The organism is Geobacillus zalihae NBRC 101842 (genome assembly GCF_001544135.1).
GTDB lineage: Bacteria > Bacillota > Bacilli > Bacillales > Anoxybacillaceae > Geobacillus > Geobacillus zalihae.
In genome coordinates this window covers 1-54036 of sequence record NZ_BCPV01000019.1, presented here as the reverse complement: position 1 = coordinate 54036, position 54036 = coordinate 1, and the positions used below count along the sequence as shown (strand labels likewise).

Genomic DNA, 54036 nt, shown 5'->3' with positions numbered 1-54036 from the left:
GCGGCAAAACAGCGCGGCGTGTTTGTGACGATCGATATGGAAGACTATTCGCGCTGCCAAAAGACGCTGGACATTTTTAAAATGTTGAAAAAAGAATACGACAACGTCGGCACGGTGCTGCAGGCGTATTTGTACCGGACGGAACAAGACATTGAAGATTTAAAGCCGTACCGCCCGAACTTGCGGCTCGTCAAAGGAGCGTACAAAGAGCCGCCTGAAGTGGCGTTTCCGGATAAAAAAGATGTCGATGAGAACTTTAAGAAGATCATTAAAATGCATTTGCTAAACGGCAACTATACGGCGGTGGCGACGCATGACGACGCCATCATCGAATATACGAAGCAGCTCGTCAAAGAATACAACATTCCCAACAGCCAGTTTGAATTCCAAATGCTGTACGGCATCCGCCCGGAGCGCCAACTCGAGCTGGCGCGCGAAGGATATACGATGCGCGTGTACGTTCCGTACGGCACGGACTGGTATGGCTATTTTATGCGCCGGCTCGCCGAACGGCCGGCCAACGTGGCGTTTGTTTTAAAAGGCATCCTCCGCAAGTAGGGGCGCAAAACAGAGGAAAACGCCGGCGGCCGCCGAGCGTTCGGGCGCAGAAGGGGACAGGCATCCAGCGAGCGGCCATGAAGCCGGTTTCCATTTTAAACCATGGCCGCTGCATATCCCGAGGCGTCGGGCGGTCATTTGAGGGAAAGGCCGTTCAGATCGTGCGGCCTTTCTTTGCTTTTCCCTATATCTGCAGCTATGACAGGCGGGAGCTGACGATGTGGGCGTCAGCTCCCTTGCATGTTGTGCTTTTTGTACTGCTGGTTTTGGCTTGTCCGTTTGCCGCCGCCGTCGGCTTCGACCGTCGGGCCGGCGTTTCCTTTGACGCTTGCGGCGCTGACGCCGCGTTCAGACGGATTTTTTTTCAGCCGGGCCATCGTCTTCACCTCCTGTTTGTTAGTATGGATGAAAGAACGGCCTCGATGTGAAAAAAATGTGCGCAAATATATTGCGAAAATTACCAACATACTATATATTGAATATAGAGAACGTTTTCACGGCTATTTTTTTCGCCGAAAAATGAATGATGATTCATTCAATGGTGTGAGGGGGAACCGAAATGGCAAAACGCATTCGGCGCGCCGCGGTGCTTGGGTCCGGCGTCATGGGTTCGGGCATTGCCGCCCATTTGGCGAACGTCGGCATTCCGACGCTGCTGTTGGATATCGTGCCGCGGGAATTGACGAAAGAGGAAGAAGCAAAAGGTTGGACGCTCGAGCATAAACAAGTGCGCAACCGCCTCGCCAATCAGGCGCTGGAAAGGCTGCTCAAGCAAAAACCGGCGCCGCTCATGTCCAAAGACAACATCGCTTTGATTGAAACGGGCAACTTCGAGGATGACTTCCACCGGCTCGCGGAAGTCGATTGGATCATTGAAGCGGTCGTTGAAAAGCTGGAAGTGAAAAAAGAAGTCTTCGCTCGCGTCGACGAGGTGCGGACGCCGGGGACGATCGTCAGCTCGAACACATCCGGCATCTCGATCGCCGCGATGGCGGAGGGGCGTTCGGATGATTTCAAAAAACACTTTTTAGGCACGCATTTCTTCAATCCGCCGCGCTATTTGAAGCTGCTTGAGATCATCCCGACGGAGCATACGGATCCGGATGTGGTCGCCTATATGAAATCGTTCGGCGAAGACGTGCTCGGCAAAGGCGTCGTCATGGCGAAAGATACGCCGAACTTCATCGCCAACCGGATCGGCACGTATGGGTTGCTTGTCACCGTCCGCGAGATGATGCAAGGCGGCTACAGCGTCGGCGAGGTCGATTCGGTGACGGGGCCGCTCATCGGCCGGCCGAAAAGCGCGACGTTCCGCACGCTTGACGTCGTCGGGCTCGATACGTTCGTGCATGTCGCCAACAACGTGTATGAAAACGTCGAAGGGGAAGAAAAAGAGGCGTTCCGCGTGCCGGAGTTTATGAAAACGATGCTTGAAAACGGCTGGCTCGGCAGCAAATCCGGACAAGGCTTTTTTGTCAAGCAAGGAAAAGACATTCTCGAGCTGAACTACGTCACGATGCAATACGAGCCGCGCAAAAAGCTTGTCACCCCGGCGGTGGAGATGGCGAAGCAGGCGAAAGGAGCGGCCGCCAAGCTGCAAACGCTCGTGTATGCCGATGGCGACCGCGCGGGAACGCTCCTTTGGAACATCATCGCGCCGACATTGCTGTACACTGCCCGCCTTGTCGGGGAGATCGCCGACGACATCGTAGCGATCGATCAGGCGATGAAGTGGGGGTTCGGCTGGGAGCAAGGTCCGTTTGAACTGTGGGATGCGATCGGCCTCGAGAAGTCGGTGCGCAAAATGCAGGCGGAAGGGCGCGACATCCCGTCGTGGATCACGGACATGCTCGCCGACGGAGCCACATCGTTCTATAAAACGGAAAACGGCCGGCTGTTCTATTATGCGCCGGGCGGGTATAAAACAGTAGAAGAAAACGAAAAAGTCATCCACATCCGCCGACTGAAAGAGGCGCGCGGCGTCATCAAGAAAAATGCCGGCGCCAGCCTCATTGACCTCGGCGACGACGTGGCGCTTCTGGAGTTCCATTCGCCGAACAACGCGATTGGCGCCGATATTGTCCAAATGATCAACGAGGCGCTTGAGGAAGTCAACCGCAACTACAAAGGGCTCGTCATCGGCAACCAAGGGAAAAACTTCTGCGTCGGCGCGAACTTGGCGATGATGCTCATGGAGGCGCAAGACGAAAACTTTTTTGAATTGGAACTTGCCGTTCGCCAGTTCCAGCAAGCGCTTCTCAAAATGAAATACAACCCGAAGCCGGTCGTCGTCGCGCCGTTTGCCATGACGTTAGGCGGCGGGGCGGAAGTGAGCTTGGCGGCTTCACGCATCCAAGCGGCGGCCGAGACGTACATCGGGCTCGTCGAAGTCGGCGTCGGCTTGATTCCGGGCGGCGGCGGCAACAAGGAGCTGTACATCAAACGGTTGAACAGCCTGCCGCGCGGCGTGGACGTCGACTACGTCAAAATCGCGGCCAGCGTATTTGAAACGATCGCCATGGCGAAAGTGTCGACGTCAGCGGCGGAAGCGCGCGAGCTTGGCTTCTTGAATCACCGCGACGGCATCACGATGAACGGCGACCATCTGCTGTATGAAGCGAAACAGGCGGTGCTCTCGATGTATGAGGAAGGGTACCGGCCTCCTGTAAGGAAGAAAGTGCCGGTGGCCGGCGAAAGCGGCTATGCCGCCATGCTGCTTGGGGCGCAGTCGATGTTCCATTCCGGCTACATCAGCGAGCACGATTTGAAAATCGCGAAAAAATTGGCGTATGTTCTAGCCGGCGGCAAAGTGCCGTACGGAACGGAAGTCGACGAGCAATATTTGCTCGATCTCGAGCGCGAGGCGTTTTTGAGCCTCATCGGCGAGCCGAAGACGCAAGCGCGCATGCAGCATATGCTTGTGAAAGGAAAACCGCTCCGCAACTAAAGCGGAGGAGATCAAGGGGGGATTGGCGTGAGAGAAGCGGTCATTGTCGCAGGTGCGCGCACACCGGTCGGCAAAGCGAAAAAAGGAACGCTCGCCCACGTGCGGCCGGATGATTTAGGGGCGCTCGTCGTCAAAGAAACGATCAAGCGCGCGGGGAACTATGAAGGAAACATTGACGACTTGATTATCGGGTGCGCCATGCCGGAGGCGGAGCAAGGATTGAACATCGCCCGCAACATCGGCGCGCTCGCCGGGCTGCCATATACCGTGCCGGCGATCACGATCAACCGGTATTGCTCGTCCGGTTTGCAGGCGATCGCCTATGCGGCGGAACGGGTGATGCTCGGCCATTCCGACACGGTCATCGCCGGCGGGGTCGAATCGATGAGCATGGTGCCGATGATGGGGCATGTCGTCCGCCCGAATGCCCGCTTGGCGGAAGAAGCGCCGGAATACTACATGTCGATGGGGCACACGGCCGAGCAAGTGGCGAAAAAATACGGCGTCAGCCGCGAGGACCAAGACGCATTCGCGGTGCGCAGCCACCAGCGCGCCGCCAAGGCGATTGCCGAAGGAAAATTCAATGAAGAAATCGTGCCGGTCGAGGTGACGGTGCGCAAAGTAGAAGGCAACAAACTCGTTGAGGAGAAAGTCGTCTTTACACAAGATGAAGGCGTGCGCCCGGACACGAATATGGAAACGCTCGCGAAACTCCGGCCGGCGTTTGCGGTAAACGGCACCGTCACCGCCGGCAACGCGTCGCAAATGAGCGACGGGGCGGCGGCGGTCATGGTGATGGACCGCGAAAAAGCGGAGTCGCTCGGCTTGAAGCCGCTCGGCAAGTTTCGTTCGTTCGCGGTTGCCGGCGTGCCGCCGGAAGTGATGGGGATCGGCCCGGTCGCTGCGGTGCCGAAAGCGTTGAAGCTGGCCGGCCTTGAGCTGTCCGACATCGGTTTGATCGAGCTGAACGAAGCGTTCGCCTCGCAATCGATCCAAGTCATCCGCGAACTTGGGTTGGATGAAGACATTGTCAACGTCAACGGCGGGGCGATTGCTCTAGGCCACCCGCTCGGCTGCACGGGCGCGAAGCTGACCTTGTCTTTGCTTTACGAAATGCGGCGCCGCAACGTGCAGTTCGGCATCGTCACGATGTGCATCGGCGGCGGCATGGGAGCGGCCGGCGTGTTTGAGCTGCTGTAGCGGCAGCTGACAGCGAGCGGGCTTCATCAGCTCGCGCGAGGCATGCATCCGCATTTGCCCGGCTGCATGGAACGTCTATTTCCCGGGCGGCGTTGCCGCCCGGATCATCAATCATCTTTCGGGGGAGGAAATCAACGATGGCCAAAACGATGGAAGAAGCGATCAAAGGCGGCAGCTTTTTGATTGAAGACATTCCGGCGGAGCGCGTGTTTACGCCGGAAGATTTCACCGACGAACATCATATGATTGCCAAAACGACGGAAGAGTATGTCAACAATGAAGTGCTCCCGCAGCTCGAGCATTTGGAAAACCACGAGTTTGACCGTTCCGTGAAATTGCTTCGCAAAGCGGGCGAGCTCGGCTTGTTAAGCGCTGACATTCCGGAAGAATACGGCGGTTTGGGCCTAGATAAAGTCAGTTCGGCCATCATTGCGGAAAAAATGGCGCCGGCCGGCGGTTTTGCCATTTCGCACGGGGCGCACGTCGGAATTGGCTCGCTGCCGATTGTGTTGTTTGGCACGGAAGAACAAAAACAAAAATATTTGCCGTATTTAGCGACCGGCGAAAAAATCGCCGCCTACGCCTTGACGGAGCCTGGCTCGGGTTCGGACGCCCTCGGCGCGAAAACGACGGCGAGATTAAACGCGGAAGGCACGCATTACATTTTAAACGGCGAAAAACAATGGATCACCAACTCCGGTTTTGCTGATGTGTTTGTCGTCTATGCAAAAGTCGACGGCGAACATTTCACCGCGTTCATCGTGGAACGCGACTTCCCGGGCGTTTCAACTGGTCCGGAAGAAAAGAAAATGGGGATTAAAAGCTCGTCGACAAGAACGCTCATTTTGCAAGATGTGCCGGTGCCGAAAGAAAACGTGCTCGGTGAAATCGGAAAAGGCCATGTCATCGCCTTCAACATTTTGAACATCGGCCGCTACAAGCTTGGGTTAGGGGCGGTCGGCGGCGCGAAGCGGGCGCTTGAAATCACGCTCAAATACGCCAATCAGCGCCAGCAATTCAAACGGCCGATTTCGCAGTTTACGTTGACGCAGGAAAAATTCGCGACGATGGCGTCGCGCCTGTATGCCGCCGAAAGCTCGGTTTACCGCACGGTCGGCTTGTTCGATGAACGGATGGGCCTGCTTGATGCGGAAAAGGCGAAAGACGGCAAAGAAGTGGCGAAATCGATCGCCGAATATGCGATCGAATGCTCATTGAACAAGTTTTTTGCCACGGAAGTGCTCGATTACATCGTGGATGAAGGCGTGCAAATCCACGGCGGGTACGGCTTTATGCAGGAATACGAAATTGAGCGCGCCTACCGCGATTCGCGCATCAACCGCATTTTCGAGGGGACGAACGAAATCAACCGCCTTCTCGTGCCGGGCATGTATTTGAAAAAGGCGTTAAAAGGCGAGCTGCCGCTCTTCCAAAAAGCGCAGCAGCTTCAGGAAGAACTGATGATGATGGCCGCCGAAGAGCCGGGGACGGGCGCGCTGGAACAAGAGAAATACTTGGTGCGCAACGCGAAAAAAATCGCCTTGATGGTCGCCGGTTTAGCGGCGCAAAAATACGGCCAGCGCATTGAAGAAGAGCAAGAAGTGCTCGTCAACATCGCCGACATCGTCTCGAACATTTATGCGATGGAATCAGCGCTTTTGCGCACGGAAAAAGCGATTCAGGCGAGCGGTGAGGAGAAAAACAAACAAAAATGGCTGTACACGCAAATTTTCTGCCAAGAGGCGTTCAATGAAATTGAAGCCCATGCGAAAGAAACGCTCGTCGCCGTCGAACAAGGCGACACGCTGCGGATGATGCTCGCCGCTCTCCGACGGCTGACGCGCCATACGCCGATCAACGTGATCGCGAAAAAACGCGAAGCGGCCGCCGCGCTCATTGAAGCCGAACGGTATATTGTGTGATAATGGGAAGTGCCAGGCGTTTGCCTGGTGCTTCTTATTTGTTTGCCAAACAGCGGAAATGAAAGGGAGGAGTGAAGATGGCGCTCACGCTCTATTGGTATCCAAAATGCGGAACGTGCCGGAAGGCGAAAAAATGGTTGGATGAACACGGCATTGAGGTGCAAACGGTGCATTTGGTCGACGAGCCGCTGACGAAAGAGCAGCTCGCCCGTTTGCACCGTCAAAGCGGGCTGCCGCTCAAAAAATTTTTCAACACGAGCGGGATGAAATACCGCGAGCTTGGCTTGAAGGACAAGCTCGACCGCGCATCGGAAGACGAGATGCTCGATTGGCTCGCCTCGGACGGGATGTTGGTCAAACGGCCGATTTTGACGGACGGCGAGCGGGTCGTCGTGGGCTTTCGCGAACAAGAATACGAGGCGTTTTTCGCGGCGGGGACATAAAAAATTTTTTGCAAAATCGGGTGAATTCAGTGAGTTTTTGCGGAAAATCGGTTATGATGAAAAGGAATATACATTTTGTCGCAATGGAGGGATACGATGAACACGCCGAAAGAACTTCGCTATACAAAGGAGCATGAGTGGGTGCGCGTGGAAGGAGAGAACGTGCGCATCGGCATTACGGATTACGCCCAATCAGAGCTTGGCGACATCGTCTTTGTCGAGCTGCCGGAAGTCGGCGCAGAGGTTACGGCGAACGAGCCGTTCGGCAGCGTTGAATCGGTGAAAACGGTCTCGGAATTGTATGCGCCGATCAGCGGCACGGTCGTTGAAGTGAATGAGGCGTTAAATGACCATCCGGAGTACGTGAACGAATCGCCGTATGACAAAGCGTGGATGATCGTCGTCAAACCGAATGATTTGAGCGAAATCGACAATTTGTTGACGGCGGAACAATACGAGGCCATGATCAACGAAGGATAAACGTTCCGGCAATCTTCGCTTCGATTCGGGCACTCTATACATACCGGAATTTGATTGAAAAAAGGGGTGCTCGCGATGCTGCAAACGAAGCACATGGATGTCACGGACCGGATCATCGGCAAACTGAACGGCCGCTCGCTGGAGTTGTACGAGGAAGGAGAGCTCATCGGGCGCCTTCCGCTTCCGGCGGCCGTCCCGTTGAAACATGGATATATCGAACAAAACGGGCGAATTTTCAAGCAGGTGACCGCTACCGTTGAACCGAACCAAAAATATGTCGACTGCGACGGGGAAGCGGGCTGGTGTTGACAGGCAACGGTGCGATGCCGTTGCTTTTCTTTTTCCACCTTTCGCCGGCGCAAGGCATACAATATCGTATCACCTTTCGAAGTAAGGTGGGTCGGACATGCGACGCGTGGAAAAAGTCATCATTGTGGAAGGGCGATCGGACAAGCAAAAGGTGGCGGCCGTCCTGAAAGAGCCTGTCATCATCCTTTGCACAAACGGCACGATCAGCGACGCGCGCCTGGAAGAATGGGCTGATGAGCTGGAAGGATATGATGTGTACTTGTTGGCGGATGCCGATGAGGCGGGAGAAAAATTGCGCCGGCAGTTTCGCCGCATGCTTCCAGAAGCGGAGCATCTTTACATTGACCGGGCGTACCGTGAAGTGGCGGCTGCTCCGATTTGGCACTTGGCGCAAGTGTTGCTGCGCGCCGATTTCGACGTCCGCATCGAATTGCTGATGAAAGGGAGAGGCGAGTGAACGCGATCGATCGAAACGATGTCAAGCGAGTGGTGGAAGGTGAGCCGCTTCTCGCCCTTTACTTGTACACCCCGCTGTGCGGCACGTGCCAGCTGGCGCGGCGGATGCTTGTGGTGGTGGAGAAGTTGTTTCCGGCGCTTCCGTTTTACGAAACGGACATCAACTATATTCCCGAACGAGCGGCTGAGTGGAAAATTGAAAGCGTTCCTTGCCTGCTTCTTTTTCAGGATGGAGCGATCGCAGGCAAGTGGTATGCCTTTCATTCCGTTCCGTATTTGTACGAAGTGATTCAAGCCTGCTTGCCGTCCCGATGATTCGCCTTTTTTTGACGCTGTTTGACACATTTCTTGGGAAATGACAAAAACGGCGCTCGTTCGTCAACGGGTTGTCGAGATTTTTGTAAAGGATTTCTCCTCTTCAGGTGGAAGTGAAAAAAATAAAAATGGGGGAGGGGATATCCATGGAAATGCGTGAATTAGTTGGGCAGTTCGTGGAACGGATGCAAGTGTTGCGCCATTTGGTGCCGATTTTGCCGGATGAGCAGCTGTATGTTCGGTTTGAAAGCGATGACGAAACCGCCTTGCTGTTGATCGGCAAGGAATCAGCCGCTAGAGGGATGGAAAACGATGAACGGAAAACATTGACGGTGCGCGGTTCCAAAGAGGCGCTCGCGTCCCTGCTGAACGGCGAACTGAAGCTGCAGCAGCTCGTCCGGTTGCGTGAAGTGCACGTGTCAGGAAGCTTCCGCCAGCTTTTGCTTCTTGAATCGCTCCTCCATTTGGCCAAGCCTTATCGGGACGTCGGATAAAAAAGATGTTGACACGCTTCGACAGACAATGATACAATCACATTCGTAGTCAATTGAATAGGCGATTGTTGCGCTCTTATCAAGAGAGGTGGAGGGATGTGCCCAATGAAGCCCGGCAACCGTCAGCGCATGTGCTGAAATGGTGCCAATTCACACAAAGCGGCCTGCTTTGAGAGATAAGAGACGGAATGGTGCACAATACCTTTCTGTTCTCTGCGGGCAGAAAGGTTTTCTTTTTGCGCTCTGCCGCTTGGGGAGGAAGGTGAAACGATGATTACACTCGAACAAGTGACGAAAATCTATCAAGCGGCCAACGGTTCGGTCACGGCAGTCGACAATGTGTCGCTTGAGATTCGCGAAGGAGAAATTTTCGGCATTATCGGCTACAGCGGCGCTGGGAAAAGCACGCTCATCCGCTTGCTCAATGGGCTCGAGAAGCCGACGAGCGGCCGGGTGGTCGTCGCCGGGCGCGATATGACGCGCGTGAAAGGGCGGGAGCTGCGCAAGGCGCGCCAAGAAATCGGGATGATTTTCCAGCATTTCAACTTGCTTTGGTCTCGCACAGTCAGGGAAAACATTGCCTTTCCGCTTGAAATTGCCGGCGTCCCGAAAGAGGAGCGGAACAAGCGGGTGGATGAATTGATCGAGCTTGTCGGCCTTTCCGGGCGCGAGGATGCCTACCCGTCGCAGCTGAGCGGCGGGCAAAAGCAGCGGGTCGGCATCGCCCGGGCGCTCGCCAACAACCCGAAAGTCTTGCTGTGCGACGAGGCGACATCGGCGTTGGACCCGCAGACGACCGATGCGATTTTGGACTTGCTCGTTGACATCAACAAGCGTCTCGGGCTGACGATTGTGCTGATCACCCATGAAATGCACGTCATCCGCAAAATTTGCGACCGCGTTGCGGTGATGGAAAGCGGCCGAATCGTCGAGCAAGGCGAAGTGCTGCATGTGTTCCGCAACCCGCAGCAACCGATTACGAAACGGTTCGTCAAGCAGCTGATCGAGCCTGAGGAGACGGAAGAGGCGATTTCCCATTTGTTTGGCCAATACCCGAGCGGGCTGATCGCGCAGCTGACGTTCGTCGGCGCGGCAGCCGGAAAGCCGCTCATCACCGAAGTGGTGCGTCAGTTTGCCGTCGATGTCAACATTTTGCAAGGGAAAATTTCGCAAACCCATCAAGGCGCCTATGGGGTGCTGTTCGTGCACCTCGACGGGGCGAGGGATGAAATCGACCGGGCGCTTGACTATATTCAACGCCAGCAGGTGGCGGTGGAGGTGATTCACGATGCTCGCTAACCTCCTGCCGAACGTGCAATGGGAGACGATGTGGGCGGCGACGGTCGAGACGCTGTATATGACGGGAGTGGCGGTGGCGGCCACTTTCGTCCTCGGAATCGTTCTTGGCTTGCTTCTATTTTTGACAGCGAAGGGCAACCTATGGGAAAACCGGTTTGTCAATACCGTGATTGCGGCGTTTGTGAACATTTTCCGCTCTATTCCGTTTATTATTTTGATCATTTTGCTCATTCCGTTTACCACCTGGCTCGTCGGGACGATGCTTGGCGCCAATGCGGCGCTGCCGGCTTTGGTCATTGGGGCCGCGCCGTTTTACGCCCGCATGGTGGAGATCGCCCTTCGCGAAATCGACAAAGGCGTCATCGAAGCAGCCCAAGCGATGGGCGCCTCAACGTGGACGATCATTTGGAAAGTGCTCTTGCCTGAATCGCTTCCAGCGCTCGTCTCCGGCATTACGGTGACGGCGGTGTCGCTCGTCAGCTATACGGCGATGGCTGGAGCCATCGGCGCCGGCGGGCTTGGGGACTTGGCGTATTTGGAAGGATTCCAGCGCAACCATAACGATGTGACGTTTGTCGCGACCGTGTTGGTGCTCGTCATTGTCTTTGTCATTCAGTTGATCGGTGACTTTGTCACTTCAAAAATCGATAAACGATAAAGGAGGAAGAAGTCGATGAAAAAATGGCTTGGTGCGCTCCTTGCCGCCGCTCTCGTCTTCGCCTTGGCAGCATGCGGAAGCAACAATCACGACAACGCGGAAGGCGGCAAAGACGGCAAATTGGTGAAGTTGAAAGTCGGTGCGTCGAACGTGCCGCATGCGGAAATTTTGGAAAAAGCGAAACCGATTTTGAAGAAAAAAGGCATCGACTTGGAGATCATTACGTTCCAAGATTACATCTTGCCGAACAAAGCGCTGGCGGAGAAGCAAATCGACGCCAACTATTTCCAACACATTCCGTATTTGGAATCGCAAAAGAAAGAGTACGGCTATGATTTCGTCAACGCCGGCGGCATTCATATCGAGCCGATCGGCTTATACTCGAAAAAATACAAAAGCATTGAAGAACTGCCGGACGGCGCGACGATCATCATGAGCAACTCGGTCGCCGACCATGGCCGCATTTTATCGATGCTGCAAGAAAAGGGGCTCATTAAGCTGAAACCGGGCATCGATAAAACGAAAGCGACGGTCAACGACATCGTCGAAAACCCGAAACATTTGAAATTTAAAGCGGACGTCGATGCTGGACTTCTGCCGCAAATTTACAAAAACGGCGAAGGCGATGCGGTTTTGATCAACGCCAACTATGCGCTTGACGCCGGTTTGGACCCGGCGAAAGACCCGATCGCCGTGGAGTCGCCGAAAAACAATCCGTATGTGAACATTGTGGCGGTGCGCAAAGGCGATGAAAACCGAAAAGAAATCAAAACGCTTGTCGAAGTGCTGCAATCGAAAGAAATTCAAGATTTCATCAAAGAAAAATACCACGGCGCCGTCATTCCAGCGGCGACAAACAATCAATAACGGAAGCGAATCGCTTCCGTTATTTTTTGCACAAAAAAGAGCCGCCCGAAAGTTCAAAACCGTTTTGGATGGAGAGACGCCGCGGCCGGTCTGTTTTCCCGCGCTTCATCGGTTGTTCAAACGCGCCAGTACGGCGGCGAGCATGACGATGATGACGCAGTTTTGCAGGGCGACCACTGTCGTTAAACTGAAGATGACGTCCCCGTGTTCACCGAGAATGCTGCCGATGATGATCCACGCCAAAAACGAAGCGAAAGCGACGGTTAAGGCAAAGACAACCCAACGAATCAATGGCATTCCCCCCTTTCCTATGATGATGGAAGTGGAACAGAACCATTCGTTTTCATCATGACATTCCGTCGATGTTGGCGAAACGGTGGTGTTTCCACACGCTTTCAATACCATTCGTTGTTTAATTTCGTTTTCCTTCATGCATACTAACAGCAGACACGAGCAAAGGAGGAAAACGGAGATGAACAACGGAACATATGCATCGGTCGAATCCGCGCTTCGCCACTACAAGGAAGGGCTTGGGGCGTTTACCCAAAAACTTCCGAACGTAGCGGAACGGTTTAACGCATTTACGGAAGCTTGTTTTGCCGAGGGAGCGCTGTCGAAAAAAGAAAAACAATTGATCGCCCTTGGCATCAGCTTGGCGACGCAAGATGAGTATTGCACGATTTACCATGCGAAAGGCTGCCTTGATGAAGGAGCGTCCGAACAAGAAATTTTGGAAGCGTGCGCGGTGGCGGCCGCGTTTGGCGGCGGGGCGGCGATGAGCCAGGCGGTGACGCTCGTGCAAGAATGCCTCCGCGAGCTGCGGGCGGCTCACTAGACTCCGGAAAAAACGGGGTCTTTTTTTTGCAAAAACTCGTACAAGCTTGAGGTTTTCGTGTAAAATAGTAAAAGGCGCTGTTTTTTCACACGGTCATAGTGAAAACAGAGCGGGAAAGTTGCAGGTAGTTTTCATTTGTTATAAAATTATAATGAGAATAAAATGAGAATGAACGATCGCTAGAAGACAAGCGAGCGAACTGACTCTCAATCGGGAATTGGAGGTATGCTGCATGGCGGTATTGACGATTCGCAATCTCCACGTCGCCGTGGAGGGAAAAGAAATTTTAAAAGGAGTGGACTTGGAAGTCAAAGGCGGGGAAATCCACGCCATCATGGGCCCGAACGGAACGGGGAAGTCGACGCTGGCATCGGCCATTATGGGCCATCCAAAATATGAAGTGACAGAAGGATCGGTGACGCTCGACGGCCAGGACGTCCTCGAGATGGAAGTCGACGAGCGGGCGCGCGCCGGCCTGTTTTTGGCGATGCAATATCCGAGTGAAATCAGCGGGGTGACGAACGCCGACTTTTTGCGCGCGGCGATCAACGCCCGCCTTGGCGAAGGCAACGAAATTTCGCTCATGAAATTCATCCGCAAGCTCGATGAAAAAATGGCGTTTTTGGAAATGAATCCGGATATGGCGCACCGCTATTTGAATGAAGGATTCTCGGGCGGGGAGAAAAAGCGGAACGAAATTTTGCAGCTGATGATGCTTGAGCCGAAAATCGCCATTTTGGACGAGATCGACTCCGGCCTCGATATCGACGCGCTCAAAATTGTCGCCAAAGGCGTCAACGAAATGCGCAGCAGCGAATTCGGCTGTTTGATCATCACTCACTACCAACGGTTATTGAACTACATCACGCCGGATTACGTGCACGTCATGATGCAAGGGCGCATCGTCAAATCCGGCGGTCCGGAACTGGCGCAGCGGCTTGAGGCGGAAGGGTACGACTGGATCAAAAAAGAGCTTGGCATTGAAGACGAAACGGTCGGACAAGAAGCGTAAGCGTTAGGAGGAGGATTATGGCGACAGAAACGAAAATCCCATTCGATGAAACCTACATCCGCACGTTCTCAAGCGGGCGCGGCGAACCGGGCTGGCTGACGGCGCGGCGCCTTGAGGCGCTTCGGCTGGCGGAGCGGCTGCCGCTTCCGAAACCGGAGAAGACGAAAATCGACAAATGGAATTTCACCGAGTTCGCCCGCCACACGGTCGACAGCGCGCCGTATGATGGTCTTGACGATTTGCCGGAAGCGGTCAAGGCGCTCATCGAGGCGGGCGAAGGAACGAAAAACTTGTACGTGCAGCGCAACCATACGCCGGCGTACGTGTCGCTGTCCGATGAATTAAAAGAAAAAGGCGTCATTTTTACCGACATCTTCACAGCAGCGCGCGAGCATGGCGACTTGCTGAAAAACTATTTGATGACGGCGGTCAAGCCGGATGAGCACCGCCTTGCCGCGCTCCATGCGGCGCTGCTCAACGGCGGCGTGTTTGTCTATGTCCCGAAAAACGTGGAGATTGAAACGCCGCTTCAGGCGGTCTATATTCAAGACGAAGATGACATCGCCTTGTTTAACCACGTGATCATTGTCGCGGAAGACAACAGCCGCGTCGTGTTTGTCGAAAACTATATATCGGCAAGCCGAGAAGGAAAAGCGGTCGTCAATGTGGCCGCCGAGGTGTTTGCCCAAGCGAACGCAAGCGTCTTTTTCGCCGCCGTCGACCATTTGGCCAAAGGCACAACGACGTATGTCAATCGGCGCGGCATCGCCGGGCGCGACGGACGGATCGAATGGGCGCTCGGGCTGATGAATGACGGCAACACGGTCTCCGAGAACATCACCCGCCTTGTCGGCGACGGCTCGTTCGGCGATACGAAAACAGTCGCGGTCAGCCGCGGCGAGCAAGTGCAAAACTTTACGACCAGCGTCGTCCATTACGGCAGGCATACGGAAGGTTACATTTTAAAACATGGCGTCGTCCGCGACAGCGCGACCTCGATTTTCAACGGCATCGGCAAAATTGAGCACGGCGCGTCGAAGTCAAACGCCGACCAGGAGTCGCGCGTCTTGATGCTGAGCGAAAAAGCGCGCGGCGATGCGAACCCGATTTTGCTCATTGATGAAGACGACGTCATGGCGGGCCACGCGGCATCGGTGGGACGCGTCGATCCGATCCAGTTGTATTACTTAATGAGCCGCGGCATTCCGAGACGCGATGCGGAACGGCTCATCATCCACGGCTTTTTGGCGCCGGTTGTCGAGGCGATTCCCCTTGAAGGCGTGAAAAACCAATTAATTGAAGTGATTGAAAGGAAAGTTCAATCATGAATGTGAACGAAATTCGCGCGTTGTTTCCGATTTTGCATCAGCAAGTGAACGGCCATCCGCTCGTCTATTTTGACAGCGCGGCGACGTCGCAAAAGCCGCTGCCGGTGATTGAGACGCTTGACCGCTACTACCGCGAGTACAACTCGAACGTCCACCGCGGCGTCCATACGCTCGGGACGAAGGCGACCGATGCGTACGAAGGCGCGCGCGAAAAAGTGCGGCGGTTTTTAAACGCCCAATCGGCGCAGGAAATCATCTTTACGCGCGGCACGACCGCTGCGCTCAACTTGGTCGCTGCAAGCTACGGGCGCGCCAATGTCAAAGAAGGCGACGAGATCGTCATCACGTACATGGAGCATCACAGCAACTTAATCCCATGGCAGCAGCTGTCGAAACAAACGGGCGCAACGCTGAAATACATTCCGCTGCAGGAAGACGGCACGATCGATTTGCGCGACGTTGAGGCGGCCATCACCAAAGCGGCGAAGATCGTCGCCATCGCCCATGTGTCCAACGTGCTTGGGACGATCAACCCGGTGCGGGAGATCGCCCGCATCGCCCATGAGCGCGGGGCGGTCGTCGTCGTCGATGCGGCGCAAAGCGCTCCGCATATGAAGGTCGATGTTCAGGAACTTGATTGCGATTTTCTCGCCCTTTCCGGCCATAAAATGTGCGGGCCGACGGGAATCGGCGTATTATATGGCAAAAAGAAATGGCTTGAGCAGATGGAGCCAATCGAGTTCGGCGGTGAAATGATCGATTTTGTCGAGCTGTACGACTCGACGTGGAAAGAGCTGCCGTGGAAGTTTGAAGGCGGCACGCCGATCATCGCCGGGGCGATTGGCCTTGGGGCGGCGATCGATTTCCTTGAACAAGTCGGCTTGGACGCCATCGCCGCCCATGAGCATGAGCTGGCGCAATATGCGCTTGAACGAATGGCGGACATCGAAGGCGTCACCGTCTATGGCCCGAAAGAGCGGGCGGGGCTTGTGACGTTCAACATCGACGGGGTGCATCCGCACGATGTGGCGACTGTCCTTGACGCCGAAGGAATCGCCATCCGCGCCGGCCACCATTGCGCCCAGCCGCTCATGAAATGGCTCGGCGTGACGGCGACCGCCCGGGCGAGCTTTTACCTTTACAATACCAAAGAGGAAATCGATGCATTCATCGCCGCATTACAGAAAGCGAAGGAGTACTTCAGCCATGTCTTCTAACCATCCGTTGGACCAGCTTTACCGCCAAGTCATTATGGATCATTATAAAAACCCGCGAAACCGCGGGGTGCTTGAAGGAACGAACGTCGATGTCAACATGAACAACCCGACGTGCGGCGACCGCATCCACTTGACGATGAAAGTCGAAGACGGAAAAGTCGCCGACGTCAAATTTGAAGGCGAAGGCTGTTCGATTTCAATGTCGTCGGCGTCGATGATGACGCAGGCGATCAAAGGGAAAACGGTGGAAGAAGCGCTTCGGCTCGCCCACATTTTTTCCGACATGATCCAAGGGAAAGAGTACGACGATTCCGTCGACCTTGGCGACATCGAAGCGCTCCAAGGCGTTTCCAAGTTTCCGGCCCGCATCAAATGCGCGACGCTCGCGTGGAAAGCGCTCGAAAAAGGACTGCATCACCACTAAGTCTAAAGGAAGGTGAACCGAGATGGCGAAAAAAGCACCGGAAATCGGTGAATACAAGTACGGCTTCGTCGACAAGGACGTCTCCGTCTTCCGCGCCCAGCGCGGCTTGACGCGTGAAGTCGTCGAAGAAATTTCGCGGATGAAAAACGAACCGCAATGGATGCTCGAGTTCCGCTTAAAAGCGCTCGACATCTTCTACAGCAAACCGATGCCGCAATGGGGCGGCGACTTGTCAAGCCTCGATTTCGATGAAATTACGTACTACGTCAAACCGACGGAAAAATCGGGCCGTTCGTGGGATGAGGTGCCGGCGGAGATCAAAGCGACGTTCGATAAATTAGGGATTCCAGAGGCGGAACAAAAATATTTGGCCGGCGTCTCGGCGCAATACGAATCGGAAGTCGTCTACCACAACATGAAAGAAGATCTCGAAAAACTCGGCGTCATCTTTAAAGACACCGACTCGGCGCTGAAGGAAAACGAAGACTTGTTCCGCGAGTATTTCGCCAAAGTCGTGCCGCCGACGGACAACAAATTTGCGGCGCTCAACTCGGCCGTCTGGTCGGGCGGTTCGTTCATCTACGTCCCGAAAGGCGTCAAAGTCGATACGCCGCTTCAGGCGTACTTCCGCATCAACTCGGAAAACATGGGGCAGTTTGAACGGACGCTCATCATCGTCGACGAAGGGGCGCACGTCCATTACGTCGAAGGCTGTACAGCGCCGATTTACACGACGAACTCGCTTCATAGCGCGGTTGTGGAAATCATCGTCAAAAAAGGCGCCTACTGCCGCTACACGACGATCCAAAACTGGGCGAACAACGTCTTCAACTTGGTGACGAAGCGCGCCGTCTGCGAAGAAAACGCGACGATGGAATGGATCGACGGCAACATCGGCTCGAAGCTGACGATGAAATACCCGGCCGTCATCTTAAAAGGCGAAGGGGCGCGCGGCTTGACGCTGTCGATCGCCATCGCCGGCAAAGGGCAGCATCAAGACGCCGGGGCGAAAATGATCCATTTGGCCCCGAATACGTCATCGACGATCGTCTCGAAGTCGATCTCCAAACAAGGCGGCAAGGTGACGTATCGCGGCATGGTCCATTTCGGCCGCAAAGCGTCCGGCTCGCGCTCGAACATCGAATGCGATACGCTCATTCTCGACAATCAGTCGACATCCGATACCATTCCGTACAACGAAATTTTAAACGACAACGTGTCGCTCGAACACGAAGCAAAAGTGTCGAAAGTGTCGGAAGAGCAGCTGTTCTACTTGATGAGCCGCGGCATTTCCGAGCAGGAAGCGACGGAAATGATCGTCATGGGCTTCATCGAGCCGTTTACAAGGGAGCTGCCGATGGAATACGCGGTCGAGATGAACCGCTTGATCAAATTCGAGATGGAAGGAAGCATTGGGTAAGCTTGATGAATCAAGGGTGGAGCGCTCCAGCGTGGGCGCTTGACCCACAAAACGCCCACATGATCAACGCAGGACAAAACAAGGGAGCGGCCGCCGTCCCTTATTCTTTCCGGTGATCTCCGGAAGCGTCAAGGCCGCTCCGCAGGCCATTTCCTCCCTCATGGGAGCATGTTTTTAGGGGAGCGCTCTTTTTGGGCGCTCCCCTGTCTTTCATTTCACATGCCAGGCGGCTCTGTTCAGCCGCGCCCGGTCTTCCTGTTTAGCTCTGGACTTTTTCAAGCGCCAATTTGATGCCGAACCCGATCATCACCGTGCCCGTGATGCCTTCGATCCATTTCTTCGTTTTCGGCCGCTTCATGAAATCGCTGATATAATGGATGAAGGAAATGTAAAACAAAAACCATATCGCGGTCATCGCCGTATAAGCCGCCCCCATCAGGAGAAACGGAACAAAGGAGTGCGAGCCCGGTGCTACGAATTGCGGCAAAAAGGTTAAGAAAAAGGCCGCCACTTTCGGATTTAAGAAATCGGTCAGAAACCCTTGCTTGAAGCAGGCGGTATGTTCTCCTCCTCCTCTGATGTCCGTTTCCACACTGGGGGCTTCGCCTTTTTTCATGACCCCATATAATGCCTTAACGCCTAAATACGTTAAGTACACAGCACCCACATACTTCAGGATCGAAAACAGCAAGGCCGATTGCATAATGACGGCGGAAAGCCCGAGCGACGCCGCGGCGGTGTGGAGAAACAAGGCGCAGCAAACCCCTAGTGCGGTTTTCAAGCCGCCGATCTTCCCGGCGGAAATCGTGTTTTTGGTCACCACCGCCGTGTCGGGGCCGGGCAGCACAATCAAAAATATCGATAAGAGAAGAAACGGGTACAGATGAATCATCGGAAGCCCCCCATTATCAGAATGTTCCGATGGTTACCATTGTATCGCAACGGTTCCTCGGTTGTAAATCTGGACGTTCTGAACCGCCGCTGCTCTTTGATGGGACGGCGGTCATTTTTATTTCCTGGAGGTGGCACATATGATATAGTGAAGATAGCTGGAAATCGAACGAATTGGTGATTGATATGATTTACATCGGACTGACCGGCTGGGGGGATCATGACAGCTTGTACCCGCCAGGTCTTGCGGCAAAAGACAAGCTGCTGGAATACGCGGCTCATTTTCCGACAGTCGAGGTCGATTCGTACTTTTACGCTATTCAGCCGCGTTCGAACGTGGAAAAGTGGATTCGCGAGACGCCACCGTCGTTTCAGTTTATTGTGAAGGCGTACCAAGGGATGACTGGGCATGAGCGCGGCCCGATTCCGTATGAAAGCAAGGAAGCGATGTTTGCCGCGTTTTTGGACTCGATCGCGCCGTTTCAGGAAGCGGGGAAGCTGGCGATGGTGCTGTTTCAGTTTCCGCCGTGGTTTGACTGCCGGCGCGAGCATGTGGAGTACTTGCGCTGGGTGAAAGCGCGGATGGGGGAGGTGCCGGCGGCGCTCGAATTTCGGCACCAATCATGGTTTTCGCCGCGCTTTTATGAAAAAACGCTTCGCTTTATGGAAGAGGAAGGGTGGATTCACGCGATTTGCGACGAGCCGCAGGCGGGGGAAGGGTCGGTGCCGACCGTTTTGCATCCGACCGACCGGGAAAAGACGCTCATCCGCCTGCACGGACGGAATGTCCACGGCTGGAACAAGGCGACGGCCGGCGAGAACTGGCGGGCGGTCCGCTACTTGTATCGATACAACGAGCGCGAGCTGCGCGAGTGGGCGCGCCATATCGAGACATTAAAGCAAAAAACGAAACAAATTTACGTGCTGTTTAACAACAACTCCGGCGGCGACGCCGCTGACAACGCCAAACAATTGATCGATTTGCTTGGCATTGAGTACACGGGCCTGGCGCCGCGGCAGCTTGGTTTGTTTTGAAGCGGGGGGAGAGACAAAATGGCGTATATGTTGCTTTTTTTGATCGGCTTTATCGCGGGGACGGTGGGCAGCTTGGCCGGCCTTGGCGGCGGGGTGATCATCGTGCCGGCGCTTCTGTTTTTCGGCGCGCTCGGCTGGCTGTCGGCGGTGACGCCGCAGGTCGCGGTCGGCACGTCGCTTGTCGTCATTATTTTCAATGGCTTATCGTCCACACTGTCGTATATGAAAGACAAAATGGTCGACTATCAAAGCGGCTTGCTCTTTTGTCTTGGCAGCGTTCCCGGGGCGGTCATCGGCGCTTGGGTGAACAATACGCTGAGCGCCGCTCATTTTTCGTTGTATTTTGGGCTGTTTTTAATCGCCATGTCGCTCTTTTTGTCGCTCAGTCAAAAGAAAACGAAGCGTTCGGCTGACGAGACGGCGGCGGCGAAAGAAAACGGGGCCGGACGAACGGAGGCCGAACAGGCGCGGCCGGCGCCTTGGTGGAAACGGCGTGTTGTGCGAACGTACACGGACCGAAACGGTGAGGTGTTCACATACGGCTATCAGCCGCTCATGGCGGTCGCCATCGCGTTTGTCGTCGGCTTTTTCGGCGGGCTGTTTGGCATTGGCGGCGGCTCGCTCATGGTGCCGGCGATGATCGTGCTGTTTCGCTTTCCGCCCCATGTGGCGGTCGCCACGTCGATGTTGATGATTTTTTTGTCCTCGCTCGTCGGCTCTCTCACCCATGTCGCGATGGGAAACGTGCAATGGTCGTTTGCCCTTGCCCTCATTCCTGGGGTGTGGATCGGGGCGAAAACCGGAGCGTGGATCAATAAGCGGATGCCAAGCCGGACGCTTGTCGTCGTGCTGCGGCTAGTGCTTGTGCTGCTCGGGGCCCGGCTTGTATGGGGAAGTTTGGCGTAATGGAAGGAGGGGCGCGCGTTTTGAAGCAAACTATTTATATTTACCATACGAACGACGTGCACAGCCATTTTGAACATTGGCCGCAAATCGCCCGCTTTTTGTCAGAACGGAGAAGGGAGCATCGCGCGCGCAACGAGGCGATGCTTTTGTTTGATGTCGGCGATTTTCTCGATCGCGTGCACCCGATTACCGAGGCGACGCGGGGGAAGGCGAATGTGGACTTGTTGAACGATCTTGGCTATGATGCGGTGACGATCGGCAACAACGAAGGGATCACCCTTGATCATGATGAACTGGATACGTTGTACGAACAGGCTCGGTTTCCGGTCGTGGTCGCCAATTTGTTTCGCCGCGATGGCGTGCGGCCGCATTGGGCGTTGCCGTATGTCGTCATCCCGGCGACGGAGACGTTTCGCATTGGGGTGGTTGGCGCCACCGCTCCGTTTTCTCACTTTTACGAGCTGCTCGGCTGGAAGATCGTTCCGCCGTTTGACATGTTGGCAACGGCGGTGGAGGAAGTGAGGCAAAAGGCCGATTGCGTCGTTGTGCTGTCCCATCTTGGGGTGAATGAGGATGAAAAAATTGCTGCGACGATCCCAGGCGTGGACATTATTTTAGGCGCTCACACCCACCATGTGTTTCTAGAAGGAAAAACATTGAATCAAACACTGCTTTGCGCGGCGGGGAAATACGGAAAATATGTTGGGATGGTCAAGCTGGAGATTGACCAAAACCGGCTGTCCAGGGCATCCGCGACGGTCGTGGATGTCGAACCATTGCCCCGCTCCGAGGCGGTCGAGCGCCATCTTGTTTGTCTTGAGCAGGAAAGTTTGGCGCGGCTTGAAGCGGAACAAGTCGCCGTGCTCCATGATGACTTGCCGCTTGACTGGTTCGCCCCGTCGCCGCTCGCGAATTTGCTTGCTTCCGCTTTGCGTGAGTGGTGCCAAGCGGACATCGGCATGGTCAACGCCGGCGTGCTGCTTGCGCCGCTTGCGAGAGGACCGGTGACGAAAAAAGATTTGCATCGCATTTGCCCACATCCGCTCAACCCGTGCAAGGTGAAGCTGCGCGGCGCGGAGCTCAAAGAGATTATCCTTGAGGCCAACACGGAACGGATGAAGCATTGGCAGTTTAAAGGGTTTGGCTTCCGCGGCGAAGTGATGGGGGAAATGGTGTACGACGGCGTGGACATCGAGGCCGGGCTCGAGGAGGACGGCCAATGGCATATCCGCCGCATTATGATCAACGGCGAGCCGCTCAATCCCGAGCGCACGTATGAGGTGGCGACGACCGATATGTTTGCGATCGGCCACTTTTATCCGCAAATTCAGCGGGCGGCGGAAAAAACGTATTACATGCCGGAGTTTTTGCGCGATCTTCTCGCTTGGAAATTGGCCCAATAGGCAGGCACTTCTTTTTCCATGCTTCATACATTGGAGTATGGAAAGGAGAGTGACTGCGGCGATGGTCGAAGTGAAGCCGATCATCATTGACGGACATCCGTTTATTGCTGTGTCCGTCCAGCTGCCGAAAACGAATTTGTTGGCGGTGGCGGGTGAAAAAGGGTACATTATGTGCGGAGCGCTCGATGTGGCGCTGTTGAATGAGAAATTGCGTGATCGCGGCATTATCGCCGGGCGGGCGGTCGGGGTGCGTACGATTGAACAGCTGCTTGAGGCGCCGCTGGAATCGGTGACAGTCGCCGCTTTGGAGCTCGGCATTGAAGAGGGAATGAAAGGAAGAGAGGCGCTGTTGAAAATGCGGTGAAAAAATCCCTCCTTGCAAGCATACATATAGCTTGTAAAGGAGGGATTTTCATTTTGTTGCGCCCCCGATTCGTGCGGAAGGGGCCGCTCCCGTTCCGCTATGTGTTTTTATTGACGTTCGTTTTTTTTATGTTCTCGACGGCGGTAAGCCTTTGGATTGTCAATAAAGGCATTAAGCCGGTGCTCATGGAGATTGCGGAAACGGAAACGAAGCGGATTGCCAACTTGGTGATCAATAACGCCATTGAGCAGCAGTTTCAAAAAGACAACCCTGAATTTCGGCAGCTGGTCACGGTTCAAAAGGACGAAAGCGGCAAAATTGTGTCGGTCGATTTTGACACCGCGGTGATCAATCGCATCTTATCGGAGACGGATGATCATGTGATGGAAAGCTTAAAGGCGGCGACAGAAGGACGGCTTGAACGGATGGTCCTTCCCGAAGTCGAGTCCGGAACTGGAAACAGCCGCGGCATCATTTATTACATTCCGCTTGGAAAAATCACGGATAATGTCCTCTTGGCCAACCTCGGCCCGCGCATTCCGGTGCAGTTTCAGATCGTTGGCAATGTCGACTCGGAAGTGACGAAAGAAATTCGAGCGTATGATATTAACAGTTTTTTTATTGAAATTGATATTCATGTATCGGTCGACATCCAAGTCGTCATTCCTTTTGCCTCGAAAATTTCCAATGTGACAACAGATATTCCAGTTGTGATGCGCTTTATTCCGGGAGAAGTGCCGCAATTTTACAACAAAAACGGCGGTCAAGTCGGCCCGTCCATCCAGCTTCCGAAGCGGTAGTGGGAAAGGCTGTCAATGCGCGCCTCTAAAAGGCCGGCGACTGTCATCTTCCTAAATCGATCGTTCTCGTTCGACTGTCGAAGGCAAGCCAAGGCGTGACGGAGGATCGAACAACCGCCTGCTTCACAGACCCATATATGGGTCTTTAAGCGGCGTTGTTCGGTCACCCGACAGTCGACCAAATACTCGGTAAAAGCTGCAAATGGTAAAGCTTCAAATTGCATCTATATAGTTCCGTTAGGTTGACGGATGCCCGCGTCAGCCGTTGGGAATGGTTTTGACAGAAACATGGAAACGTTATGCAAAAAAAGTGTTCTTCCCGGCGAAGGGGCTTTGGCTGTTTCTCTGGCGTTTGTCAAGAGGAAACAGCTTTTTTTGTTTTTCAAATAGAAAATAACTAGACGAGTTGGTTCGAATTTTGTAATATTATATTAAATTGAAAATAGTTTTATTATTTACATAGCAGTTTGAAAGGGGGAATGAACGGCCGGCATCGGAAGGCATGCATCAGTTTGCGGCGCCATCCGGCGCGGCGGACGAGCGCACAAGGCAGACGGGCTCTGTCGATATAGTATGCAGAGAAAGGTGTGCGCTCTGGTGACAGAACATTTTGAACAATGGGGGGAACAAGAAATGAAGAAAAAAAGAGCAGCAGGTGTCTTTTTCTCATTGATGCTGACGGCAGGTCTTTTGGCCGGCTGCGGCGGCAACCAGCAAGGCGGCAGTTCTTCAGGCGGAAACGGCGGCGGAGGCGGGGGCGGCGATGTGATTAAAATCGGCGCCAACCTTGAGCTCTCCGGCGGGGTCGCTTCGTATGGACAGTCGATCGCCGAAGGAGTAGAGCTGGCGTTTGAGGAAATCAACAAAGAAGGAATCAACGGCAAAAAGTTGGAGCTTGTCAAAGTAGACAACAAATCGGAAGCGGCCGAAGCGACAAACGGCGCCATCAAGCTGATCAGTCAAGATAAAGTCGCTGCCATTATCGGGTCGGCGACGAGCACGAACACGCTCGCTCAAGTGCAAATTGCCAATGACAATAAAGTTCCGATTATTACACCGTCTGGGACGAGCGAAACGGTGACCGTCAAAGATGGCAAAGTGAACGAGTTCGTCTTCCGGACGTGCTTTATCGACCCGTTCCAGGGAACGGTGGCGGCCAAATTTGCGCTGAACGACTTGAAAGTAAAAAAGGCGGCTGTTTTGATCGACAGCGCGAGCGATTACTCGAAAGGGCTGGCGGCGTCATTTAAAGAAACATTTACAGCCGGCGGCGGCCAAATTGTTGCCGAAGAAGCGTATGTGGCGAAAGACACCGACTTCCGCGCCACGCTGACGAGCATTAAATCGGCCAATCCGGAATTTTTATTCTTGCCGGGCTACTATGAAGAAGTCGGTTTGATCGTCAAACAAGCGCGCGAGCTTGGGTTGAACGTCCCGATCATGGGCGGCGACGGCTGGGATTCGCCGAAGCTGGTCGAGATCGCGGGCAAAGACGCGTTGAACAACACGTATATTACGAACCATTATTCGTCGGGCGACCCGGATCCGAAAATTCAAGAGTTTGTGAAAGCCTTTAAAGCGAAATACAATAAAGCGCCGGATGCGTTCAACGCGCTTGGCTATGATACAGCCTACTTCCTGGCCGATGCCATTAAGCGGGCCGGCAGCGCCGATCCGGTGAAAATTAAAGACGCGCTGGCGCAAACGAAAGATTTGCAGCTTGTCACGGGAACATTTACGGTCGATCAAAACCACAATCCTGTCAAATCGGCCATTATTTTGGAATACAAAGACGGGCAGCAGCAATTTAAAACAAAAGTGAATCCGTAATAAAAGGCTGGATGGATGCGTGGACAGGGGAGGCCCCTAAGGGGCGCCCTCCCATCCGGCATTTCTTTTGGCCAACGACGAGTTTTCGTTAAGGAGCGTGCAATCATGGAACTCATTCAACAGCTGGTCAACGGCATTTCGCTAGGCAGCATTTATGCGCTCATCGCGCTTGGCTATACGATGGTGTATGGCATCGTCCGGCTCATTAACTTCGCCCATGGCGACGTCTTTATGATTGGTTCATTCGTCGGTTTTTACGCTGTGACGATGCTCGGCGTCGGTTTTTTCCCAGCGCTGTTGTTGGCGATGGCCGCCTGCGCCGTGCTCGGGGTAGTCATTGAGCGGATTGCGTACAAGCCGCTGCGCAACGCGACGCGCATTGCTGTGCTCATTACAGCGATCGGCGTATCGCTCTTGATTGAGTACGTCACGATTTATTTGCGCGGGGCGCAGCCGGAAGCGTATCCGAGCACGTTGCTGTCAGATCGGAACTTGGAGCTGTTTGGCGTTGTCATCAGCAGCCAGTCGCTGTTCATCCTCGGCACGTCCCTCGTTTTGATGGTCCTTCTTCAGTTCATCGTTCACCGGACAAAAATCGGGAAAGCGATGCGCGCCGTCTCTCATGATGCGGAAGCGGCCCGGTTAATGGGGATTAATGTCGACAATACGATTTCGGCCACGTTCGCCATCGGTTCGGCGCTTGCGGGGGCGGCAGGCGTTATTTTCGGCATTTATTATACAAAAATCGAGCCATTGATGGGCATTCTTCCCGGATTAAAAGCGTTTGTCGCCGCCGTGTTGGGCGGAATCGGCATCATTCCGGGAGCGATGGTCGGGGGGCTTTTGCTTGGCGTCATCGAATCGCTCGTCAGCGGGCTCGGCTACTCGCTTTGGCGCGACGGAGTGGCGTTTGTCATTTTAATTCTCATCCTCATTTTCCGGCCGGCCGGATTGTTTGGCAAGAACGTACGAGAAAAAGTGTAAAGGATGGTAGGGAACAATGGCAACTTGGAAGCGGACGCGTGGATTTTGGGTTTCCGTCATACTGGCCTTCTCCTTTTTCGTTGTTGTCGAGTGGCTGATTGCAAGCGGAACGTTAAACATCTTTTATGTGAATACCCTCTTTTTTATGGCGATTAATGTCATTTTGGCCGTCAGCCTGCATTTAATTATCGGGATCACCGGACAATTTTCCATTGGCCATGCCGGTTTTTTCGCCGTTGGCGCCTATGCCTCCGCGATTATGACGATGAAGCTGCAGCTGCCGTTTGCGGCCGGCGTTTTGGCTGCCGGGGTGGCGGCGGCGCTCGCCGGCCTCATCATCGGCGTGCCGAGCTTGCGTTTAAAAGGCGATTATTTGGCGATCGCCACGCTCGGCTTTGGCGAAATTGTCCGCATCGCGCTCTTGAACATCGATTACGTCGGCGGGGCGAGCGGCATGACGGTGACGCATATGACGACATGGCCGTGGGTGTTCGCCTGCCTGTTTGCCACCATTTTGGTGATCGCCAACTTCACGAACTCGACGCACGGACGGGCGTGCATCTCGATCCGCGAAGATGAAATCGCCGCCGATGCCATGGGGATCAACACGACGTATTACAAAGTGGCGGCGTTTGTGATCGGTTCGTTTTTCGCCGGCATCGCCGGAGCGCTGTATGCGCACCACTTTTACATCATTCAGCCATCGAACTTTGGCTTCCTGAAATCGTTCGACATTTTGATTTTCGTCGTCCTCGGTGGGCTCGGCAGCCTATCCGGCGCGGTGGTGGCCGCGGTGTTGCTGACGATCGTTTCGACGTTCTTGCAAAACTATCCGGAAACGCGGATGATCATTTACAGCATCGTCTTGATTTTGGTGATGCTGTACCGTCCAACCGGGTTGATGGGGACGAAAGAACTATCTTCGCTCTTCAAATGGCGGAAGGCAGCGCAGGGAGGAATGAATCATGGCGGCAAAAACACCGTTGCTTAAAGCAGAAAACGTCGGCATCCAGTTTGGCGGGCTGAAGGCGCTCTCCGGTGTGACGATGGAGCTATATCAAGGGGAGCTTGTCGGGCTCATCGGCCCGAACGGCGCGGGGAAAACGACGCTGTTTAACTTGTTGACGGGCGTGTATGTGCCGACTGACGGGCGGATTATGCTTGACGGCGAGACGTTGAACGGACTGCCGCCGTATAAAATTACGCGCAAAGGGATCAGCCGGACGTTTCAAAACATTCGCCTGTTCGGCGAGCTGTCGGTGCTCGACAATGTGAAAGTCGCCTACCATGCGCATGCCCGCCATTCGATCGCGAGCTCCATTCTCCGCCTCCCGTCCCATTTCCGCGGGGAAAAGGAAATGGAAGAAAAGGCGATCGAGTTTTTGAACATTTTTCAGCTTGACGGCGTCATGCACGAGAAAGCGAAAAACTTGCCGTACGGCCAGCAGCGCCGGCTTGAGATCGCCCGGGCGCTGGCGGCGCAGCCAAAAGTGCTTTTGCTTGACGAGCCGGCCGCCGGCATGAACCCGCAAGAAACGAAAGAATTGATGAAGTTGATTGCGTTCATTCGCGAACGGTTTGCGTTGACGATTTTGTTGATTGAGCATGACATGTCGCTTGTGATGGGCATATGCGAGCGCATTTACGTGTTGGATCACGGCCAGCTGATCGCCGAAGGCACGCCGGAACAAGTGCGCAGCAACCCGAAAGTGATCGAGGCTTACCTTGGCGAGGAGGTGTCGTGACCATGTTGAAAGTGGATGGAATCGATGTGTTTTACGGCAACATTCATGCCTTAAAAGGCGTATCGCTTGAGGTGAACAAAGGCGAGATCGTCACGCTGATCGGCGCAAACGGCGCCGGCAAAACGACGCTTCTGAAAACCATTTCCGGGCTGCTTAGGCCGAAAAACGGCGACATCGTGTATGAGGGAGCCTCGATCGCCGGCAAGGCGGCGCAGACGATCGTCAAGCAAGGCATTTCCCACGTGCCGGAAGGGCGGCGCGTGTTCGCCAATATGACGGTCGAGGAAAACTTGGAGCTCGGCGCGTTTTTGCGCAAAGACAAAGAAGGCATTCAACAAGACTTTGCCAAAGTCTTTCAGCTGTTCCCGCGCCTTGAGGAGCGGCGCAAGCAGCTGGCCGGCACGCTTTCGGGCGGCGAGCAGCAAATGCTCGCCATCGGCCGCGCGCTCATGGCGCGCCCGAAGCTGCTCTTGCTTGACGAACCGTCGATGGGGCTCGCGCCGCTTTTGGTCAAAACGATTTTCCGCATCATTCAGGAAATCAACGAGTCGGGGACGACGATTTTGCTTGTCGAACAAAACGCCCATATGGCGCTCTCCATCGCCCATCGCGCCTATGTCCTTGAATCGGGGCGCGTCGTCTTGTCGGGAACGGCGAGCGAGCTGCAGGCGAGCGAGCAGGTGAAGCAGGCGTATTTGGGCGGGCATTGAGAAGCGATAGGCGGAAGAACGTCAGCGGAAAGCCGTTTCGGACGGTTGTGCCGCCGTGGAAAAAAGGCTGATTCCAACTTGGAGATCAGCCTTTTTCCGTCATTGCCGTTTCGGCCGGCGAACGCCGGCTGGGATGGACGGACGGGAAACATCGGCGTCCGGGACGTCTCTGCTCTTGAAAAAACATGCCGCTTATTTGGGCGGCTGGCGTTGGCGGAGAGACCCCCGTCGCGCCAGCCCCCGCGCGGCTAGCGGCGCCGTTGTTGCCGCTCGGCCCGCTCCCATGCTTTTAGGTGCGGGTACGGGTCAAACGCCCATTCGGTATAGCCGTTGTCTTTGTACATGCCGTAGTGAAGATGGGGCGGAAATTTCCCCGCCGTGCCGGGCGGACCGTAGCCAGAGCTGCCGACTGAACCGATGATCGTCCCCGGCTCGACGATTTGCCCCTCGCGAAGATCGGCGGCGAAGCCGTTCAAATGGGCAAAGTAATGGTACGTGTTGTTGATGTCGCGGATGCCGATGCGCCAGCCGCCGTATTTGTTCCACCCTTTCAGCTCGACGATGCCATAGCACGTCGAGCGCACCGGAACGCCGTAGCCGGCGAAAATGTCGGTTCCTTCATGAATGCGCCGCCCGCCCCAGCCGCGCGCATCCCCCCATGTATCGCGGTAGCTGTAATTGGCCCCTAGCGGAAGCGGAAACACGTGGTTGTCCAATTTCAACGTCTGATACTTTTTATAAATTCTCGCCTTTCCTAAAATCAAGTCGACGGTTTTGGCGCGTTGGTAATAGTTCCAAAGCGCGATTTTGATATGGCGGTGATCGATGCCGTACGTCTGCAAATAGCGGGCCATGGCCATGATCACATCGTCATCGTCATCCGCCCGCGCATAGCCGTCGCCGTCTCCGTCCACGCCGAGGCCTCCAAACTGGGAGATGGTGAACGGGTCTGTATCATGCGGGTTTTTGTTCAGCGGCCCGGCCCATATTTCCGGCTTCATATAAATGCCGAGAACGCCGGTCGGTTTGGGCAAGTCGCGGCGCACTTGCCGGACGTTTCGCTCATACTGGTCAATGGCCGCAAAGTAATACCACGGGATCAAGGAAACGGCCTCGGCCTTTTTGTACAGCTCCATTCGCTTTTCATACACCGCTTCTTCCTGTTCCGCCGCCGAAGCCGCGCCGGCGGCGATCCACAGCATCGCTGCCGCCGATATGGCGGCAAGCCATCGATGCACGCGTATTCCCCCTTTCCGCCCGTTTCATATGTTTAGTTTGGGGAGAAACGGGAATTTCATAAATGTTAAAAGGAGGAAAATCGTCTGATGGACGATTTTTTTGTGTTTTCCTGCGCTTTTCATTATAATGAGAAATGAACAATCATCGACAAGTGGAGTGAGAACGATGGCGACGAAAGAAGAACACGTCCGCAAGCCGGACTGGTTGAAAATCAAGTTGAACACGAACGAGAATTATATCGGTTTAAAGAAGCTGATGCGGGAAAACCGTTTACATACCGTTTGCGAGGAAGCGAAGTGCCCAAACATTCACGAATGCTGGGCCGTACGGCGGACGGCGACGTTTATGATTTTAGGCAGCGTCTGCACGCGCGCCTGCCGCTTTTGCGCCGTCAAAACCGGGCTGCCGACCGAGCTCGATTGGCAGGAGCCGGAACGCGTCGCGGAATCGGTGCGCATCATGAACTTGAAACACGTCGTCGTCACCGCCGTCGCCCGCGATGACCTAAAAGACGGCGGGGCGGCGGTATTCGCCGAAACAGTGCGCGCCATCCGCCGGAAAAACCCGTTTACGACGATCGAGGTGCTGCCGTCGGATATGGGCGGGGTGTATGAAAACTTGAAAATTTTGATGGATGCCCGCCCTGACATTTTAAACCATAACATCGAAACGGTGCGCCGCTTGACTCCAAGGGTGCGCGCCCGCGCGACGTACGAACGTTCGCTTGAGTTTTTGCGGCGCGCGAAAGAATTGCAGCCGGACATTCCGACGAAATCGAGCATCATGGTCGGCCTTGGGGAAACGAAAGAGGAAATCATGGAAGCGATGGATGACTTGCGCGCCAACCATGTCGACATTTTGACGATCGGCCAGTATTTGCAGCCGACGAAAAAACATTTGAAGGTCGTAAAATATTACCATCCGGATGAGTTTCAAGAGCTGAAAGAAATCGCGTTGAGCAAAGGGTTCAGCCATTGTGAAGCGGGGCCGCTCGTCCGCTCGTCGTACCATGCCGATGAGCAGGTGAGCGAGGCGGCGAAAGCGCGGCAGTTGAAAGCGTAACATCCAACGAACGGCGCGAAAGCAAGCGTTGTTTCAGCGGCTGAAAGCATCATCCCGGCCGGATGAACGCGAAGAAACGGTCATGCCTTTCATCAAGAAGGCAGACCGTTTCTTTTCCCTAGCGCCCCGCTTTCGTCGCCCGCGGCGTGCCGTCGCGGAAATCGCGGTCTAATTCATCGTTTGTTTCGTTGATCATTTCGCCGTTTTCATTTTCCCCGTCGCTCAGTTTTTTCCCTTGCGGATATTTCAACATCCGCTGAATCGTCGCATCGAGAATTTGGTCGATGTTGCGCGTGTTCGAATCAAGGCGCCCGAAGCGCTCAATGTCCTTCATCAGCTGCGGATTGTCGGCGACATACACATGGTAGTAGCGTGGAACGACGGAAAGCGCTGTTTTTTTCACTTGATCGGCCGTTTGCTGCCGATTGTTCGTGTCCGCGTCATACACGACGAGCACTTCCTCATCCGTGACGAGCGTGGCGACGTCTTTGACGCCCGGTAGCTGGGTGCACAATTTGCTGATTAAATCAGCCGCTTTCTCGCGGTTGAAGGACGGCATGTCGTTATAGCCGTTTGCATCGCCGAGGATCGGGCTTTTTTGATGGCGGACGTAGCCGAAGTTGTTCATCGGCGTGTCATCGCCGTTGGGCACCCCGTTTTCATTGTACAGCTCGTTGCGGTCGGTGACATTGATCGTGTTGCCGCTCCGCTTGTAAATATCGGTGTTGTCGTCCTCGGCCGTCTGTGCGCAGCCGGCTAGGGCGACGGCCGTTCCGAACATAACGGCCAACCATGGTCGTCTCATCGTCAGCACCCCCTTCGCTTTTAGGGTGGCACACGGATGATGGTTTGATGACAGTAATTGATTGGGGGCGATGCATCGTTTATGATGGAAGTGGAAAGGCGAGGTGAGAACAGTGATTTGCATTAACAATCATTGTTACGAACTGGTGGAAAATGTGAAAAACGCCTTTAATGAAGAAGCCTTTCGCGCCCGATATGCGGACATTTTGGCGAAGTACGACTACATTGTCGGGGATTGGGGATACAACCAGCTCCGGTTGCGCGGGTTTTTTGACGACCATAACCAAAAAGCGACGTACGATACGAAAATCAGCACGCTGTCCGAATATTTGTATGAATATTGCAACTTCGGCTGCGCGTATTTTGTGCTGCGCAAGGTGAAACGGTAAGCACGGCAGCCGCCCGCTTGCCGCGAGCGGCTGCCTCGTCATTCGCCTTCGTTGTACGGAAACTGTTCGCTTTGATGCGGATCGTCGTGCGGCGGGTGGGCGGCTGGGTCGCGCCTTGGAATGTTTTGGTGGAACGATTTAAACTCGTAGTTGAAGGCGCTGTAATGCCGCTGGCCTTCCTTCCAAGGCGTGCTTTTGTTTTCGACCGGCGCGTCGTCGCGGCGCGGCGAGCCGTACGGCCCTTCTGGGAACTCTTCAGCGGTCAAGAAATTGCGCTGTTTCTCGACGACGGAAAAATCGGCGTATGTTTCCCGTTCCGCCATTCGTCTCACCTTCCTTCGTTCGTGGGCTGTTTCATAAGATGCCCGAAACCGAGGAAGGTTATGAGAGATACTCCTCCAAAAAGGCGCGCAAATCGTTGGCATCTTGTTCATGAAGCTGGTAAGCGTGCTCGATATAGCCTGGCTCCTCCAAATCGTCGCGCCCGAGAATGGCAAAGCGGTTGCTTTGCAAATCGAGCACGAGCCACTTCCCGTAAAAACGATCCGTTTCGATGAGCGCCAAATCAAACCGCTGCCGCTCGCCGACAAAACTGACGAAGCGGACGGCCGCTTCGACGGTGTCGTCGTATAAATAAAACCGTTCGCCCATCATTTGAGCCCCTCCTGTTTTTTCGTCTATGTCCATCATAGCAGACAGGCGGCGAAAACGGGAGACAGAAAATCGCACAAAGGAACGAGGAGGGATGACGGATGTATTTTGTCGATCGCAAAAAACTGGAAGAAACACTCAGCTACATGGAACAAATGCTGGACCGTTACAAGGCCGAGAAGCGATGGGACGAGCCGCTTCGGCAATTGGCGCTCGAACGGATCGCTCATATCGTCATCGAGGCGGTGTTGGACGTCGGCAACGCCATGATCGATGGGTTTATTATGCGCGACCCAGGCAGCTACAACGACATCATCGACATTTTGGCTGACGAACAGGTGATCTCGCCGGCGGATGCCGACCGATTGAAAGCGTTCATCGCCCATCGGAAAATGCTTGTGCACGAATATGCGTGCGTCGATCACGCGAAATTGCTCGCCGATCTGAACGAACATTTGCCGGCGCTTGAGGCGTATCCGAAGGCGGTGCGCGCTTACCTTGAAAACGAGCTCGGCCCGGTGTCGGCGTTTCGCAATTGATGGCGGGAAAGGAGAGCGGATGCATTGAAACGATACAACGGCTACCTCATCGATTTGGACGGGACGATGTACCGCGGCACCGAATGCATCACTGAGGCGCGTACGTTTGTCAACGAGCTGCACCGCCGCGGCATTCCGTATTTGTTTGTCACGAACAATTCGTCGCGCACACCGGCGCAAGTGGCGGAAAAATTGCGTTCGTTCGGCGTGCCGGCGGAGGAGAAGCATGTGTTTACGACAAGCCAGGCGACGGCGAATTACATTTTTGAAAAGAAACCGGATGCTTCCGTGTATGTGATCGGTGAAGAAGGGCTCCAAACCGCCTTGGCGGACAAAGGATTCCGTTTGGCCGGCGAAGATGCGGATGTCGTCGTCATCGGGATTGACCGGCAAATTACATACGAAAAGTTCGCTGTCGCTTGTCTCGCTGTCCGAAATGGAGCGATGTTCATCTCAACCAACGGCGACATCGCTTTGCCGACGGAGCGGGGGCTGCTTCCGGGCAACGGGGCGCTGACGTCGGTCGTCGCCGTATCGACGCAGGTGAAGCCGACATTTATCGGCAAGCCGGAAAAAATCATTATGGAGCAGGCGCTCAAAGTGCTCGGCGTCCCGAAGGAGGACGTGCTGATGATCGGCGACTATTATGAAACCGACATTTTAGCCGGCATGAACGCTGGCATCGATACGCTTTTAGTCCATACGGGCGTTACGACAAAAGAAATGCTCGCCCGCTACGAACGGATGCCGACGTATACGGCCGATTCGCTTTTGGAATGGCTTGACCGCTTGTAAACAACGCCGCTTTGCCTTTTTTGGCAAAGCGGCGTTTCATGTTGCTCGGCGCGGATGGAGGGCGCGCATGGGCGGCGCCGGCGTTACTCCGCATTGGCGGCCCGATGCGCCAGGCGGCTTGACGCCGCCGCGGCGATGGCCCCGACAATGTCGTCCAAAAACGTGTTGCATTTTCCGGTCGATTTATCATTTAAATATTGCAAAATGCCCGGTTTTTGCTTATCGATATATCCGTAGTTCGTAAACCCGATCGATCCGTACACATTGACGATTGACAGCGCCAAAATTTCGTCGACGCCATACAGCCCTTCATCGCGGCGGATGATCGACTGCAGCGGTTCATCGAGCCGACCGTCTTCGGCGAGTTTATCCAATTGGATGCCGGTTAGAATCGCATTTTGCACTTCGCGTTTCGAAATGACGCGGTTGACGTTTTCGATGCACTCCTCCATCGTTAAATCGGGATGATATTTTGATTGCAAGTAATAAACGAGCTCCGCAATTTTTTCCACGGTCACCCCCCGTTCCTCAAGCCAGCGCCGAGCCGTTTGTTCCAGATTGTTCATAATGAATTCGCTCATGAACTTCACCTGTTTCTTTTAGAAAGTCGTTTTCTATATATATGTATCATGTCATAAATCAGTCCGTCATATAAAGAAAAATGCTCATCGGCTTTTTTGGCGCCCGCTGTCATATATAAAAAGTATCCCTCTTTTTCCGCGGCCATGCGCTGGCTGATCAGCATAGGCGCGTGAATGGGGCCGTTTCATGCTGGAGCGGAGGCGGAATCGGCTCATCGATGGGGCGGCGATGAGATGAAGGTGTGGAACGAGCGGAATGACTGGTTTCGGCAAAAAGGAAAAAGGAGGCGCGGCGATGGAAGAATGGGTGCGTGAACAGTATGGCATGCGCGTCGAGAGGTTGGAGCGAAGCGGACGGCATGCGGCCTTTTGGCATCGGCAGGAGCGTTTTTTGCTCGTTCCCGCCGATGGGCAAAGCGAAGCGGAAATGGAAGAGCGCCAGCAAATGAGCCGCTATTTGCGGGCAAAAGGAGTGGACGGCGTCGGAGAACTGGTCAAAACGACGTCCGGAACGTATATCGCTTCCTATAATGGACAGCCGTTGGCGCTCGTTCGCGCTCCGCTTCCGGCGGCTCGCTTTCGTTCGCTCGGAAGGGAATTGGCGGTGATGCATGAATGCGGGAGAACATGTCCATGGCCGATCGTCGCCTGCCGGCGCATCGGCCAATGGCGGGAGCTGTGGGCGAAGCGGATCGATCAAATGGAGGCGTTTTGGTCGAGCAAGCTCGCTTCCGGGCCGTCGTCGCTGTTTGATCGTCTGTTTATCGAATCGTTCCCGTATTATTTAGGCTTGGCGGAAAACGCGGTGCAATACGTGGCGGACACGGAGATTGACGAAGAACCAGGGCGCATCGATTACGCGGCATTTTGCCATGAGCGTCTCCCCGAGGCGAAGTGGGTTGGGGGGGGAGAAGCGAAGCTGCCGACCGACTGGGTGTATGACCATTGCGCCCGCGATTTGGCGGAATGGGTGCGCCATTTGTACGAAAAGAGCGGACTTGGCTGTCAGCGGGCGGTGCGGCAGTTTTTTCAAGAGTATGAACATGCGGCGCCGCTGTCGCCGTTTGCGTGGCGGCTTGTTTACGCCAGGTTGTTGTTTCCGCTTTCCTATTTTGAATGTGTCGAGGCATATTATATCGCTGTGGATGAGAGCGAACGGACAAGGCGGGAGGGGGAGTTGCGGCGCTTGCTCGATCGATCGCACGAGTACGAGCGGTTTTTGGCTTCGTTTGCCAAGATCGCCGGCATCTCGAACCGCATCCGCCTGCCGGCGGTCGAGTGGCTGCCGCCGGCGTAACGCAGGGAAGACAGCCTCCCGCTTTTTTTGGCCCAAACGAAAAAACGACCGCTTCCCTGCCGTTACACCCTAAGGACAACTTCCCGTTTTTTTTCGGCCAAAGTTGTGATAAGATTTAGAAAAAACGATGCAGGAGGCTGCACCATGACGAAGCCGTATGTATTCATTACGCGAAAATTGCCCGAGGACGTGGTCGCGCCGCTTTTGGCCATCGCTGAAGTAGAGATGTGGCCCCATGAAGATATGGCCGTGCCGCGCGATGTGCTCGTTAAAAAGGCGAAACGGGCGACGGCCATCTTGCCGATGGTGTCTGATCCGATCGATGAAGACGTCTTGTCCGCCGGTTCGGTGCTCCGAGTCGTCGCCAATATGGGCGTCGGCTATGACAACATTGACGTGCCGGCGGCAACAAAGCGCGGCATTCTCGTTTGCAATACACCCGATGTATTGACCGATACGACGGCCGATTTGACGTTTGCGCTTTTATTGGCCACCGCCCGCCGCCTCGTGGAAGCGGCTGAATTTTTGAAGGAAGGAAAATGGAAAAGCTGGAGCCCGTTTTTGCTTGCGGGCGCCGATGTCCATCATAAAACGATTGGCATCGTCGGCATGGGCAACATCGGGCAGGCCGTGGCGAAACGGGCGAAGGGGTTTGACATGAACGTGCTGTATCACAACCGCTCCCGCCGTCCGGAGGCGGAAGAGAAGCTGGGCGCCGTCTACCGCCCGTTTGCCGACTTGCTGGCGGAGAGCGATTTTGTCGTCTGCTTGACGCCGCTCACCTCCGAGACGCGCCATTTGTTCAACCGCGAGGCGTTCCGGCAAATGAAGAAGTCCGCGATTTTCATTAACGCGGCGCGCGGAGCGGTCGTCGATGAACAGGCGCTGTATGAGGCGCTAGTCGTCGGGGAGATCGCCGCGGCGGGATTGGATGTGTTTGAACACGAGCCGGTCGCGGCCGATCATCCGCTCGTTTCGCTTCCGAACGTCGTCGCCTTGCCGCATATCGGCAGCGCCACGTACGAAACGCGGCGCGCCATGATGACGTTGGCGCGCGACAACATCATCGCCGTGCTCGAAGGACGGCCGCCGTTGACGCCGGTAAACCGGATCTCGTAAAAATTTTCATTGCCAAATGGCCGATCGTCTTTTATAATGTCTACTATAAAAATACAAATGTCTACTGTGCGTAAACAGAAGGGGCGGGAATCATGGAAAAACCAATTTTGGTCGGATTGTTAGGATTAGGAACGGTCGGGAGCGGCGTAGTCAAAATTATTGAAAACCATCAGGAAAAGTTGATGCATCAGGTTGGCTGCCCGGTGAAGGTGAAAAAAATCCTTGTCCGGGATGTACAGAAACCGCGTGATGTCGCCGTTGACCCGTCGCTCCTTACGACGAGTGCGGCTGAGGTGATTGACGATCCGGACATTGATGTCATCATCGAAGTGATGGGCGGCATTGAGGAGACAAAAGAGTGGCTGTTGCGGGCGCTGCGCCAAGGGAAGCATGTCGTGACCGCCAATAAAGACTTAATGGCCGTCTACGGGTCGGAGCTGCTTCGGGCGGCGGCGGAATACCGCTGCGATTTGTTTTATGAAGCGAGCGTCGCCGGCGGCATTCCGATTTTGCGCAGCTTGGTCGACGGCTTGGCGTCGGACCGGATTACGAAGCTCATGGGCATTGTGAACGGGACGACGAACTACATTTTGACGAAAATGTCGCAAAACGGCGCTTCCTATGAGGACGTGCTCGCCGAAGCGCAGGCGCTCGGGTTTGCGGAAGCCGATCCGACGTCAGACGTCGAAGGGCTGGATGCGGCGCGGAAAATGGCGATTTTGGCCCGCCTGGGCTTTTCAATGGACATCGACTTGGACGATGTGCAAGTGAAAGGCATCACCCAAGTGACGGAGGAAGACTTGAACTACGGGAAGCGGCTCGGCTACACGATGAAATTGATCGGCATCGCCCAGCGCGACGGGCAGAAGGTCGAGGTGAGCGTCCAGCCGACGTTTTTGCCGGATTCGCATCCGTTGGCGTCCGTGCACAACGAATACAATGCGGTGTACGTATACGGCGAAGCGGTCGGAGAGACGATGTTTTACGGGCCGGGGGCCGGGAGCTTGCCGACGGCCACGGCGGTTGTCTCCGACTTGGTCGCGGTGATGAAAAATATGCGCCTTGGCGTCAACGGCCGCTATGCCGTCGCGCCGCAATATGAAAAGCAGTTGAAGACTCCGGCGGAAATTTTCTCGAAATACTTTTTGCGCATTCACGTCAAAGACCAGGTCGGCGCGTTTGCCAAAATTACGACGCTGTTTTCCGAGCGCGGGGTGAGCTTTGAGAAAATTTTGCAATTGCCGCTGAAAGAGGATGGCCTAGCGGAAATCGTCATCGTCACGCATGACGCCTCTCAGCAAGACTACGAAGACATTTTGCAGCAGCTCGGCGATTTGGAAATTGTCGAACGGGTGCAAAGCTCGTATCGAGTGGAAGGAGAGAAACGGTAATGGCATGGAAAGGGCTGCTTGACGCCTACGGCGATTTTTTGCCGCTCTCTGCGGCGACGCCGAGGCTGTCGCTTTGCGAAGGGAATACGCCGCTCATCCCGCTGCCGCGCTTGTCGGAGGAGCTCGGCATTGCGCTCTATGTCAAGGTCGAAGGGGCGAATCCGACCGGTTCGTTTAAAGACCGCGGCATGGTGATGGCGGTGGCCAAGGCGAAAGAGGAAGGAAGCCATACGATCATCTGCGCCTCAACCGGCAATACATCGGCTTCAGCGGCCGCCTATGCGGCGCGCGCCGGCATGCGCTGCCTCGTCGTCGTTCCGAACGGCAAGATCGCTCTCGGCAAGTTGGCGCAAGCCGCCATGTATGGCGCGGAAATTTTTGCGATTGACGGCAACTTTGACGAGGCGCTGAAGATGGTGCGCCGGTTGAGCGAAACGGCGCCGATTACGCTCGTCAACTCGGTCAATCCGTACCGGATCGAAGGGCAAAAAACGGCGGCGTTTGAAGTGTGCGACCAGCTTGGGCGCGCCCCGGACGTGCTCGCCATTCCAGTCGGCAACGCCGGCAACATCACCGCCTATTGGAAAGGGTTTAAGGAGTACCATGAAGCGAAAGGAACGGGCCTGCCGCAAATGCGCGGCTTTGAAGCGGAAGGAGCGGCGGCGATCGTCCGCAACCGGGTGATTGAACAGCCGGAGACGGTGGCGACCGCGATCCGCATCGGCAATCCGGCGAGCTGGGACAAAGCGGTCGAGGCGGCGAGCGAGTCGCGCGGGAAAATTGATGAGGTGAGCGACGCAGAAATTTTGGCCGCCTACAAGCGGCTCGCCCGGACGGAAGGCGTTTTTGCCGAACCGGCGTCATGCGCGGCGATCGCCGGGGTGATCAAGCAGCGCGAACGGAACGAAATCGAACGCGGCAGCCTCGTCGTCGCGGTTCTCACTGGCAACGGATTGAAAGACCCGGCCATCGCCTTGGAGACCGCGGCGATCGAACCGATCGTGCTGCCGAACGATGAACAAGTTGTCTTGGAGCATTTGCAAGGGGTTGTCCGGGCATGAAAGAAGACGAGATGTTGAAGATCGTCGTTCCGGGAAGCACGGCGAACCTAGGTCCAGGATTTGACTCGATTGGGCTCGCGGTCAATCGCTATTTGACGCTTGACGTCCGCTTGGCGGATGCGTGGTCGTTTGCGCCAAAGACAGCGGAAGTGAGCGGTATTCCGCGCGGGACGGACAATTTGGTGTACCAAGTGGCGGCGGAGACGGCGGACGTTTACGGCCGCCGGCTGCCAAGCTGTGCGGTCGATGTGTACAGCGACATTCCGTTTACGCGCGGGCTCGGGAGCAGCGCGGCGGCGGTCGTCGCCGGCATTGAGCTCGCCGACGCGCTGCTTGGGCTTCAGTTGCCGCGCGAGCAAAAGATGGAGTTGGCGACTCGATACGAAGGACATCCGGACAATGTCGGCGCCTCGTTGTACGGGGGGCTTGTCATCGGCTGCTGCCGCGAGGCGGGCGTGGATGTCGTCCATATTCCACAATTGGATGTGGAGCTTGTCGCTATTATTCCGGAGTATGAACTGGAAACGAAAAAAGCGCGCGGGCAGCTGCCGGAACAATGGCCGAGAGAGCGGGCGGTCGAGGCGAGCGCCGTCAGCAACGTTCTCGTCGCCGCGTTGCTCACGAAAAACTGGGAGCTTGCCGGCCGGATGATGGCCGCCGATTTGTTCCATCAGCCGTATCGGAGACAGCTCGTTCCGGAACTCGAGCGGGCGGAGGCGCTCGCTCTTGAATACGGAGCGATCGGTGCGGCGCTGAGCGGAGCGGGGCCGACGGTGCTCGTCTTTGCCGAACCGGGCCAAGGAGAGCGGCTCGCGCGCCGGCTGCGCCCGCATTTTCCGACGTGCGAAATCGCGCGTCTTTCCGTCGAGCCGCGCGGCAGCCGCGTCTACAAGCTGGCGCTTGAAGCTTGAACCTTCTTGGGCGCCGGCGCGAACAGAAGTCCGTTCAGCGGCCTGGCCGTTTCGCCGCCGCGCTTGGGAGCGGGCGAACGATATGACGGTTTTCCTTGCACAATTGGAAGGAAACGAAAACGGAGAAGCGCCCGATCAGGCGGGTTGTGGCTGCCCATCAAAAGCCTCCCCGTCGGCTCGCCGCCCCGCTGGCGATAAAAAAATCCGAACAGCGGCCGCTGTTCGGATTTTTCATATTAAAACACTTGTTCCACTTCGACGACGCCCGGCACTTCTTCAAACAAGGCGCGCTCAATTCCGGCTTTGAGCGTAATCGTCGAGCTCGGGCAGCTGCCGCACGCGCCGAGGAGGCGAAGTTTCACGACGCCGTCTTCGACATCGACGAGTTCGCAGTCGCCGCCGTCGCGAAGCAGGAACGGACGCAGTTTATCCAACACTTCTTGCACTTGTTCTTTGATTTCTTGATCCGTCATTTCCATCGACTCCTTTCCTTAGTTTTTATTATAATCATGGTGACAAAAAAAATCTAATGATAAATTTTGCTTTTGCAAAGGGTGACAACGATGACATTCAAGCCGGTTGAAATTTGTGTGTACGGGGCTGACGTCATTTGCCCGGCATGCGTGCAGCTGCCGTCGTCGAAAGAAACGTACGAGTGGCTCGAGGCCGCGCTGCGCCGCAAGTATCCGGATCAGCCGTTTGTGATGACGTACGTCGACATTTTTGCGCCGCCGGCCGATGACGAGGAGAAGCGGGAGCTCGCGCAGACGATCGTCGAAGAAGATTGGGTGTACCCGGTCGTGGTGATCGAAGGAAACGTCGTCGCCGAAGGCAACCCGCGGCTCAAGGCGATTTGTGCAGAAATGGAAAAATTTGGGTATCAACCGTCGGCGCCGGAAGGGAAAAAGGCGGAATGAACTCCGCCTTTTTCATCGAATAAGGGTCAGTTGTGCTATCAATACCCATGGTGATGCTTGTACATCCACAAAATGCCTGATTTCAACAAACGCGGCACCCGGCCGGTGAGCGGGCGGTCGGCGAGCAAGCCGAAGCCGTGCTTTTTGCCGAGCGAGCCGAGAATGCCTTTTAATTTGATCGGCGGGAATTCGCTCGGTGGTTCTTCTCCGTTCCACCGCTTTTGCAGCACTTGGACGATTTGCTCGGCTTGCGCTTCAGCGAGCTGGGCGCTCGGGGAATGCGGCAGGCTCGCACAGTCGCCGACGACGTAGGCGTTTTCATAGCCGGGGATGTGATGGCGCTTCGTCAGCACGACGCGGCCTTGCTTGTCCTTTTCGACATTCAGTTCGCGGACGACGCGGTTGGGCTGAATGCCGGCCGTCCAGACGATGACGTCGCACTTGACCGGTTCGTCGTGGTTGTACAAGACGCCAGGTTCGACTTTCGTGACGTTGGAGTTGCGGACGATTTCCACCTTGTGTTCCACGAACCATCCTTCCACATAATCGCTCAACCGTTTCGGAAACATCGGCAAAATGCGCTCACCGCGGTCAAACAGCTTGATGTGCAAGTCCGGACGGCTCTCCGCCAGTTCGCTGGCCAGCTCGACGCCGCTCAATCCCGCGCCGACGATGCCGACCGTCGCTTTCGGCGGCAAATTGTTCAGCGCTTCATAGGCGGCGCGCGCCTTATCGATCGACTGGATGCTGTACGTATGCGCCTCGGCGCCCGGCACCCCGTGGTATTTGTCTTCGCAGCCCAATCCGATCACGACATCATCGTAGCGGACGCTGCTCCCATCCTTTAAATGGACGAGCTGCTGGTCGAGATCAATCGAGACGACTTCGCCGAATTGGTACACAAGCTGCGGATGTTCCGGAAACGGGACGCGGATGTGATGGTCGCTGACCGTTCCCGCGGCCAAGGCGTAATATTCCGTTTTTAAACAATGGTACGGAACGCGGTCGATGAGGATAATATGAATGTCGTTTGGCAATTCGTCCGGGAGGAGGCGCTGCAAAATGCGCATATTGCCGTATCCTCCGCCAAGCAATACAAGTTGTCTCATCGTGAAAAATCCCCTTTTGTCGAGTTTCTAAAGCCGACAATGCCATAGAAAAGTATAACGAAATTGTGACAAAAGAACAATCATTTTTCCGCTTCCTTGATCGAACGAGCATGTCCATTGACGTCGCGCCGGAAAACCGCTACGATGGGAAGAGGAAGGTGAACCGCATATGATGTTGCCCATCATCGAATTTTGCATCAGCAACTTAGCCAGCGGGTCGTACAAAGCAATGGAAATGTTGGAAAAGGATCCGAACTTGGACATCATGGAATACAGTTGCTTAAGCTATTGCACACGCTGCGCGGAAACGCTGTTTGCGCTCGTCAACGGCGAGTTTGTCAGCGGCGAAACGCCCGAGCAGCTCGTGGAAAATATTTATCGGCATCTCGAGGAAAACCCAATGTTTTAACGAAAAAAGGAGGATGTCCGCGATGCGGCATCCTCTTCAATGTATAATGAAAAAACGGGGGATATTCCCATTGTGCCCAGGAGATGCCGCCATTATACATGCGAAGCGCAAAAAATGTTCAGGAGGGAGTCATGTGCGTTCTTTTTCGTTTACGAAAATGCACGGATTGGGTAATAGTTACATATACGTCGACTTGTTCCGCGAAACATTGCCCGAGGAGGAGCTGCCGGCGATCGCCCGCAGCGTCGCCGATGTCCACACAGGCATCGGCTCCGATGGCTTGATTCTCATTTGTCCATCGGAGAAAGCGCCACTCAAAATGCGCATTTTTAACAGCGACGGCTCGGAAGGGAAAAACTGCGGCAACGGCTTGCGCTGCGTGGCGAAATACGCGTACGAGCACGGCATCGTCCGCGACCGCACCTTTTTGATTGAAACGCTCTCCGGGCTTGTCGAAGCCCGTGTTGCAGTAGCAGATGGCGAAGTGACAAGCGTGACGGTCGATATGGGCGAGCCGCGCCTTGAGCGCAGCGCCATTCCGATGGTTGGACCAAAAGCGGAACGAGTCGTCGCCGAGCCGTTTGCCATCGCTGGGGGCGAATATGAAATGACGGCGGTGTCCATGGGCAACCCGCATGTGATCTTTTATGTCGACGACATCCGCCGTGCGCCGGTGACGACGCTTGGCCCGCTCGTCGAAAAAGATCCGCGCTTTCCGGAAGGGGTGAACGTCGAGTTTGTCGAAGTGGTGAACGAGCGCGAGCTTCATTTCCGCGTCTGGGAGCGCGGCTCCGGCGTGACGCAGGCGTGCGGGACCGGAGCGTGCGCGGCGGTCGTCGCTTCGGTGTTAAACGGCAAAACGGTGCGCGGGGAGGAAACGGTCGTCCATTTGGCCGGCGGCGATTTAACGATCGTATGGGGGCACGACGGGCGCGTGCGCATGACCGGTCCGGCGGAGACCGTGTGCACCGGCGTTTATTACTACCGAGGCGGGCGGAACGGTTGAGCACCGAAAGGCGAAGACGGTATACTATAAGGGAAGAGGGAGCCATTCAAGACGATTCGCCCTATCCGAGTCGTCGGGCGAATCGGTCGAAAAACGGCCAAGTTGTTTGGCCAGTGTCAACCGTTAAAGGAGGGATCATGGATGGCAGAGGCAGTTATTACGCTGACAGAAGCGGCAGCGTTTCAAATCAAAGATATGATGAAAGAGCAGGGAGAAGAGGGCGCGTACTTGCGCGTCGGCGTCCATGGCGGCGGCTGCAGCGGGTTGTCGTACGGCATGGGCTTTGACCATGAGCGGCGTGAGGATGACATCGAATTTGAGCAGCACGGCATCAAAATTTTGGTGGACCGCGACAGCGCGCCGATTTTGCGCGGAACGGTCATCGACTATAAACAGTCGCTGCTTGGCGGCGGGTTTACGATCAACAATCCGAACGCCATTGCGACATGCGGCTGCGGCTCCTCGTTCCGCACAGCGACCAATGCCGGCACGCCGGAGCAATGCTAAGCAGGCGGGATGACGTCCATCTGCCTGGCAGAGGAAAACGGCCTGCCTTGCCGTGACGTCGGGCTCTTGAGAAGGCCGGTTTTCGCCGCACGGCCGGTTGAAAACGCGGGCGTGTACCGACTGGCGAAATGTTGGAAGGGTGGTCTTTCCCTCACGAAATTGGGGAAAACGGCCGCGCTCCAACATCGGCCTTTTCGGGAGCGCCAAAGGAGGAGAAACGATGAAAGGACAAATCAATGTCATCTTGGCGCTTGTCTTGGCGCTCATTGTGGCGCTGCTGGCGGTGGCGAATGTCGAGCAGGTGACGATCCATTATTTAGTCGGCGAAACCCGCTTGCCGCTCATTATCGTCATTTTAGGTTCGGCCGTCCTTGGCGGCCTTGTCGTCGGCATGCTCGGATGGGTGCGTTTGTTCAGCCTGCGCCGGCAGGTGAAGCTGCTCGAGAGAGAGCGGGAGGAATGGACGAAAAACAAGGCTGGGAATCATGATGGCGAGTCGGTTTCGCTGGAGCGATAGGGATGAGGCACGAGCATGGCGCCCCCAACAAAGAGGGGCGCCTTTTGCTTGAAAAACGGGTGTGGACGGGGCGGGCTATACGAATGGCTCCAATCAGTCGGGATGCAGAAGCTAAGGCGAAATGCCGAGCGCCCCTTCGCTTCCGCTTGTTTTCCCGACGGAGCGCCATTAAAACAGCGATGTCGAGTGTGCCGGCTGCATCCGCGCCGTCGGGTCGATGTACGTTTTGGCGCTGCTGATGGCGATCGGCGCTTCGCCGAAGCCGCAGGCGATCAGCTTGATTTTTCCGTCGTACGTGCAAATGTCGCCCGCCGCATACACGCCGGGGATGTTCGTTTCCATCCGCGAGTTGACTTTGATCGCATTTTTTTCGATGTCAAGCCCCCAGTTTTTGATCGGGCCAAGCGAAGAAATAAAGCCGTAGTTGACAATGACGGCGTCGACATCGACCGTTTCTTTCGTTCCTTCTTTCACATGCTCGAGGATGACTTGGCGGATGGCGTGTTCATCGCCGACGAGTTCAACGGGCACAAACGGCGTTTTCACTTGCACGCTGGACTTCTTGAGCTGCTCGACGCTATGTTCATGGGCGCGGAACTTGTCGCGGCGGTGCACAATCGTGACGCTTTGGGCGATCGGTTCGAGCATGAGCGACCAGTCAACAGCCGAGTCGCCGCCGCCGCAGACGAGCACGCGCTTTCCGGAAAACTGCCCCAAGTCGTTGATGAAGTAATGCAAGTTTTTTCCTTCATAGCGGGAAGCGCTTTCGATTTCGAGCCGACGCGGCTGAAAGGCGCCGTTTCCGGCGGTGATGATGACCGTTTTCGAATAATGGATTTGTTGATTGGTGACGAGTTTAAACGTTCCGTCCTCCTGCTTTTCGAGCGTGTCGACCGACTCGTTTAGGCAGACGGTCGGCGAAAATAGGTTCATCTGCTCTTTCAGCTGGTTGACAAGCTCTTGGGCGCGCACTTTCGGAAATCCGGCGACATCATATATGTATTTTTCCGGATATAACGCGGCCAGCTGCCCTCCAAGCTGCGGAAGGCTTTCGATAATTTTGACTTTCATTTGCCGCAAGCCGCCGTAAAACGCGGCAAACATCCCAGTCGGCCCGCCGCCGATGATCGTGACGTCATACATCGTGCGATCTTCTTTCATCAACATCCCTCCCTGCATGAAATGGATGGCTGCACAACTCTATCTTACCATAAATCGACGCTGTCCAAACGAAAGAAATTTTTTAGGACAAAACGGCGAAAAAAGTCTTGAAATGGGAAAGAAAAACGACTAATATGATGAGTGGAGAAATTGTTAACGTTTTGTGACAGTCTCCCGACATTTTTTTGGCAAGGAACGTGAAGTATTTCACAAATTTTGCTCAATAAAAACGGGGGCCGCAGCAAAAGCTATAAGAAACGTGTGGAAAAAAATTAAAAAGGGTGGAAGTGATTCAGGTGAGAAAACCAAACGTTGTCATTTTAGGCGCTGGCTATGGCGGGTTGATGACGACCGTTCGCCTGCAAAAGCTCATCGGCGTGAACGAAGCGAACATTACGCTCGTCAACAAGCACGATTACCATTATGAGACGACATGGCTTCATGAGGCGTCGGCCGGGACGCTGCATCATGACCGTGTCCGCTATCCGATCCGCGATGTCATCGACCGGAACAAAGTGAAATTCATCCAAGATACGGTGACGAAAATCATTCCAAATGAAAAGAAAGTGCTGCTTGAAAACGGCGAGCTGACGTACGATTATCTCGTCATTGCCCTTGGGTTTGAATCAGAAACGTTCGGCATCAAAGGGTTGAAGGAATACGCATTTTCGATCGCCAATGTCGACGCCGCGCGGCAAATCCGCGAACATATCGAATACCAGTTTGCGACGTACAACGCGGAAGAGGAAAAGAAAGAGGAGCGATTGACGATCGTCGTCGGCGGGGCGGGATTTACCGGCATTGAATTTTTAGGCGAGCTCGCCAACCGGATGCCGGAGCTGTGCCGCGAGTATGACATCGACCCGCACAAAGTGCGCATCATTTGCGTGGAGGCGGCGCCCACGGCGCTGCCGGGCTTCGATCCGGAGCTCGTCGAGTACGCGGTCAGCCAGCTTGAGCGCAAAGGAGTCGAGTTTCGAATCGGCACGGCGATTAAGGAATGCACGCCGGATGGCATCATTGTCGCCAAAGGTGATGATGTCGAGGAAATTAAAGCCGGCACAGTCATTTGGGCGGCCGGCGTGCGCGGCAGCCGCGTCATCGAGGAATCTGGATTTGAAGCGGCGCGGGCGCGCATTAAAGTGGACCCGTACTTGCGTGTCCCGGGGCATGAAGACATTTTCGTCGTCGGCGACTGTTCGCTCGTGATTGATGAAGAAACGAACCGCCCGTATCCGCCGACGGCGCAAATCGCCATGCAAGAAGGCCAGCTGTGCGCGAAAAACTTGGCGGTGCTCATCCGTGGACAAGGGGAGCTGGAGCCGTTTAAGCCGGATATTAAAGGGACGGTTTGCTCGCTTGGCCATGATGATGCCATCGGCGTCGTGTTCGGCAAAAAGCTGTGGGGCGCCAAAGCGAGCTTCATGAAAAAAGTGATTGACAACCGCGCCCTGTATTTGATCGGCGGTTCGTCGCTTGTGATGAAAAAAGGCAAATTTAAATTTTTCTAATCGATCCAAAAAGCTCCCGTGATGGCGGGAGCTTTTTGCATGGCAACGAAACAGGGATCCGCCGCTCGATTGTCGAAATACAAACAGTGCATAACGATCGGGAGAAAAGGATGAGGACGATGGACAACAAACGAGGAAACGTTTGGATTGCGGCGGCCGGACTGGTCATAAACGAGAGCGGGGAATGGCTCGTTGTCAAGAAAAAATACAGCGGGCTAAAAGGCAAATGGTCGCTGCCGGCCGGGTTCGTAAAGCCGGGGGAAATGCTTGATGAGGCGGCGGTTCGGGAAGTGAAGGAAGAAACGGGGATCGACGCCGAACCGGTCGCGCTTCTTGGCTTGCGCACCGGCGTCATCGCTGGGGAGATCAGCGACAATATGGCGATTTTTCTGTTGCGCCCGCTCTCGCGCGACATCGTCGTGCAGACGGATGAGCTGTATGCCGCCGCGTTTTTCAGCAAAACGGCGCTTCAGAATGATCCGAACACATCAGGCTTGCTTCGCTATTTGTTGGCGCTCGAGCCGCTTGATTCCCTTTCGCTGCATGATGGACTCAATCCCGGCGATCCGTTCGGCTACACGAAATACCGCCTTTACTTCGAATCATCGAAATTGAAAGAATAGTCAAGAAAATAAAAGCGATCGAAAGATGTATCCGCTTACACGGACGAAAATGGGGGAGAATCGCCGTTTGTTTTTACAGAAAATTTTGATATATTAACAAAAAAGAAACGGAGGGGAACATCGATGACAAAAACATGGACCATAAACGACTGCCCGTACTGCGAGGGGCATGGATACGTTCAGCTGCTTTTGGGCGGATCGGAAACGTGCTACAGTTGCCAAGGAACCGGAAGCGATGGCGAAGAGGATGACGACCATTGACGTTCGTCTGAGGATATGAAACATCGTTTGGAAACAATCAGGCGATCATAAAGAAGAGAACGAACATTGACGGTCATCCGCCCGATCCAGTACACTGAAAACGGGTGTACGGGAGGTGAAGGGCGGATGCAAATGAGTTTGCCAGTCGTATTGATTTCGATGGTATTGTTTTTCGTTTTGTTTTTTGGCATTGGTTTTTTGTTGAACATGATTTTGCGCATGACGTGGATTTTGGCGGTCTGCTTTCCGTTGATTGCGGTTTTCATTATTGATGATGTGCCGTTGACGCGCTATTTCACCGCGCCGTCCGAGGCGTTCGCCGCGCTCGGCCGGAAGATCGCTTCGCTGGCGGCGGCGGATCTGTTGATTTTGTCAAGCGGCTTTGCCGGCGCTCTTTGCGCCGGATGGGCGATCCGCACGCTGCGGGCGAAAGGGTATCAAATGTTTTAAAGCGTCTCTGCCCTGCAGAGGCGTTTTTTTTTTTTGGCTTTTCGTCGGAAGCGGCGCTTGATTTTTTCAGAACATGCCCTTTTGCAGGGAAAATTGAGCAATGACTTCGGCATCCTTGCTCCGGAAACGATATCGCTTGTCCAGTATATGTTGCGGTGAGGACTCTTTTTGGCGGACAGGCTGATGATGGCGTTTGTGCGGAGCGGATGTGTCGGGCAATAGCCGTTGCCGAGGATGCTTGCGCCAAAGCCGTTCATCGACGTGGTGAAGCTGGCGGCTTGTTCGTTTTTTGCCGTCTTCGCAATGAATATTTCGATTTTGGATGGAGATAAATAGAGGTGTGAGAGGAGTTGAGAGCATTGAATGGATTTAGGCAGTTCGTGCGCCGAACCGCGATGACGCTGCTGTTTTTGGCGGCGCTCTTGGCGACATTCGAGTCCGTTTCCGGGGTTGACGCGAAGACGGTTCTCCATCCCTTTCCGAGCGCTTTATCGATGGATCATCAGCCCATTTGGGGAATGAAAGAGCTCGCGAAAAACGGGGGCCGCTCCGTTTTGCGGCTTGAGGATCATTTTGACTGGTCAAAATATCCATCTGTTGAAGTGATCGCCACCGGCTATACAGCCGGCATTGAATCGACCGGGAAAACGCCCGATCACCCTGAGTATGGCATCACCTACTCCGGCGTCCGCGTCAAGCGCGACCTGTATTCGACGATTGCTGCCGATTTATCGATCTTTCCGATCGGCACGATTTTGTTCATCCCTGGATACGGATTCGGCGTCGTCGCCGACAAAGGCGGGGCGATCAAAGGCCATCGTCTTGATTTATATTACGAAACCGTGGAAGATGTCTATAAATATTGGGGAAAAAGGAAAGTGCAAGTTTACATTATCCAAAAAGGGGACGGCACGCTGTCGGAGGAAGAATTGACGCGGTTGAACGAGGATGAAACGATGCAAGTGTTCCGGCAGCAATATTTGGAATCGAAAAGCTGAAAAAGGGCTCCCGCCCGTCAGCGGCCAAGAAGCGGATCGCTGTCGTCAGCGGGAGGAAACAGCGCCGGATGCAAAAGCGGCGCCAATTTTTTTAATCCGACCAAGAGGCGCGGAGACGGCCGGCAATAGAGCGATTCTTCTAAAATGTGGATGTTCCCGGTGCGGACCGCCTCGGCCTGTTGGGCATTCGGGCGCGCCGTGACGGCTTTCGGGCTCATTTTTTTTGTCTGCACGCCGACCCAAACGAGCAAGATGTGCGACGGATTGCGGGCGAGAACGTCTTCCCATTCCGTTTGAACGCTCGCTTGCGGGATGTCGGAGAAAATGTTGCGCCCGCCGGCGAGTTCGCTTAGTTCGCTCAGCCAGTTTGCCCCGCCCGGCGTGAAAATCGGCCGCGGCCACCATTCCCAATAGAGGCGAGCCGGCTCCGCCACCGTTGCGGCCCGCTCGCGGTATTCGCTGAGAAATGCGCGGTAGCGGCGGACGAGGTCGGCCGCTTTTTTCGTTTCGCCAAGCGCCTCGCCGAGCTGAAGGAGATCGTTGGCGATGTCCTCAAGCGAATTCGGCGCCAGCACGAGATGCGGGAGCCCGCGCCGTTTGAGTTCCTCGACGTTGCGCTCCATGCCGGGCACGCTTAAAGAGGCGACGACCAGGTCAGGCTTGAGCGCCTCGACGCGGTCCATATCAATGTGCAAATCCGGCCCGACGTTTGGCAGCTGCTTCACCTCGGGCGGCCAGTCGGACGAATCGTCGACGGCGGCGACATCGTCAAGGCGGCCGAGATAGGCGATCAGTTCGGTGTTGCTTGGACATAAGGAAACGATTTTCAACGGCATCGGTCCTTTCTGCATCGGAGTATGGTTATCCATTCGCCCCATCCCGCCTTTTTCCCTCTTTCGCCCCCCTTGTTTTTAAATATGGCGAATTCATCCATTAGATGATCGAAATAATTGGCTTGTTTCGCTATAATGAAGACGGGAAGGCATAATCATAGAAAGGATGAGACGATGTTTACGGTAAAGCCATTGCCGTCTGTCGAAACGAACGAGGAAGCGTTGGTCATCGGCTTGTTTGAAGGGGGGCAGCCGTTTGCCGGCCTTGCCGGCGAGTATGACGCCCGCCTTGGCGGACAGCTGTCCGGACTGTGGAAGGAAGGCGACATTTCCGCGAAACGGGGGCGCATCGCCACCGTTCATCCATTTTTGCCGATGGGGGCGAAGCGGTTGTATTTCGTCGGTCTCGGCAAAAAAGAGGAGCTGACGTTTGCGCGGCTGCGCGAGGTGTTCGGCAAGCTGTTTCGCGCGTTGAAGCAGGCGAAGCGGACGAAAGCGGCGGTCGCGCTTGACACGTTTACGGCCGGGGACGTCGACGAAAACGAAGCCGCGCATGCGCTTGCCGAAGCGTATTATTTGGCGACGTATGAGTTCCCGGGATACAAGCAAAACAGGCGAGAGCGGGACTATGAGATGAAATCGCTCACCGTTTATACGGGGGCGGACGCAGCGGACATCGAGGCGAGCTTGTTCGTCGGTTCGGTATACGGGAAGGCGACGAACTCGGCGCGCACGCTCGTCAACACGCCGGGGAATTTGCTGACGGCGTCCGATTTGGCGGATTATGCCGTAAAGCTCGCGAACCGATACGATTTTGACTATGAAGTTTTGGAGAAAGAAGACATGGAGCGGCTCGGCATGGGAGCGCTTTTGGCCGTCAATCAAGGCTCGAAACAGCCGCCCAAACTGATCGTCTTAAAATACCAAGGAAAAGACGAGTGGGAAGACGTGATCGCCCTCGTCGGCAAAGGGGTGACGTTCGATACGGGCGGCTATTGTTTGAAGCCGCGCGATGGCATGGTCGACATGAAAACCGATATGGCCGGCGCGGCGGCGGTGCTCGGGGCGATGGAAGCCATCGGCGAACTGCGGCCGGAACAAAACGTGCTCGCCGTCATTCCGGCGACCGACAATATGATCAGCGGCGAGGCGTTCAAGCCGGACGATGTCATTACGTCGCTGTCCGGAAAAACGATCGAAGTCCGCAACACGGACGCTGAAGGACGGCTCATTTTGGCCGATGCGGTGACTTATGCGAAACAGCACGGCGCCAGCTATATCATCGATGTCGCCACGCTGACAGGCGGAGTGATCGTCGCCCTTGGCACGGACAAAACAGGGGCGATGACGAACAACGAGGCGCTGTTTGAGCAATTGCTTGAAGCATCGATGGAAACCGGGGAGTTCATTTGGCGGCTGCCGATCACCGAACACGACCGCGAGCGGGTGCGAAGCAGCAAAATCGCCGATTTGAACAACTCTCCGGGGCGCGAAGGGCACGTCATTATGGGCGGGGCGTTTATTGGCGAGTTTGCCGAAGACACCCCGTGGGTGCATTTGGACATTGCCGGCACGGCGACTGCAAAGAAAGATGGCGACCTCGGCCCGGCTGGGGCGACGGGTGTCATGGTGCGGACGCTCACCGCGTTTGTTGAACGGTTTGAATAAGCAAGACGCAAGCGGCGCTGCGATCGCCTAATTCAAGCAGGACGGGCTGAGCCGGCGGCCGCGCGATGTCGAATGGGAAAGCCGAAGCAAATGTGCATAGCTTCGGCTTTTGTTTGGCACGCTACATAATACATGGGCAGGAAAAGCGAACAAAATGTAAAGGTAATGTAAATTTTGTGTAAAATTTTTGATTGTCTTATTGTAAATGCTGTGTAAATTACTACAATAAGTATCGGTGATTTTCGATTTCTGAGATGGAGGGTGGCCTCAATGATCTTTTCCCCAAAAAAGGACGTTTTCTTCGACATGTTGTTTAAGATTTCGGAAAATGTCAAGGAAGCAGCCCAATACTTTGTTGAGTATAAAATCCGAGGCGTGAGCGACTTGAAAGAATTCGCCCGCGTCATGAAAGAGTATGAACGGAAAGGCGATTCGTTCATCCATGAGCTTGTCGTCCAATTGAACAAAACGTTCATTACGCCGATTGAACGGGAGGACATCCATCAGCTGGCGATGAAAATGGATGATGTGCTTGACGGGCTTGAACAATGCTCCGCCCGGTTTGAAATGTTCTCATTCACGGACATTGACGAACATATGGTGAAGTTCTTCGACTATATTTACCAAAGCACGATCGAAATCGTTCATGCGCTCGAACTGCTGTCGCACAAAAAGTTGCTTGACATGCGCCAGCACGCCATTAAAATCAAGGATTACGAAACGAAATGCGACGAAATTTTGCGCGCTTCGATCAAAAACTTGTTTGTGACGCAAAAAGACCCGATTAAGCTCATCCAATACAAAGAGCTTTACGAAATGTTGGAAGAGATTGCTGACAGCTGTGAAGATGTCGCGAATACGCTCGAGACGATCATTATGCGCAACGCGTAAAAGGGGACGTTGTTTTTATGGATATGATTTTAGTCTTGACGATATTCATTGTGGTTTTCGCGTTGGCGTTTGACTTTATTAACGGGTTTCACGATACCGCGAACGCCATTGCGACGTCGGTGTCGACGAGAGCGCTCACGCCGCGCCAAGCCATTATTTTGGCTGCAACGATGAACTTTATCGGCGCGCTCACCTTCACCGGTGTCGCCAAAACGATTACGAAAGACATTGTCGATCCATTCACCCTTGAGAACGGTTCTCTCGTCATTTTGGCAGCGCTGGTTGAGTCAGTCAAGACTTTGTGGAGAACATTTTTTCGGTTCACTACGGGCGTTGTCAATCACTAGTTAGCGAACCATTTTCAGGAATTGATATCGTAAGCGCTTTCGGACTCTCATCCCTCATCTTGAGGTGATGATATTGTATTCCATTTTTTTACACCCAACCACCATCCCGGAGCGCCGACAACGCTTGATGGATCGGC

The 54036-nt window shown here is 54.9% G+C and carries 64 protein-coding genes, 1 pseudogene and 1 riboswitch (1 of these 66 only partly in view); of the genes and pseudogenes, 53 read left to right on the top strand and 12 right to left on the bottom strand.

What is annotated here, in order from left to right; translation table 11 throughout:
* Positions 1–558: the 3' portion of a proline dehydrogenase family protein gene (locus GZ1_RS07580; protein ID WP_015375754.1), read on the top strand. 360 nt of this gene lie to the left of the window's left edge; the window shows 558 of its 918 coding nt (coding positions 361–918); its start codon lies beyond the left edge, outside the window; its stop codon occupies positions 556–558.
* A 227-nt stretch (positions 559–785) separates the two neighbouring features.
* Here GZ1_RS07580 and GZ1_RS18175 read toward each other — a convergent pair whose 3' ends face one another.
* On the bottom strand, positions 786–935 hold the full coding sequence (locus GZ1_RS18175) for a YuzL family protein (protein WP_015375753.1): 150 nt from the start codon (positions 933–935) through the stop codon (positions 786–788).
* Positions 936–1117: 182 nt separating this feature from the next.
* On the opposite strand from GZ1_RS18175, the gene GZ1_RS07575 reads away from it, so the two are divergent.
* The 12 genes from GZ1_RS07575 (at position 1118) to GZ1_RS07520 (ending at position 11948) form a co-directional block, all read left to right on the top strand.
* Positions 1118–3505: a 3-hydroxyacyl-CoA dehydrogenase/enoyl-CoA hydratase family protein gene (locus tag GZ1_RS07575; protein ID WP_015375752.1), complete on the top strand. Its 2388-nt coding sequence runs from the start codon at positions 1118–1120 to the stop codon at positions 3503–3505.
* 27 nt (positions 3506–3532) lie between these two features.
* Complete coding sequence (locus tag GZ1_RS07570) at positions 3533–4705, top strand: acetyl-CoA C-acetyltransferase (protein WP_011232477.1); 1173 nt, start codon at positions 3533–3535, stop codon at positions 4703–4705.
* Positions 4706–4842: 137 nt separating this feature from the next.
* On the top strand, positions 4843–6627 hold the full coding sequence (locus GZ1_RS07565; protein ID WP_060788242.1) for an acyl-CoA dehydrogenase FadE: 1785 nt from the start codon (positions 4843–4845) through the stop codon (positions 6625–6627).
* Between the two features lie 77 nt (positions 6628–6704).
* Entirely contained in the window at positions 6705–7070 is a 366-nt protein-coding gene (locus GZ1_RS07560; protein WP_011232475.1) for an arsenate reductase family protein, read from the top strand.
* A gap of 96 nt (positions 7071–7166) precedes the next feature.
* Positions 7167–7550 (top strand): glycine cleavage system protein GcvH, encoded by a 384-nt coding sequence (gene gcvH, locus GZ1_RS07555; protein ID WP_011232474.1) that lies wholly within the window; start codon positions 7167–7169, stop codon positions 7548–7550.
* A gap of 75 nt (positions 7551–7625) precedes the next feature.
* Positions 7626–7859, top strand: a complete 234-nt coding sequence (locus tag GZ1_RS07550; RefSeq protein ID WP_060788241.1) for a YusG family protein — start codon at positions 7626–7628, stop codon at positions 7857–7859.
* A gap of 97 nt (positions 7860–7956) precedes the next feature.
* The gene (locus GZ1_RS07545) at positions 7957–8316 is read left to right on the top strand and encodes a toprim domain-containing protein (RefSeq protein ID WP_025949938.1); all 360 of its coding nucleotides are present in this window, start codon (positions 7957–7959) and stop codon (positions 8314–8316) included.
* Positions 8313–8630, top strand: coding sequence for a thioredoxin family protein (locus GZ1_RS07540; protein ID WP_060788240.1), 318 nt, complete (start codon positions 8313–8315; stop codon positions 8628–8630). Before GZ1_RS07545 ends, GZ1_RS07540 begins: the two co-directional genes overlap by 4 nt.
* Positions 8631–8776: 146 nt before the next feature.
* A complete protein-coding gene (locus GZ1_RS07535; RefSeq protein ID WP_025039296.1) occupies positions 8777–9124 on the top strand; it encodes a hypothetical protein in 348 nt (115 codons plus the stop codon).
* A 73-nt stretch (positions 9125–9197) separates the two neighbouring features.
* Positions 9198–9307, top strand: a riboswitch (SAM riboswitch).
* 87 nt (positions 9308–9394) lie between these two features.
* Positions 9395–10423 (top strand): methionine ABC transporter ATP-binding protein, encoded by a 1029-nt coding sequence (locus GZ1_RS07530; RefSeq protein WP_011232469.1) that lies wholly within the window; start codon positions 9395–9397, stop codon positions 10421–10423.
* Positions 10413–11081 (top strand): methionine ABC transporter permease, encoded by a 669-nt coding sequence (locus tag GZ1_RS07525; protein WP_020755861.1) that lies wholly within the window; start codon positions 10413–10415, stop codon positions 11079–11081. The genes GZ1_RS07530 and GZ1_RS07525 overlap by 11 nt, the downstream gene beginning before the upstream one ends.
* 15 nt (positions 11082–11096) lie before the next feature.
* Positions 11097–11948, top strand: a complete 852-nt coding sequence (locus GZ1_RS07520) for a MetQ/NlpA family ABC transporter substrate-binding protein (RefSeq protein WP_060788239.1) — start codon at positions 11097–11099, stop codon at positions 11946–11948.
* Between the two features lie 105 nt (positions 11949–12053).
* Here GZ1_RS07520 and GZ1_RS07515 read toward each other — a convergent pair whose 3' ends face one another.
* A complete protein-coding gene (locus tag GZ1_RS07515; protein WP_015375748.1) occupies positions 12054–12245 on the bottom strand; it encodes a hypothetical protein in 192 nt (63 codons plus the stop codon).
* A 175-nt stretch (positions 12246–12420) separates the two neighbouring features.
* Here GZ1_RS07515 and GZ1_RS07510 point away from each other — a divergent pair, with 175 nt between their 5' ends.
* From GZ1_RS07510 to sufB, 6 genes are all read left to right on the top strand, one after another.
* Positions 12421–12783, top strand: coding sequence for a carboxymuconolactone decarboxylase family protein (locus tag GZ1_RS07510; protein WP_011232466.1), 363 nt, complete (start codon positions 12421–12423; stop codon positions 12781–12783).
* A 232-nt stretch (positions 12784–13015) separates the two neighbouring features.
* Positions 13016–13795 (top strand): Fe-S cluster assembly ATPase SufC, encoded by a 780-nt coding sequence (gene sufC, locus GZ1_RS07505; RefSeq protein WP_011232465.1) that lies wholly within the window; start codon positions 13016–13018, stop codon positions 13793–13795.
* 17 nt (positions 13796–13812) lie between these two features.
* Positions 13813–15123 (top strand): Fe-S cluster assembly protein SufD, encoded by a 1311-nt coding sequence (gene sufD / locus GZ1_RS07500; RefSeq protein ID WP_060788238.1) that lies wholly within the window; start codon positions 13813–13815, stop codon positions 15121–15123.
* Positions 15120–16340, top strand: a complete 1221-nt coding sequence (locus GZ1_RS07495; protein WP_023633700.1) for a cysteine desulfurase — start codon at positions 15120–15122, stop codon at positions 16338–16340. Before sufD ends, GZ1_RS07495 begins: the two co-directional genes overlap by 4 nt.
* Positions 16330–16764, top strand: a complete 435-nt coding sequence (sufU, locus tag GZ1_RS07490; RefSeq protein WP_015375744.1) for a Fe-S cluster assembly sulfur transfer protein SufU — start codon at positions 16330–16332, stop codon at positions 16762–16764. The genes GZ1_RS07495 and sufU overlap by 11 nt, the downstream gene beginning before the upstream one ends.
* A 22-nt stretch (positions 16765–16786) precedes the next feature.
* Positions 16787–18184 carry a Fe-S cluster assembly protein SufB gene (gene sufB / locus GZ1_RS07485; protein ID WP_011232461.1) on the top strand — a complete coding sequence of 466 codons (1398 nt, stop codon included), beginning with the start codon at positions 16787–16789 and terminating at the stop codon, positions 18182–18184.
* Positions 18185–18443: 259 nt separating this feature from the next.
* Here the strand turns inward: sufB and GZ1_RS07480 are convergent, their stop codons facing one another.
* Positions 18444–19076, bottom strand: a complete 633-nt coding sequence (locus tag GZ1_RS07480) for a LysE family translocator (RefSeq protein ID WP_011232456.1) — start codon at positions 19074–19076, stop codon at positions 18444–18446.
* Positions 19077–19261: 185 nt separating this feature from the next.
* Between GZ1_RS07480 and GZ1_RS07475 the strand changes: the two genes are divergently transcribed.
* The 11 genes from GZ1_RS07475 to GZ1_RS07425 all read left to right on the top strand — a co-directional run bounded on the left by GZ1_RS07475 (position 19262) and on the right by GZ1_RS07425 (position 29104).
* A complete protein-coding gene (locus GZ1_RS07475; protein WP_060788237.1) occupies positions 19262–20110 on the top strand; it encodes a DUF72 domain-containing protein in 849 nt (282 codons plus the stop codon).
* Between the two features lie 18 nt (positions 20111–20128).
* Positions 20129–21016 (top strand): sulfite exporter TauE/SafE family protein, encoded by an 888-nt coding sequence (locus GZ1_RS07470; RefSeq protein ID WP_060788236.1) that lies wholly within the window; start codon positions 20129–20131, stop codon positions 21014–21016.
* A 20-nt stretch (positions 21017–21036) separates the two neighbouring features.
* Positions 21037–22419 carry a bifunctional metallophosphatase/5'-nucleotidase gene (locus GZ1_RS07465; RefSeq protein ID WP_060788249.1) on the top strand — a complete coding sequence of 461 codons (1383 nt, stop codon included), beginning with the start codon at positions 21037–21039 and terminating at the stop codon, positions 22417–22419.
* A 61-nt stretch (positions 22420–22480) separates the two neighbouring features.
* Positions 22481–22783 carry a YunC family protein gene (locus GZ1_RS07460; RefSeq protein ID WP_011232452.1) on the top strand — a complete coding sequence of 101 codons (303 nt, stop codon included), beginning with the start codon at positions 22481–22483 and terminating at the stop codon, positions 22781–22783.
* Between the two features lie 53 nt (positions 22784–22836).
* A complete protein-coding gene (yunB, locus tag GZ1_RS07455) occupies positions 22837–23583 on the top strand; it encodes a sporulation protein YunB (RefSeq protein WP_060788235.1) in 747 nt (248 codons plus the stop codon).
* Positions 23584–24216: 633 nt separating this feature from the next.
* A complete protein-coding gene (locus GZ1_RS07450; protein ID WP_060788248.1) occupies positions 24217–25413 on the top strand; it encodes an ABC transporter substrate-binding protein in 1197 nt (398 codons plus the stop codon).
* A 105-nt stretch (positions 25414–25518) separates the two neighbouring features.
* Positions 25519–26397, top strand: a complete 879-nt coding sequence (locus GZ1_RS07445; protein WP_060788234.1) for a branched-chain amino acid ABC transporter permease — start codon at positions 25519–25521, stop codon at positions 26395–26397.
* A gap of 16 nt (positions 26398–26413) precedes the next feature.
* The gene (locus GZ1_RS07440; protein ID WP_020753764.1) at positions 26414–27388 is read left to right on the top strand and encodes a branched-chain amino acid ABC transporter permease; all 975 of its coding nucleotides are present in this window, start codon (positions 26414–26416) and stop codon (positions 27386–27388) included.
* Positions 27363–28142: an ABC transporter ATP-binding protein gene (locus GZ1_RS07435; RefSeq protein WP_011232447.1), complete on the top strand. Its 780-nt coding sequence runs from the start codon at positions 27363–27365 to the stop codon at positions 28140–28142. Before GZ1_RS07440 ends, GZ1_RS07435 begins: the two co-directional genes overlap by 26 nt.
* A 2-nt stretch (positions 28143–28144) precedes the next feature.
* Positions 28145–28852 (top strand): ABC transporter ATP-binding protein, encoded by a 708-nt coding sequence (locus GZ1_RS07430; RefSeq protein WP_011232446.1) that lies wholly within the window; start codon positions 28145–28147, stop codon positions 28850–28852.
* Between the two features lie 78 nt (positions 28853–28930).
* Complete coding sequence (locus GZ1_RS07425) at positions 28931–29104, top strand: hypothetical protein (protein ID WP_223810851.1); 174 nt, start codon at positions 28931–28933, stop codon at positions 29102–29104.
* Here GZ1_RS07425 and GZ1_RS07420 read toward each other — a convergent pair.
* Positions 29101–30090 carry a M23 family metallopeptidase gene (locus tag GZ1_RS07420; RefSeq protein ID WP_020753760.1) on the bottom strand — a complete coding sequence of 330 codons (990 nt, stop codon included), beginning with the start codon at positions 30088–30090 and terminating at the stop codon, positions 29101–29103. The genes GZ1_RS07425 and GZ1_RS07420 overlap by 4 nt on opposite strands.
* Before the next feature lie 166 nt (positions 30091–30256).
* Between GZ1_RS07420 and lipA the strand changes: the two genes are divergently transcribed.
* On the top strand, positions 30257–31153 hold the full coding sequence (lipA, locus tag GZ1_RS07415; protein ID WP_015375731.1) for a lipoyl synthase: 897 nt from the start codon (positions 30257–30259) through the stop codon (positions 31151–31153).
* Positions 31154–31271: 118 nt separating this feature from the next.
* On the opposite strand, the gene GZ1_RS07410 is transcribed toward lipA, so the two are convergent.
* Positions 31272–31958, bottom strand: coding sequence for a YhcN/YlaJ family sporulation lipoprotein (locus tag GZ1_RS07410; RefSeq protein ID WP_033004697.1), 687 nt, complete (start codon positions 31956–31958; stop codon positions 31272–31274).
* Positions 31959–32070: 112 nt separating this feature from the next.
* Between GZ1_RS07410 and GZ1_RS07405 the strand changes: the two genes are divergently transcribed.
* Complete coding sequence (locus GZ1_RS07405) at positions 32071–32346, top strand: YutD family protein (RefSeq protein ID WP_013144326.1); 276 nt, start codon at positions 32071–32073, stop codon at positions 32344–32346.
* 38 nt (positions 32347–32384) lie between these two features.
* Here GZ1_RS07405 and GZ1_RS07400 read toward each other — a convergent pair whose 3' ends face one another.
* Together GZ1_RS07400 and GZ1_RS07395 are read right to left on the bottom strand one after the other, a co-directional pair.
* On the bottom strand, positions 32385–32669 hold the full coding sequence (locus GZ1_RS07400) for a hypothetical protein (protein WP_013144327.1): 285 nt from the start codon (positions 32667–32669) through the stop codon (positions 32385–32387).
* A 58-nt stretch (positions 32670–32727) separates the two neighbouring features.
* Positions 32728–33000 carry a DUF3055 domain-containing protein gene (locus GZ1_RS07395; protein ID WP_011232440.1) on the bottom strand — a complete coding sequence of 91 codons (273 nt, stop codon included), beginning with the start codon at positions 32998–33000 and terminating at the stop codon, positions 32728–32730.
* Positions 33001–33098: 98 nt separating this feature from the next.
* Between GZ1_RS07395 and hepT the strand changes: the two genes are divergently transcribed.
* Entirely contained in the window at positions 33099–33536 is a 438-nt protein-coding gene (hepT, locus tag GZ1_RS07390) for a type VII toxin-antitoxin system HepT family RNase toxin (protein WP_020753753.1), read from the top strand.
* Between the two features lie 24 nt (positions 33537–33560).
* Positions 33561–34331 carry a 5' nucleotidase NucF gene (nucF, locus tag GZ1_RS07385; protein WP_020753752.1) on the top strand — a complete coding sequence of 257 codons (771 nt, stop codon included), beginning with the start codon at positions 33561–33563 and terminating at the stop codon, positions 34329–34331.
* 83 nt (positions 34332–34414) lie between these two features.
* Here nucF and GZ1_RS07380 read toward each other — a convergent pair whose 3' ends face one another.
* Positions 34415–34912, bottom strand: a complete 498-nt coding sequence (locus tag GZ1_RS07380) for a phosphatidylglycerophosphatase A family protein (protein ID WP_011232437.1) — start codon at positions 34910–34912, stop codon at positions 34415–34417.
* A gap of 174 nt (positions 34913–35086) precedes the next feature.
* On the opposite strand from GZ1_RS07380, the gene GZ1_RS19245 reads away from it, so the two are divergent.
* The 6 genes from GZ1_RS19245 (at position 35087) to thrB (ending at position 40691) form a co-directional block, all read left to right on the top strand.
* Entirely contained in the window at positions 35087–35227 is a 141-nt protein-coding gene (locus tag GZ1_RS19245) for a hypothetical protein (protein WP_020753748.1), read from the top strand.
* Positions 35208–36209, top strand: a complete 1002-nt coding sequence (yutH, locus tag GZ1_RS07375; RefSeq protein WP_020753747.1) for a spore coat putative kinase YutH — start codon at positions 35208–35210, stop codon at positions 36207–36209. The genes GZ1_RS19245 and yutH overlap by 20 nt, the downstream gene beginning before the upstream one ends.
* A 144-nt stretch (positions 36210–36353) precedes the next feature.
* Positions 36354–37328, top strand: a complete 975-nt coding sequence (locus tag GZ1_RS07370; RefSeq protein WP_060788233.1) for a 2-hydroxyacid dehydrogenase — start codon at positions 36354–36356, stop codon at positions 37326–37328.
* A 92-nt stretch (positions 37329–37420) separates the two neighbouring features.
* The gene (locus tag GZ1_RS07365; RefSeq protein ID WP_060788232.1) at positions 37421–38719 is read left to right on the top strand and encodes a homoserine dehydrogenase; all 1299 of its coding nucleotides are present in this window, start codon (positions 37421–37423) and stop codon (positions 38717–38719) included.
* On the top strand, positions 38719–39780 hold the full coding sequence (thrC, locus tag GZ1_RS07360; RefSeq protein ID WP_021321785.1) for a threonine synthase: 1062 nt from the start codon (positions 38719–38721) through the stop codon (positions 39778–39780). The genes GZ1_RS07365 and thrC overlap by 1 nt, the downstream gene beginning before the upstream one ends.
* Positions 39777–40691 carry a homoserine kinase gene (gene thrB, locus GZ1_RS07355; protein ID WP_014196662.1) on the top strand — a complete coding sequence of 305 codons (915 nt, stop codon included), beginning with the start codon at positions 39777–39779 and terminating at the stop codon, positions 40689–40691. The genes thrC and thrB overlap by 4 nt, the downstream gene beginning before the upstream one ends.
* 236 nt (positions 40692–40927) lie before the next feature.
* Here the strand turns inward: thrB and GZ1_RS07345 are convergent, their stop codons facing one another.
* Complete coding sequence (locus GZ1_RS07345; RefSeq protein WP_011232431.1) at positions 40928–41170, bottom strand: NifU family protein; 243 nt, start codon at positions 41168–41170, stop codon at positions 40928–40930.
* 84 nt (positions 41171–41254) lie between these two features.
* Between GZ1_RS07345 and GZ1_RS07340 the strand changes: the two genes are divergently transcribed.
* Positions 41255–41608, top strand: coding sequence for a YuzD family protein (locus GZ1_RS07340; RefSeq protein WP_015375727.1), 354 nt, complete (start codon positions 41255–41257; stop codon positions 41606–41608).
* A gap of 38 nt (positions 41609–41646) precedes the next feature.
* On the opposite strand, the gene GZ1_RS07335 is transcribed toward GZ1_RS07340, so the two are convergent.
* Positions 41647–42717 carry an NAD(P)/FAD-dependent oxidoreductase gene (locus GZ1_RS07335; RefSeq protein ID WP_011232429.1) on the bottom strand — a complete coding sequence of 357 codons (1071 nt, stop codon included), beginning with the start codon at positions 42715–42717 and terminating at the stop codon, positions 41647–41649.
* A gap of 169 nt (positions 42718–42886) precedes the next feature.
* Between GZ1_RS07335 and GZ1_RS07330 the strand changes: the two genes are divergently transcribed.
* From GZ1_RS07330 to GZ1_RS07315, 4 genes are all read left to right on the top strand, one after another.
* Entirely contained in the window at positions 42887–43126 is a 240-nt protein-coding gene (locus tag GZ1_RS07330; protein ID WP_013144336.1) for a YuzB family protein, read from the top strand.
* A 133-nt stretch (positions 43127–43259) separates the two neighbouring features.
* Positions 43260–44132, top strand: a complete 873-nt coding sequence (gene dapF / locus GZ1_RS07325) for a diaminopimelate epimerase (RefSeq protein ID WP_060788230.1) — start codon at positions 43260–43262, stop codon at positions 44130–44132.
* A 141-nt stretch (positions 44133–44273) separates the two neighbouring features.
* A complete protein-coding gene (locus GZ1_RS07320; protein WP_060788229.1) occupies positions 44274–44639 on the top strand; it encodes a HesB/IscA family protein in 366 nt (121 codons plus the stop codon).
* A 220-nt stretch (positions 44640–44859) separates the two neighbouring features.
* A complete protein-coding gene (locus tag GZ1_RS07315) occupies positions 44860–45156 on the top strand; it encodes a LapA family protein (protein WP_060788228.1) in 297 nt (98 codons plus the stop codon).
* Positions 45157–45324: 168 nt separating this feature from the next.
* Here GZ1_RS07315 and GZ1_RS07310 read toward each other — a convergent pair whose 3' ends face one another.
* Positions 45325–46323: an NAD(P)/FAD-dependent oxidoreductase gene (locus tag GZ1_RS07310; protein WP_174520676.1), complete on the bottom strand. Its 999-nt coding sequence runs from the start codon at positions 46321–46323 to the stop codon at positions 45325–45327.
* Between the two features lie 281 nt (positions 46324–46604).
* On the opposite strand from GZ1_RS07310, the gene GZ1_RS07305 reads away from it, so the two are divergent.
* The 5 genes from GZ1_RS07305 to spsC all read left to right on the top strand — a co-directional run bounded on the left by GZ1_RS07305 (position 46605) and on the right by spsC (position 50160).
* On the top strand, positions 46605–47828 hold the full coding sequence (locus tag GZ1_RS07305; RefSeq protein ID WP_033006735.1) for an NAD(P)/FAD-dependent oxidoreductase: 1224 nt from the start codon (positions 46605–46607) through the stop codon (positions 47826–47828).
* A gap of 119 nt (positions 47829–47947) precedes the next feature.
* A complete protein-coding gene (locus GZ1_RS07300; protein ID WP_041468194.1) occupies positions 47948–48451 on the top strand; it encodes an NUDIX domain-containing protein in 504 nt (167 codons plus the stop codon).
* A 123-nt stretch (positions 48452–48574) separates the two neighbouring features.
* Positions 48575–48712, top strand: coding sequence for a YuiA family protein (locus GZ1_RS19240; RefSeq protein ID WP_013144343.1), 138 nt, complete (start codon positions 48575–48577; stop codon positions 48710–48712).
* 126 nt (positions 48713–48838) lie between these two features.
* Entirely contained in the window at positions 48839–49162 is a 324-nt protein-coding gene (locus tag GZ1_RS07295) for a YuiB family protein (protein WP_013144344.1), read from the top strand.
* Between the two features lie 359 nt (positions 49163–49521).
* Positions 49522–50160 carry a stationary phase survival protein SpsC gene (spsC, locus tag GZ1_RS07290; RefSeq protein ID WP_033006734.1) on the top strand — a complete coding sequence of 213 codons (639 nt, stop codon included), beginning with the start codon at positions 49522–49524 and terminating at the stop codon, positions 50158–50160.
* A 17-nt stretch (positions 50161–50177) separates the two neighbouring features.
* On the opposite strand, the gene GZ1_RS07285 is transcribed toward spsC, so the two are convergent.
* Complete coding sequence (locus GZ1_RS07285; protein WP_060788247.1) at positions 50178–50990, bottom strand: cobalamin-binding protein; 813 nt, start codon at positions 50988–50990, stop codon at positions 50178–50180.
* A gap of 177 nt (positions 50991–51167) precedes the next feature.
* On the opposite strand from GZ1_RS07285, the gene GZ1_RS07280 reads away from it, so the two are divergent.
* From GZ1_RS07280 to GZ1_RS07270, 3 genes and pseudogenes are all read left to right on the top strand, one after another.
* Positions 51168–52661 (top strand): leucyl aminopeptidase, encoded by a 1494-nt coding sequence (locus tag GZ1_RS07280; RefSeq protein ID WP_060788226.1) that lies wholly within the window; start codon positions 51168–51170, stop codon positions 52659–52661.
* Between the two features lie 270 nt (positions 52662–52931).
* Complete coding sequence (locus tag GZ1_RS07275) at positions 52932–53552, top strand: DUF47 domain-containing protein (RefSeq protein WP_033016305.1); 621 nt, start codon at positions 52932–52934, stop codon at positions 53550–53552.
* A gap of 17 nt (positions 53553–53569) precedes the next feature.
* Positions 53570–53845 (top strand): annotated as a pseudogene (locus GZ1_RS07270) (inorganic phosphate transporter); the annotation flags it as partial.
* Between the last annotated feature and the right edge of the window lie 191 nt (positions 53846–54036).

Excerpts from the sequence above, each read along its gene's own strand:
- GZ1_RS19245 (WP_020753748.1), top strand. The coding sequence starts at position 35,087 with ATGGGGCCGTTTCATGCTGGAGCGGAGGCGGAATCGGCTCATCGATGG.
- GZ1_RS07495 (WP_023633700.1), top strand. The coding sequence starts at position 15,120 with ATGAATGTGAACGAAATTCGCGCGTTGTTTCCGATTTTGCATCAGCAA.
- GZ1_RS07475 (WP_060788237.1), top strand. The coding sequence starts at position 19,262 with ATGATTTACATCGGACTGACCGGCTGGGGGGATCATGACAGCTTGTAC.
- GZ1_RS07545 (WP_025949938.1), top strand. The coding sequence starts at position 7,957 with ATGCGACGCGTGGAAAAAGTCATCATTGTGGAAGGGCGATCGGACAAG.
- GZ1_RS07370 (WP_060788233.1), top strand. The coding sequence starts at position 36,354 with ATGACGAAGCCGTATGTATTCATTACGCGAAAATTGCCCGAGGACGTG.
- thrB (WP_014196662.1), top strand. The coding sequence starts at position 39,777 with ATGAAAGAAGACGAGATGTTGAAGATCGTCGTTCCGGGAAGCACGGCG.
- GZ1_RS07550 (WP_060788241.1), top strand. The coding sequence starts at position 7,626 with ATGCTGCAAACGAAGCACATGGATGTCACGGACCGGATCATCGGCAAA.
- GZ1_RS07575 (WP_015375752.1), top strand. The coding sequence starts at position 1,118 with ATGGCAAAACGCATTCGGCGCGCCGCGGTGCTTGGGTCCGGCGTCATG.
- lipA (WP_015375731.1), top strand. The coding sequence starts at position 30,257 with ATGGCGACGAAAGAAGAACACGTCCGCAAGCCGGACTGGTTGAAAATC.
- GZ1_RS07535 (WP_025039296.1), top strand. The coding sequence starts at position 8,777 with ATGGAAATGCGTGAATTAGTTGGGCAGTTCGTGGAACGGATGCAAGTG.
- gcvH (WP_011232474.1), top strand. The coding sequence starts at position 7,167 with ATGAACACGCCGAAAGAACTTCGCTATACAAAGGAGCATGAGTGGGTG.
- GZ1_RS07295 (WP_013144344.1), top strand. The coding sequence starts at position 48,839 with ATGCAAATGAGTTTGCCAGTCGTATTGATTTCGATGGTATTGTTTTTC.
- GZ1_RS07450 (WP_060788248.1), top strand. The coding sequence starts at position 24,217 with ATGAAGAAAAAAAGAGCAGCAGGTGTCTTTTTCTCATTGATGCTGACG.
- GZ1_RS07445 (WP_060788234.1), top strand. The coding sequence starts at position 25,519 with ATGGAACTCATTCAACAGCTGGTCAACGGCATTTCGCTAGGCAGCATT.
- sufU (WP_015375744.1), top strand. The coding sequence starts at position 16,330 with ATGTCTTCTAACCATCCGTTGGACCAGCTTTACCGCCAAGTCATTATG.
- GZ1_RS07515 (WP_015375748.1), bottom strand. The coding sequence starts at position 12,245 with ATGCCATTGATTCGTTGGGTTGTCTTTGCCTTAACCGTCGCTTTCGCT.
- thrC (WP_021321785.1), top strand. The coding sequence starts at position 38,719 with ATGGCATGGAAAGGGCTGCTTGACGCCTACGGCGATTTTTTGCCGCTC.
- sufD (WP_060788238.1), top strand. The coding sequence starts at position 13,813 with ATGGCGACAGAAACGAAAATCCCATTCGATGAAACCTACATCCGCACG.
- GZ1_RS07510 (WP_011232466.1), top strand. The coding sequence starts at position 12,421 with ATGAACAACGGAACATATGCATCGGTCGAATCCGCGCTTCGCCACTAC.
- GZ1_RS07560 (WP_011232475.1), top strand. The coding sequence starts at position 6,705 with ATGGCGCTCACGCTCTATTGGTATCCAAAATGCGGAACGTGCCGGAAG.
- GZ1_RS07525 (WP_020755861.1), top strand. The coding sequence starts at position 10,413 with ATGCTCGCTAACCTCCTGCCGAACGTGCAATGGGAGACGATGTGGGCG.
- GZ1_RS07280 (WP_060788226.1), top strand. The coding sequence starts at position 51,168 with ATGTTTACGGTAAAGCCATTGCCGTCTGTCGAAACGAACGAGGAAGCG.
- GZ1_RS07480 (WP_011232456.1), bottom strand. The coding sequence starts at position 19,076 with ATGATTCATCTGTACCCGTTTCTTCTCTTATCGATATTTTTGATTGTG.
- sufB (WP_011232461.1), top strand. The coding sequence starts at position 16,787 with ATGGCGAAAAAAGCACCGGAAATCGGTGAATACAAGTACGGCTTCGTC.
- sufC (WP_011232465.1), top strand. The coding sequence starts at position 13,016 with ATGGCGGTATTGACGATTCGCAATCTCCACGTCGCCGTGGAGGGAAAA.
- GZ1_RS07330 (WP_013144336.1), top strand. The coding sequence starts at position 42,887 with ATGATGTTGCCCATCATCGAATTTTGCATCAGCAACTTAGCCAGCGGG.
- GZ1_RS07470 (WP_060788236.1), top strand. The coding sequence starts at position 20,129 with ATGGCGTATATGTTGCTTTTTTTGATCGGCTTTATCGCGGGGACGGTG.
- GZ1_RS07345 (WP_011232431.1), bottom strand. The coding sequence starts at position 41,170 with ATGGAAATGACGGATCAAGAAATCAAAGAACAAGTGCAAGAAGTGTTG.
- GZ1_RS07460 (WP_011232452.1), top strand. The coding sequence starts at position 22,481 with ATGGTCGAAGTGAAGCCGATCATCATTGACGGACATCCGTTTATTGCT.
- GZ1_RS07520 (WP_060788239.1), top strand. The coding sequence starts at position 11,097 with ATGAAAAAATGGCTTGGTGCGCTCCTTGCCGCCGCTCTCGTCTTCGCC.
- yutH (WP_020753747.1), top strand. The coding sequence starts at position 35,208 with ATGGAAGAATGGGTGCGTGAACAGTATGGCATGCGCGTCGAGAGGTTG.
- GZ1_RS07435 (WP_011232447.1), top strand. The coding sequence starts at position 27,363 with ATGGCGGCAAAAACACCGTTGCTTAAAGCAGAAAACGTCGGCATCCAG.
- GZ1_RS07335 (WP_011232429.1), bottom strand. The coding sequence starts at position 42,717 with ATGAGACAACTTGTATTGCTTGGCGGAGGATACGGCAATATGCGCATT.
- GZ1_RS07315 (WP_060788228.1), top strand. The coding sequence starts at position 44,860 with ATGAAAGGACAAATCAATGTCATCTTGGCGCTTGTCTTGGCGCTCATT.
- GZ1_RS07400 (WP_013144327.1), bottom strand. The coding sequence starts at position 32,669 with ATGGCGGAACGGGAAACATACGCCGATTTTTCCGTCGTCGAGAAACAG.
- GZ1_RS07365 (WP_060788232.1), top strand. The coding sequence starts at position 37,421 with ATGGAAAAACCAATTTTGGTCGGATTGTTAGGATTAGGAACGGTCGGG.
- GZ1_RS07275 (WP_033016305.1), top strand. The coding sequence starts at position 52,932 with ATGATCTTTTCCCCAAAAAAGGACGTTTTCTTCGACATGTTGTTTAAG.
- GZ1_RS07340 (WP_015375727.1), top strand. The coding sequence starts at position 41,255 with ATGACATTCAAGCCGGTTGAAATTTGTGTGTACGGGGCTGACGTCATT.
- GZ1_RS07380 (WP_011232437.1), bottom strand. The coding sequence starts at position 34,912 with ATGAGCGAATTCATTATGAACAATCTGGAACAAACGGCTCGGCGCTGG.
- GZ1_RS07310 (WP_174520676.1), bottom strand. The coding sequence starts at position 46,323 with ATGTTGATGAAAGAAGATCGCACGATGTATGACGTCACGATCATCGGC.
- GZ1_RS07565 (WP_060788242.1), top strand. The coding sequence starts at position 4,843 with ATGGCCAAAACGATGGAAGAAGCGATCAAAGGCGGCAGCTTTTTGATT.
- GZ1_RS07395 (WP_011232440.1), bottom strand. The coding sequence starts at position 33,000 with ATGATGGGCGAACGGTTTTATTTATACGACGACACCGTCGAAGCGGCC.
- GZ1_RS07410 (WP_033004697.1), bottom strand. The coding sequence starts at position 31,958 with ATGAGACGACCATGGTTGGCCGTTATGTTCGGAACGGCCGTCGCCCTA.
- GZ1_RS19240 (WP_013144343.1), top strand. The coding sequence starts at position 48,575 with ATGACAAAAACATGGACCATAAACGACTGCCCGTACTGCGAGGGGCAT.
- GZ1_RS07300 (WP_041468194.1), top strand. The coding sequence starts at position 47,948 with ATGGACAACAAACGAGGAAACGTTTGGATTGCGGCGGCCGGACTGGTC.
- GZ1_RS18175 (WP_015375753.1), bottom strand. The coding sequence starts at position 935 with ATGGCCCGGCTGAAAAAAAATCCGTCTGAACGCGGCGTCAGCGCCGCA.
- GZ1_RS07530 (WP_011232469.1), top strand. The coding sequence starts at position 9,395 with ATGATTACACTCGAACAAGTGACGAAAATCTATCAAGCGGCCAACGGT.
- GZ1_RS07440 (WP_020753764.1), top strand. The coding sequence starts at position 26,414 with ATGGCAACTTGGAAGCGGACGCGTGGATTTTGGGTTTCCGTCATACTG.
- GZ1_RS07430 (WP_011232446.1), top strand. The coding sequence starts at position 28,145 with ATGTTGAAAGTGGATGGAATCGATGTGTTTTACGGCAACATTCATGCC.
- GZ1_RS07320 (WP_060788229.1), top strand. The coding sequence starts at position 44,274 with ATGGCAGAGGCAGTTATTACGCTGACAGAAGCGGCAGCGTTTCAAATC.
- hepT (WP_020753753.1), top strand. The coding sequence starts at position 33,099 with ATGTATTTTGTCGATCGCAAAAAACTGGAAGAAACACTCAGCTACATG.